We start from the raw sequence: 57,671 nt of genomic DNA, 5'->3' as shown, positions 1-57,671 counted from the left end.
CCTCGTCCGCCACTGGCCCGGCGGCAGCCAGGAAGCGGCTCTTCTTGATCTCCTGGGAGAAGCTCTCGAGGCGCGTCAGCGTGAACATGTCTCCCCGATACACAAGCGACGCCTCGATCGCCAGCAGGCCTTCATGTCGCCAGGCGAAACGCCGCAGCCTGCCGTGACCGCTACCCCTTTGGACTCCAGTCCTCGCCCGCCTCCTTCGGAGGACAGCGCAACTCCATTTCTCCCGTTGAAGCCTACCGCCGCTTCGGCTATGACGGCTGCGTCGTCCGGTGCGCCGGGCGTGGTTCGCGGCGTGGCCGTGGACGAGCACCCGTAGCTCAGCTGGATAGAGCGCTGCCCTCCGAAGGCAGAGGTCACAGGTTCGAATCCTGTCGGGTGCGCCAATTTAATAATAAATAACAGATGGTTAGTTGATCGCGGCTTCGACACGTGGCCTCGCGCTTTTCGCGCGGAAGCACTACGGAAGCACAAGAGATGGTACCAATTCGACACAGCCCCTGTGGAAAAGTGTTGCTGAAGTCTGACCGGAAATGAAAGGGGCGCCAATGGTAACCCCGTTTTCGGGATGGATAGGATGCCTCGTAGCGCACGAACGCTAACGCCTTTGTCCACGCCTATCGACTGTCGATATCTCGGATATCTGTCGACATGATAAGAGAATATGTTGATGGCATCGACCCATGATGTCCGAAACAAGGCTCGTCCCAGCAAGCTGTCACGCAATTGAGGGAAGCCGAAAGGCTGCAAGCCTTCGCGGACCGCCACGGACGGGGACAGTCGGTCCCCGTCCCGTCCTGCGGCCAGCGCTATGCTGACGCTGCTACGACTGTCCCATTCACCACCTGCGGCGGGGGTGAATTTCCTCTTTCCTACGCGCGCTGCCTGTCTTGCTGGTCCCTCGTTGAATTGCCATGATACCCTGTTGGACCGAACCGCAATCGAAGCTTGGCCTGACACTGGACTTGTCGTAGGCGACGCGGCGGACCTAGATCTTTAACAAGTGCAGACGGGGGGCGTCGGAATTGCAAATCAATCAGGGAACCTGGACAGTCGATCGACTGTTCAGCGAGCGGGAGAACATCAACCTCAATCCGCAATGGCAGCGAGGACCGGCTTGGAAGCCGCCTCGTCAGGTCCTTTTGATTGATTCCATTTTGAGGGGCATGGACATACCCAAGGTCTATCTGCGCGTTCGCAACGGCGATGCGGTATTTACTCATGATGCCGTGGATGGTCAGCAGCGACTGCGCGCTTTGTGGGAATTTCGTACCGGCGATCTACCCCTTGAATACGGCGAGCCGCTGGCGCCAGTGGATGGGCACGCGATAGCTGGACTGAGATACGGTCAATTGCACCAAGATCTAAAAGACCGTTTCGACGCCTTCGAGGTCAGCGTCGCCGAAATATCTGCAGTACGAACGACGACATCGCTGCATTGTTCTCGCGCCTACAGATGGGCGTGCCCCTAAATCCGGCAGAGCTGCGCAATGCGATGCTGCATCCTCTGAACCGCATCATGGCATCGATCGCAGAGTCACACGAATTTTTTGGGCATAGCCGTATCTCGTCCGCGAGGTCGAAGCATTTGGACTACATCACCCACCTGTTTGCAGTACTGCAGTATGGGACCGATCGAGATCTGAAGGCCCCCGACTTAAAACGGATGGTGGTGGAGGTGACCAACACCGATTCGATACTCGAGTTGGCCTCCCGCGCCGGTGCCGTCCTCAACGTCCTTGACGAGGTGAACCAGCAATTCGGTTATCGGATAACTCAAAAGTGGATTTTCGTGGACCTCTCCCTGCTGATATCGCAGCGGCAGCGAGCGGGCGCCGCAGTGGACCCGGTGAAGCTGGCTCAGGCCTACGAATCCTTCGAGGCCAGGCGGCGTATGCACAACGCGCAGCCTGATGTCCTTCTGAACCGCGAGAGTGCGCAACCGACACTCGATCGGCATCTGTACAACTATATAGAAGCCTTTCGGACCCAAGCCGGCACGAAGGAAAGCCTTCGGACCCGCAATGAGGCACTTCGGGCATTCTGCCCCGACATCGACGCGAGGTCGTGATGGCATTCGACGAAAAGAGCATCCCCGACAATCTTCGGGCGACCTATCGCGGCAAGAAAGCGGCTATTCTCGTCGGTGCCGGTGCTTCAGTGGGCGCCGGGTTGCCGACCTGGCCGCAGTTCCTTGAGGCCATGGTCGCCGTCGCAGAGAAACAGAACGTCGTAGCCGCCGATAAGGCAGGCGAATACCGCTCGCTGATCTCAGATCCAAGTAAGTACCTCATGATAGCGTCTGGTCTAAAAGAGGATCTGGGCAGTTACTTCGCGAAGGTCGTGGAGGACACGTTCAAGGCACCGAAACCCCAACCAACGGCACTTCATAAAGCGTTGGTAAGACTGGATAAATTGCCGTTCATCATCACAACGAATTATGACACCATCATAGAGCGCTCCTATCGCGCTGAGGTTGACGACGATGTCTCGGTGCTAACCTACCAGGACGAGGGTGAACTCCAGCGCCGGCTATTTGCGCAGGAATTCTTCATCCTCAAAGCCCATGGCGACGCTCAGCGCGCGGGCAACGGGATCATCCTGACGGAGCGGGACTACAGAGAAACGCTTTACAGAAAAAGGGCGTACCAACATTTGCTGACGGGCATGTTCACTATGTTTTCCATGGTATTCGTGGGCGCATCAATGAACGACCCCGAGACGAGGTTGCTCCTGAATTATATCGCGGACGCTTACCCTCAGGACTCAGGGCCAAGCCACTATGCCGTGATGGCGAAAGAGCAGTTGACGGCGGTGGAACAGGACCGGTGGTTCAAGGATTTGAAGGTCCAGATTGTGCCTATCAGCAGCGCGAACCAATACGCTGAACTCACCGAGTTCTTGGTCTCTTTGGGGCAGAGCTAGGGGTTCAAAAGTCGCTGCGTCTCCCGGGGTGGGCAACGTCGAGTGGACAGGCGCGACCGAAATCTACAGCCGCTTCCTCTTCGTCACCCGGCCGTACAGTTCCGCCTTGAGCGAAGGGAGTCGCCAGCAATGTTCCTCCCTTGCCGTTCCCGACCGACTGCAAGACTGTTACACGTCTTGCCAAATTGTCGAGCTGTAGCCGGTGCGTGAAGACTGGGTGAACCTATTGATGACCACGATCGCGGACAATCCTTGGAAATCGCTGGTCTCGTCCATAAGGCGGAGGCGCTCACCAGGCGCGAGGTTTTTCAAGCCGGTCTGCCTCATCGCTGCGATCGACCTTGCGAATGAGGAAAGATTAAACCCCGCTGATCTCGATGCCCACGCGATCGCGTTGAAGTTCAGGGACTATGTCGGTCTGAGCTATCCGGAACGGGCGGATGAAGGTTGGCGGCCCTTATGGCACCTGAGCAACGACGGCCTTTGGACGTTCTTTTCCGGCACCAGGGCGCTAACGCGAGAGGATTTTGGGCCCGAGGGCAAGCCAGGATCGAAGGCCGCCCTATTTCCGAAGTTCGACCGGTTGGCCATCAATGAGTTCTTAGCTGAGACCTGGAGATCAGCCGCGCAGCGGCAGGTCCTTCGCGCCAACATGATCAGCATGCTGGCTATGGATGATGCTACCTCTAGGTCGTTCTCTAGACAGCTCGCGGATCCGGCGGCCGCGCTGCAACCGGCCAAATGGCCGATCGACCCATCACCAGAGGTAACTGCTGTCGAGCAACTCGACTTCTTCCATAAGGGTGTGGGTGTCGAGAAGGATGACGCGTCCGCCCTCGACAGCGGAATCATTGCCGAGCCGTTCGACCCCGAGACGATCGATGTTGTGACGCGCAACATGACGGTGGACCTTCTGCTCTCGCGAGCGCGGAGCAAGATGATTGATCTCCAGCCAGATTTTCAGCGGAGGTGGGGCATTTGGGATGACCGCCGAAAGAGCAGGCTGATCGAGTCTTTGCTGCTGCGAATACCACTGCCTGTGCTCTACGCTGCCGAGGATGATGACGAGTCCTGGGAGATCGTGGACGGCATCCAGAGGCTTTCTACGATTGCCCAATTCATTCAGCCCGACATCATCGCTCGTCCCCCGCTGCTCCTGTCGGGACTTGAGTACCTGGACTCGTATGAGGGTATGGCGTTCGGGGATCTTAGCGATCGGCTCAAAATGCGCCTTCGGGAAACAGAGCTCGTCATCCACCTGATCCGCAAGGGAACGCCGCCTGAGGTGAAGTTCAACGTGTTCGCGCGCATCAACACCGGCGGTGTACCACTTTCACCTCAGGAGCTGAGGCACGCCATTACGCCCGGTCCGGCTCGCCAAGTCCTAGAAGACTGGGCGAGGTCGCCCGACTTTCTGATCGCCACCGACAGCAGTATCAATCCAATTAGGATGGACGATCGCGAACTCGTTTTGCGGTTTCTGGCCTTTTTTGTACTCGGCGTGTCGGCATACCGACAATCGGAGATGGATCGATTTCTCATCAAGGCGATGAAAGCGGTGAATGGATTGAACGGAGAGGACTTGGCGCGGGCCAGGGAAGCGTTTCAACGAGCCATGCAGGGTGCATACTCACTCTTCGAAAACGATGCCTTCCGAAAGCGGGTTTCTCCCGCTGATGGACGGTTTCCGATCAACAAGGCGTTGTTCGAAGCGCTTTCGGTCAACCTCGCAACACTAGACGCGGAGGGCATCCAGCGCCTTGTCGATCGGCGGGACAAACTTAAGGCGGCGTTCATGACGCTCTGCGCGGACAGAGAGTTCGAATCCGCCATATCTCAAGGCACTGGAGACCCAGGCAAAGTACAGTTCCGTTTCGCACGAGTTGCGCAACTACTTCAGGATGAGTTGGACGCTCATGCTTAGGAACTTAGGCCTCAAGAATTTCAAGGCATTTGCGGACCTGGAACTACCATTCGGTTCGCTTACGCTGTTGTCCGGTCTTAATGGAAGCGGCAAGAGCTCGGTCTTGCAGTCGCTCGGCCTTCTGCGCCAATCTTATGATTCAGACGACCTCACAAGGGGGGAGTTGGACCTCAACGGACCTCTTGTCTCGATAGGGACGGGGCGAGATGCGTTACATCAATCGTTCGTCGATCCTGAGATAGGCATCTGGTGCGAATTCGCCATTTCGGGCGACGTCGAGAGCTTGGAATGGAAGGCGAGAGCAGAGGCGGATGCGGACGTTCTTTTGTGCGACCAGTTCGCGCGCGAGCAGCTCCTCGACCGCCACAACCTGTTTGGTAGAGGGTTTCAGTTCCTAAGAGCGGATCGGATCACGCCAAGTGTCACTTTTCCGATGTCGCAACATACGGTCGTGCACGATCGGTCCCTTGGGCCGCGTGGGGAATACACCGCCCACTTCCTTCTCAAATTTGGGGCCGAGTTGGTTGTCGCGCCTTCCCTCCGGGTCTCCATCGACGATGCCGGCGCAAGCCTGCTCGCACAAGTCAATGCATGGATGCAGCACTTCAGTCCTGGCGTGCGTGTGGAGCCCGTCGGTGTACCAATGACTGACTTGGTTCGACTTGCGTATTCCTTCCGTGGCGAGAAGGCGTCGTATGGCGATCCACTCCGACCCACTAATGTCGGCTTTGGCCTCACACATGTCCTGCCAATCCTTGCGGGCTGCCTTGCAGCAGTGCCGGGCACTCTCGTGGTTGTGGAGAATCCCGAGGCGCAGTTGCACCCCCTAGGACAAGCAGCGATGGGCCGGCTCCTGGCACTCACAGCGGCCCTCGGCGTGCAGGTGATTGTGGAGACCCACAGCGACCACGTGCTCAACGGTATCCGACTTGCCGTCAAGCATGGTCATCTGGAGCCGTCGCGAACGCTATTACACTTCTTCTCGAGGCAACCGGGAGAAGCCGGAACGTACGAAACCCCGACGATCGCATCAGATGGACGCCTATCCTATTGGCCTAGCGGGTTCTTCGACCAGTGGGAGCGGAGCCTGGATCAGCTTTTGACCTGAGGTTCCGCGTGCTCCAGTTGTTCATGAACGAGCTCTCGACGCCGCTGGGACAATGCTCTGCGAACGAGGCTGTGGCCAGACTCAAGAACTTCTGCGGAGTGGTGCGCCGTGCCTCGTCGCTAGACAAACGAATGATCCTGAACATGGAGATACCACTCGCCCAGATGTCCTTCGGTCCCGATTGGCCGCTTCCCATTTTACGGAATCTGCATGGTTGCGTAGAGGAGAGCATTTACCTCAAAACGGTGAGGGACCGGGCTCCGTTCTCTGTAGCCTTCGGGGAACTAGGAGGTGCGGACGACGTCGAATACCAGCTGCCAGACAATGCCGAGGCATCCCCGGGGACTGTAGCCCTGGCGCTCGGGCTGGCTCATCAGCTTGAGGGCCTGGCGGTGAGCTTGCCTTCGCACGCGGCGTGGAGCGTACCCGAGATCGGCCTGCACCGGATCAAGTTGTCCGCCGAGGGCGACCTGGTCACGGATGCAGTTATCGCTCGAAATGCCAGTGAACCTGACCATGTAGATCATCATGCACAATCGTTGGTGACTGGACCGGAGGTGGAATCGGGGGTCGCGCTATGGAGCCGCCGCGAGGAGTTGTTCCCAAATCTCGAGTTCATACCCCGGACCCGCGCGCAAATTGAGACTCTATTGAGCGGGGATCCGCAGTTGCCGGCCATCGTCGAACGGCTTTCAGGAATCAACATCGCTGTCGGCACGTGGCGGGTCGCAAACACGGGCTATCCGACCTTCCCATTTAACGTCCGTCCTGAGAGCCGCACTCGCCAAAACTTAGCCCGCTTCAACGATGCAAATCTGGTGGAGCGTGTCTTCAGCGACCACGCCGACTTCGCACCGGGCGAAGGCAGAATACACTTCATCGTAATGAGCGATCCAAGAAGGCATGCCCTCATCGGCCATGTAGGGAGAAAGTTAGGCATAGGTTGATCGGTTCGCCGCCAACAACCAACCTGCGCACTCCCGGTTGCCTGGATGCCCTGTGCCAGGGTCCGCTATTCGTTACCTTCATCGTCCTTCGGAAGGGTGACCCCGAAAGCCTCTAGTCGCGCTCTGGCAGCAGCGACCACGTGCGGTTGGAAACTGCGAGCGAACTCGATGACGACGTATTCACCGGTGAACTCGGCCATCCCGGCTTCGAGAAGAGCCTCAAATCCAGGTGTGACTTTCTTGTCCAGTGCCCAATCGGAGAGCGTTGCGACCGGACCCTTGTCGGCGATCTTGCGGCGAGTGTAGCCAGCTCGCTGAGACTTTCCGTGCTTCCGCCGTAGTGTTTCCTCGTAGGCGGTCACTGCCTGCCACAGCCTGCGGGTAATTGGATCTTCGTAGTCCATGCCACCGAGCTCATAAAGCCGCCGCTGACAGGCGCGAACCAGAGCGGTCTCGCCAAGCCTGTCTGCATTTGCCATTAGTTGCTGAACCCTCTTCGGGTCAGCCATGGTGGTTGGATCGGCGGCCACTCATTTCACCCTTTAGTTGACGCCAACCCGCTGGCACGAGCAACGGTGACGCTCTTTTGCAGTCACTTGTGGCAAATCACACACCCTGCCGAGGCTTCGTCGATCCCGTAGACGTCATCGACCGTGGGCATCTGATTGCCAGCGAGCGGATTCACGCGGCGCCGAGCCAAGAGGCGGGCACGACGCTGCTCGAATTCGCGTTCGATCTCCTCGACGCGCGCCGGTGCACTGAGTTCGTCTAGTCCTTCGCCTTGGCTCCACGTAAACGGAGAGCCGTGGTCACGCGCGGTCTTTTCATAACCCTTGGCCTCGTCAAAGGCTTCCGGGTGTTCACGCATCAGGCGCACCCACTCGATCTTCTGCTGGAAAAAACAGAATGTGCAGCCCGACCGGGTGCGCCAGCGATAGTACTCGGGTTCGCCCAAGCCGGCGCTTTCGAGCGTCTCAATCACCCCGGCACGATTGATGCCGTCGTCGCGTAAGGGGAAATGAACCTGCATATTGCCATGCGTCGCCTGGTAACCCTCACGACTCGGTTCATCTGACCGGATCGCCACATACGAGTGGACGATCACCCCGGCATCGAGGTCCTGGCGGAGCCAATGCTCAAGCGGGCGCAGCTTGAGCTGCCGCGTGCACCAGCGAGTTTTTGGGGAGGGCAAGAAGTGATTGTATTCCTTGAGCCAGAAGTCGAAATCCCGATCCGGATTGAGCCGGGTAATCGGCTTCCCAAGAAACCCTTCGAGCTTGTCGAGAAACGTGTAGACCTCTGCCAGCTCCTTGCCGGTATCGGTAAAGAAGTATTCGAGATCGAGGTCCGGCCGCGTCTGCCGCATGTGGACGGCAAGGGCGGCACTGTCGCGCCCTCCGGAAATTCCGAGGATATGACGTTCACGCACCGCAGCCGTCATCTTGGCTCCATCCCCTTGCCATCAGAAAGGCGTTCTACGATACGCGCCAGAGCGGCAAGCTCGACGGCCGGCCGCATGCCCTTTTCGCGGAGTTGCGCCATCAAATCGTCCGCCGCTTTGTCTGCGGCGGCAAGCTCCTGCTTAGACACCTGGAACGCATGGAAGAGGGGCTTTTCCTTCGGGTCGAGGCCCACCATTACGGATATGGCCTGCGACGTGGGTGACCGGTCCCGGACCGCAGCGAAGGTCTCCGCCTCGCGGAAGCGCAGGCAGAGTTTCGCGAGCTCGAACATCGCCTGTTCCTGCTCGCGGTCGGACCAGTTGCGCGGCGGCTTATGTATGAGCAGACTCGCCAAACCCTCGATGTCGCCCTCACCGCCCTCAAAGGCGCCGGCGCGCATGATGAAGGCATCAACCCGCAGCTCGGCCGAGACTCCTGAAGCAGTCGACGACCGCGGGCCGACACCTTCAAACATCTCGGCGTCGACGCCCAGATGCTCCGCAAGGCTTTTGCGGAGCGCCTCGAGCATTTTCGGGTAGGCGTGCTCGGCCTTGGTGAGAGCGGTCACCACGCTCACTCCGGGGTCCGGCTCTCCCTCTAGCGCCGACGCCAGATCCGAAAACAATAGTGCCTCCGGATCGCTAGCCTTCAGCACGATGTCCCTGACCTTTCGAACCTTCTCGGGTAAGGTCTGGGTTCGCTGTGCCCACAACGGTAGAGCATGAAAGCGCTGATATAGTGCCGACGCGACAGGAAGTGCCTTCGCTTCAACGGGAGTTGCTTTGGTCGACAGAAGGGCGGCGAGCTGCTGAACGAAGGCTTCGTCGCGCTTCGAGCGCGAGATTCGCCGGAACTCGATGGCTGCGGGATCCTGGAGAATGCGGTCGGCTACAATATCATCAACAGCGGGCTGGAAAACGCCGTCGACGTAGACCGCCACTGCGTTTCGGTGCGCCAGCAGATAGGACAACACCAGCACCGGCATGACGCCGCGTTTGATGCCGTACGGTCTGGTAGCCCATGTGTCGAAAAGGTCGGCCAGGTTCACCCGCTTCTCACCGAGCTCCGTCCATGCAGACTTTAGCGTCCTGCCTGCTTTGTCGCCGCCAGGATCGGTAAAGCGCCAAACACCCTTCTCGTCCTGCCTGTGCAGGCCCAGGGGCCGAACGATGGTCAGATAAAGCCCTCGCTCGACGGGGTAGTTCTCAATACCAAGGTCCGGAACGTCGGCCTTCGAAGCCATGGCATGCATCAACGTGCGCAGGCCCGCCATGGCCGCTGTCGAAGGTTTATCCCGGTAGAGCAACTCCGATTGGATGACGGGCGCGCTGCCGAAGGCAGCCGTCGAAAGAGCCGACGCTATGACCGTCAGCTCCCTGCCATCGAGCTTCTTGCCGGCTGAATCCTTCGCGCTGTCGCCGAAAGCCCACCAGCGTGCCGACGAGAAAGCCTTAAGCAGGTCACTTCTAACAATTTCGGCGATCAAGGCTTTGCGGGCCGACAGTTCCCGTCGAGCGATCCGATCACCCTCTAGCTGCGGATGGGTCACTTCGATGCGATCGAGGGCATAAAGGTCCGTCGCGTGGTCCCTCAGCATGTAGACCTGTTCGCTAGCGGCCACACCGGCGAGGACGCCCAAATTCTCCAATTCGGTGCTGAGCTGCTTCGCGGCGACTTTGACCGGTGCTTCGAAGCTTCGCGCATCCGGAAGCAGCATGATGAGAAGACCCGCCGATCGCCGCTTCGTCTTCGCCAAAGATGCGGCGGTTCTCTTTGCCCATGCTGCGGGACTTTGAGGGCTCTCCTCGGCGAACTGGATAATCACATCGAAGGTGCGTAACGCCCCGGTCGAAAAGTAGTGACTCTTCGCGGCGATCGGTCCCACGCCCAACCGGGAGGGCAAATCGGCGAGTACATCCGCATCGAGCTTTAGCGCGACCTTGTTGATCGCCTCATCAAGGTCGAAATCGCTGCCGGCGAATAGAGCGTATCCGCCGAGCCGCGGCTGCCGGATGAGGATCGCGCGGTTGACCAATTCGTCGATGGCCGCAGCGATCTCGGCCTTCTTCGCTTCGGGCGCGCAAAGAGTGAGGATGTCGTCGGCAACCGCGAGTCCGGAGCCGTTCCGGAACATCTCGACCACGGCCGCCGCCTTGGCAAGCTTCGCGGACAGCGTGCCGTGGAGGGCAGCTTTCTCCACGGCCTCCATGGCCAGGGTCATCCGATTGCTTTCAGGACCAACAGATAAGGCGCTGCCGAAGTTGGCGACCAGATAGTCCCAGAGTTGATCGGGTCCATACCAAGCGTTTGCGCTGACCTCGGTCCGCGCCAGGTGCGCTTGAAATCCGTTCGGTTCAGACGACGAGAGAAATCCGAAAACGCTCCGCTCGTTCTGCGCGAATCGCTGGCGCGATACCGGTCCGAGCAAGAGCGCCGAGACCGGGTGCAGGGGCCACGTCTGAGTCAGAACCTCCGTGAGGCCTGCCACATCGACCGGCCGGCGGTGCGAAATGGCTTCCGCCGTGAGAGCAGCGATTGTCTTGGCGGTTGCCGGAGCTTGATCACTGCCGATCGCCCGCGCGATGAGCGCCGCAACCTCGTCGGCCTGCGCAACAAAGGGCACGTTTTGGTAACGACCCTGAACTTTCGCCCATTCGTTCCGACCGGTGCGGCTCAGCCGATTGGCATATTGCTCGAAGGACTGATGTAAGATGCCGACAAGGACCAGCCGACCGTCTGAGCGTGCCGCGCGCTCGGCGAGATCCTGCAAAATGTGTACGTCCCCGGCAGAGCTTGTCGCGTGCTCGAGGAATTTGCCCAGCTCGTCGATGACGATGAGCAGCCCGCCTTTTTGCCGAGCTCTAGCCTCGAGCTCATCAATCAGCACGCGCTCGTCACGGGCAGCGTCCAGTGCCAATTGCGGCCACTGAAACTGCTCCGCGGCCACGTCTGCCAATGCATCTGCAAGGCTGGTGCGCCGGCCAGTCAGCGCGAGGACTTCCCAAGCGCGGCCGCGTCCGGGGAAGGCCGATGAAAACTGTTCCGCCAACTCGGTGCCGACGATCCCTTCGGCGAGAGCGCGCTGCTTCTTGCTGCCGGCCACTAGGTTGGCGACGAGCAGGGCAGCACAGGATTTGCCGCCGCCATAGGGGCCGGTCCAGGTGAAGGCGTATTGCGATCCATCGGCGATCCCGGTCAGCATGGCAACGAGCGATTTGCGCACGCTCGCTTGCAGCACGTAGCCGGTCAGCGGCGGAGTGCCGTTGAGGTCCGTATCGATCCTCGCGGAAAGGGCGAACCGGCGCTCGACCTTGACGATGTCGGCGAGCTTGGTCATGCGGCCCTCCGAGCCCGGTACCCAGCCTTGATGAGGCCGAAGTCGTCGATCTCCTCGAGACGGCTATTCAATGCGACCTGACGGAGGCCCGCCGTATCGGTCCACACCATCTTCCCGCTAGTCGCGTCGTCGATGCTCATGAGGCGCGCAACCAGGCTGTCCTCATCAAGTTTGAAGACGCGGCCCGGGGAGCCAGGGCCATACTGCGCCTGCTCCACCGAGACGGTTGGCGACAGCGGGTGATGACGCTCCCAAAAGCGCTTTAGTACGAGAGCAAAGATGCTGTCCTCGAGCGAAGGCTTCTGCCCACGCACGAATTCGAACTGCCCGGTTGACCGATGCTCACGCAAAAGCCCGAGTTCGACCAGAAGCGGTTCCGCTGCATCTTCCCCTGAATCGGAGTGGCGAGGCGCGTAACTGCGCACGAACACTTCTACGTCGCGCTTCAGCGTCTCAGACGTCGCCCTCGCCGTGGCGCGGGCGTCAACGATGGCCGCCATGGCCCTAACGAGGTCATCCCTGGTAAAGGCGATCTGATTGAGGAGGTTGAAGGCGTAGTAGAATGTTGTTGCCGCATGCGGCTCACTCACGAGGTGGGCATGCATCAGCCACAGGGTGGTCGGATGCTCAAGGTATGGATCGAGCCCGGTGCCGTCCGCGAAGATCAGCCGGCCCAGATCGGTGGCTCGAAGATGAGTAGGGCCGTCCTCTAGGACCTTGGTCGCCAAAGCCCAATGCCGCATCGAGAGCGCCATGTTCTTGCCGACACCAAAGATAGCGATTGCGCCTTGTTCCTGAAATGTTCTACGATCAACCCCGTCCGGGCCGGACGCATGATCGAACGCCTTCTTCAGCCACAAGAGCCGCAGCGAAAATGTCTCGTGGCCGGAAACGCGGATGGCGGTGGCCGGGTCATAAAGGTCATGCAACATGGGAGCGGATGCTACTGGAGACCGCCGCCAGTTGGCAATCCCTAGCGGCCGACTATTTGGGACAGCACGAGCGCCGCCTCCGTGGCATCCGCCTCGGTATTATAGCGCGAGAAGTACAACCGAACAGTTTCTGACGCTTGTTCCTCAGTTAATCCCATCTGTAGTAGTACATGAGATGCAGTAATCTTCCCACTTGTACAAGCTGATCCTTCGGAAATTGCAATCCGATCTCCGGCTCGCGCAATTATGGACATCGCGTCATTGCCAGGAAATCTGAGGCTAAGGCTACCGGGTGCGCGGCTTGGCTCAGGAATATTTTCAATAAACTGCACCTGCCTGCTGCGCAGCTCTTCGAGGAATAGGGCGGACAGGGTCCGAGAGTGGGTCGCATCCGTACCAAGCCGCGACCTGGAGACCCTCGCGGCGGCGCCAAACCCGACGACGAGCGGGGTGGGTACTGTCCCAGGGCGGATACCGGCCTCCTGACTGCCGCCGAACAGCACCGGCAACGGCCTGACGTGAGCCGCAGATGACACGAACAGCGCGCCGATGCCCATGGGGCCGTACATTTTGTGCGAGGACAGGCTCGCAAAATCAAAGTCTACACAGTCAAAAGGAACCTTCCCGATCCCCTGTGCGGCGTCGACATGGACGAGGGCGCCGGCTGCCCGGGCTATGCGGACGATATCGGCGAGGGGTTGGATTGACCCTACCTCGTTATTGACCGCCATCACCGACACCAACAGCGTCCGGTCGCCGACCATCCGCTCCAGAGCCAAGATGTCGATGACGCCGTTTTCGGTGACCGGCGCTTCAATGATCCGGAAGCCGGCGCTTCGAAGCGAGTGCGCGGACGACAGCACGCTCTTGTGCTCGATGGCTGACACCACGATTTCCCGTCGGTCGATGCCACCCTCGAGCGCCGCGAGGGCGGTACCCCTTATCGCGATGTTGTTCGCCTCCGTAGCCCCGGAAGTGAAGATAAGTTCCTGCGGATCAGAGCCGACCAAAGAAGCGAGTTCCGAACGCGCGTTCTCGACCGCCTGCGCCGCCAACATGCCCGCGAGGTGAGGGGAGTGGGGATTGCCGGCTTGAGCATGCCACCACGGTGACATCGCCTCCAACGCCTCTGGGGCGAGGGGCGTAGTCGAGTGGCCATCAAGATAGATCGACATGGGCGCAAAGGAACTCTGAGTCGTCGGGTCGACCGAACCTAGTCCAACTCGACTGAAATTCGAAGTGAGCACTCGATCGAGAAGAGCGCCATCTCGTGATAAACTCGGGAGCCACTAAGAGAGGTTTTCATGGCCGACGACAACGACGTTACAGTCAACGAAATCTACAAGGAGCAGTACGCCCATTTCCGAGCGATGAATGACATCCTTTACAAAATCCCGCCGCTATTTTCGTTTGCGATCGGCGGGCTCTGGTACTTCGCGGCGACCCAGCTCAAATCCGACCGGCTGATCGCGATCGGCATCTTTCTGTTCGCCGCCTTTGTGAGCATCTGCAGCGTGTTCATCATGAAACGCTTTAGCCTGGCGTTCAGCCGCTACATTTCCAATCTCAACAAGCTAGACGGCGAATATGCGGTCTCCCTAAAGGACCAGACGTGGCCGCCTTCGACAGTGAAAATAATCCAGTTCCTGTTGTGGGTCGCCACGGCCATTTCGCTTGCTGGAATGATCTACGCCATCGTCCTCCTCCTGTGTCGCGCGCCTCCTGCCTAGTCGACCCCGCGCGCGCCGTCTTGAGCGGCGATGGCCGACACAACGTCCTCGATATCTTCGTCCGACAAGAATGGCGCCTGAGCAAAGACGGTCGACGGCTCGCCGCTCAGACGCGCGGCCAGATGTCCGAGACCGAGCAGATTCTCGGCACCCTTCATGCCCAAAGCGATCTCCGACGTCCCAACGCTCGCAACCTTGAGGATGAGACGGTTGCCCAGATTGTCACGCAGCTGCACGGGCATGACGCCAGCATCAGGCCGCTGTGCAGCGAAGACGAGGTGGATACCGGCGGCCCGCGCCTTGACCCCAAGCCTCGAGACGATCGACGTCACGGCACCCTTGTAATCTTCGGTAAGCATCCACTCGGCGAACTCGTCATGGACCAGGAACTTCATCGGCAAGCGTGCTTCTGGCGCGGCCTTGATATTGAACGACCGGATGTCGCGGGTGCCGTTCTCCCTGAACAGCTCGTAGCGTCGATCCATCTCGACGACGAGCCCCTCCATCATTTTGATCGCCGTGGCTTGGTCGATGACGATCCCCCCCTTCACATGCGGTAACCGCTCGATCGCGGAGTAATCGACACCCATCTTGGGATCGATCAGGTGTATGTGGACCAGGGCACTCGGATTGGTCGCTGCAATGTCGAGGATCAGCGCCTGGATCAGGACGGATTTGCCGCTGCCGGTAGCGCCGGCGATGAGCGTGTGCGGGTCGTGTTGGGATCCACTAGCGAATGGCCCACCCAGGTTCAGATAGAGAATCTCGCCGTCAAGTTCACGCAGCCCCAACAGGAAGCTTGTGTTGAGCCCGGCCGCGTTGCGGTTCAAGGCGCGGCGCGCCCAAAGATCCCACATCGAAACGATCTGACGTTTTGGCCTTGCCACGCCCACGACGATCTCGCCGGGCAATGGAGAGACAGAAATCAGTCTCAGCCCGTGCGTGGTCAGAAGCGCTGATTGCTTCGCCTCGATGTCTTCGACGCGAAGTCGATCGCTGCCGACGAACCGCACGAGCGCAGCATTTGGCGTCAATCGCATCCCTGCGATCTTGGCCTGCAGATTGTAGCCCATGAGCGCCGTGCGCAGCCGATTGGCAGTGGCCTCAAGCCATTGGTCGTCCTCGCCGGCCGCCGATTGAATCTGGCCGGCCCGCCGGGACACCAAACCGGCAAAACTCTCGCCGCCCTGGGAGACTGGTCCCAGCGTCGGTTGCTCGTTTTGTTCGGGTGAACCGGACGGCGCAGCCGATGGATTGGCAGCCTCATTGATACCGGTATCCCCGACAAGCACCGTGTCGGCACTCCTTTTCGGCGCTGCCGGAGGTGGCGAGGAGGCGCCAGGGGAGCTCGGGGGACCGCCGTTGGATGCGGGGCCGGGACCATTCGCCGGGCCGCCCTTCGTGGTCCACCGAACACGCGGCGCCGGAGCGCGAAACTCCGATTTCTCCCACGGCCTACGATCGCCCAAGGCGCTCCTGATTGGCATCAATGCATCAGACGCCTCATAGGCCTTGATCAACTGCCGAAGACCATCGCGCGTAAAGATCTCCTGCAGACCCCGAACCTCGGTCACTTCGTCGTGGTCGCCGGGCGAACCTCCCGCGTCGGCAGGCCCCGAGACGAAGATATGAGAATAGCCCTTGAGGTCGATCTCCACTGTGCCGTTGCGGATACCATTCCTCACCTCCTCGAGCGAGAAACCCGAACTCAGGGCCGAGGGTTCGTCGAGCAGGATGTCTGCGAGACGAGAAAGCCAAAGGTCGCGGTCCAGGCGTCCCGGATCGCCAAACAGGGCATCCTCAACCCTACGCATCGTCTGTCGCAGCTGCTGACCAGAATGGCGTTTCGCTTCGGCCAGGCCACTAGCCTCGACATACTTCGCCTCTGTCACAACGGCGCGGAGCCTTGGTCGGCCATCGAGGCCCGGATCCACGCTTAGCGCAAGAATGTCAGCAATCCCTTCCTCTCGCTGGCCCAGCCATTGCGCGTAGTCGTCAAGAAGGAACCAGGACGCGGGACGCTTCTGAAACTCCTCGGCAACAAGGGCGCGACTGAGAACCAGACCGATCAGCTCGCCGGCCGACACGCCGCGCTTGGCCGCGCGCAATATGACGTCCCCGGAAATGGCCGTCGCATCGGCTATCATCCGGTCCGCGAGCGCGGTTAGGCGATCATCGCTGAGCCCCAGGCTGAGCTGATCGAGGCGGCGACGAACGAGCACGGGCAGGACGCGCAGGTCGGATGTCGAGGACACCACCATGTTGCGGCCGTGTGTCCGCTCACGCCGATATCGAATGACTTTGATGCCTTGGGCCGCGAGCTGCTGCTTATCGAGAAGGTCGTCATACGTCGCGACCCACTCTGCCAACCCATGGACATCCTTGAACATGGCTTCAAGGCCATGGTCCTGCAGCGAGATCTGCCGGGCAGGAAGGTAGTGCTCGTTATCGCGATGCGACTGCTTGCGGATTACGGCTGCTAGGGCGTCAAGGTAGGACCAGCCAACCCGAGGTTGGCGCGGCGAAACCAAGTAGCTGGTCGCCGTGAGTTGTTCCTCGCCCACGACTCTCCGGTACGACCAGCGAGGTGGAACGTGATCAAGGATCAAGGGGTCGGCGTCGTCGTTGCGGGGCACGGAGAACCACGACTCCCGGGCCTGTCTCGACACGACATCGTGGAGGAACGCCACATCGACGCTGCGCTCATCGGGGGCCCGCCGCCCGGTGCCGCCCTCGAGCATCACACCGATCCTGAGCTTGGACATGAAGTTGAGCGACGTTTCACTCACGACGATCGCGTCGGGGTCGTTGCCCGATTGATCCAGCAGGTCGGTATAGACCTTATTGAGCTTCGAGCGGTCTCGGTGGCGTACGAGGACGTTGCAGTGAACCTCCTCTTCATGCACCGATCCAAGAGCGTTGACAGTGGCCAAGGGCAGGCCAGCAGCGTCGCAGTTGTAGAGCATGATACTCAGGTTCGCTCGTTCGTGTGGCTGCAGGTCGAGATAGCGGCCAATCAGGCCTCGGATCTCGCGTGCGGCCTCCGCCGGGTCGACGTCTGTAGACGCCTCCGAAGGGTCACGAACCGGCCTCTCCATCAAGCTGTAGTCGTTGAGTGTGCTCGTCTCGGTGAGCAGAACGGCTTCGCCGCCCGTGAACCCGGGCACAGCCTCAGGGTAGTAAGGGTGAACGAGCTCGGCCCGGAGGTCGGTAAAGAAGAGCCGTTGGTCGCCAAAGTTGACCTCTTCGGCCTTGAGCAGGTGATCCAAGAGGCCACAAAGGGCACGCATCTTGACTGCTGTCGCCGCCATTCGCATGGGGTGCCAAGGCGCTACGATGGCCGCCGGGGGGGCCCCAGCTATCTGAACAGAGCCGATCCTAAGGATGGGCCCCCAAAGGTCGCGACGGTTCAAGTCGCCCGGCGCCGACCTTCGAAGTTGCTCGAGAAGGTTGCCGTAAAGATCGGCTTGATCGAGTTGCGGTATTCCGCCCATACCATTGGACCACCAATCTGCAAGGGCCGTCGTGTAGGCCGCCACGAAGGCAGTCCACGCCTCCCCAAGGTCCGCGCCGGCAGGCGGGGTAATACGACCGGCCGAAACCGCTGCCTTGATGGCCTTGGGCAATGCCTTGCCCAAGTCTTCGACGTTGGTCGAACGCGGAACCAGGGATCCGGCATCCTGACGGAAGGATGGCTGCAACGTTCCGACGTCAGCGAGCGACACCGACTGCATCGCCCCCTTCTTGCTGACCAGCATGCGCGACACTTCGGCTATGCCGAGCGGATTCTTCTCAAGTCTGGCGAGGTCGTCGGGCAGGGCCAGACCGATGGCATTCGGCTCGCCGCGCCAGATCAACTGAACGACGTTCTTCTCTGCCGCGGAGCCAGCTCCCACCGTGAGGGTGAGGTCGAATTTGATTTGGATATTGGCGCGCGAGGTCGAAACGTTCTCGCGGAACTTCCGCCTCTTCCTAGCGGCTTCGAGGAGAGCCTCGAACTCAAATATGTGCGGCGTGTCCCAGCTCACCGCTGCTGGAAGTATTTTTGGGAGCGCCTTGTATTTGAGGCTAAAGGCGCGCGCGACGTCGGCATTCATGTCGAGCCATTGCGTCTTTGTCCGGCGCGATGACCGGATTTCGATCCGACGGGGCATCTTGAGTGTGCCCAGTTGCGCAAATAGCCGCTCGATGGCGCGAACCAACCCGTCCAGAAAATCCGTGCACTCGATCGGTCGCCCGTAGACGAATTTCTCCCATTTGGCCCGCAATTGCCGATTGGCGGCAAGGTCCTCGCGATGCGCTTCGAAGAACTCGCGGTCGTCCTCCCGTGCCTCCTTGAGCGACCTGCCTTTGAGATCGCTCAGGTACGCCTTGTCAGGCTCGCTCAGTCGGTCAGGACGCTCATAGTCGAAAAACTGGACCGTTTCCTCGGGGAGCTTCAGCTTCTTCAGCTTCAGGCCAGAGAAAACGAGCAGGATGTTGTCCTGCTCCCACTCGAGTTCAGCGAGCTTTTCGGTTTCCTCGCGCCAGCCGGCCGGTGAACTTATGAACGCGTCGATCGTCGGATGCAGTTCCGCTGCGATCTCATCGCGAACGGTTTCGAACTGATCCCGCAGCTCTTCGGATTCGATCGGCTGACGGTTCGGGCGCTGTTTTGAAAGCAGTGGTCTGCGGTCGCTGATCAGTTTGTCGTAGAGCCGCCGCCAACGGCTCTGCTGCTGAAAATCCTTCGGCCGTTGCGATCGGAAATAGCCGGTATCACGCGGCAATTGCAGTGCCGGCAACGCCCAGCCGAGGGCGTCGGCGACCGGGAGAGACATGTTCTCGATGGCATCTCGCGTCATGGCAATATAAGTGCTGAGCTGCGCAAGCGGCCAATCGTCGACGTTGGAAAGAGCCTTCAGGGCGATCTGCCATGCATCGATGTGCTCCTGCGGCAGTCCAAGACCGTCGGACGCGGGCAGAACCCAATAGGCCGGGCCCTCCTTGAGCTCCTTGGCGCCGATCAATGCTACATCATGGAGTGAAGCGCCCTGGTCATCGTCGGTGTTTGCGATAAGCAGCGCAGGACGGTCGCATTCGGCGTGCCGCCATGCGACGGTTCTCTCATCCGTGATCACCGCTTCGGGGAGACCTTGGCCATCCACCAAAGCGCGAGGAACTGCGATCTTCACGCGGGACTGAAAGGACGCGTCTGAGACCAGCTGCCTGACGATTGCCGCAACCTGCGGACCGGTAAGGCGATCAAGCATGAAGCGGGCAGTCCCGCTGTCAGGCCCGAGACCCTGCAAGCGCTCCTCGAGCGCTGAAGCCCCCGCAGTGCCGATGAGATCGAGCGCGTTCATGCTCTCACCTCGCGACGGAACGGGTTCTCCACATAGGCCGCCGAGTCCGACAGACGGTTGAGCAGCCCGAGGCTGATCAGCCGTTCCTCCAATCGCCGGGCATTATCGGAAAAGTCCTCTTGGTCGGCTTTGCCGGCGCCGATGATGCTCGCCGCCTGTTGGTCTCCGATCACAAATCCATAGCGGGCGTAGAGTTCGGCGAGGAAGTCCTTGAACTCCATCCGCTCCCGGACGCAGCACACTACCAATGTCTTGAGCAGCCGGTCGGTCGGTGCATAGCGTACGCGCCGGCTTGAGCGTCGCGAGCTCAGTCCGATCTGCCGCGCCCAGGTGGAGTGAACCTTGCCGACATGCTGAGCATGGCGGGTCTTGGCCCTGCCGACGAGTTCCTCGATCAATTCCCCGGGGTTAGTCATCCCGGTCGGGAGGTCGTCGGGGTCCGGCCAGTCGAATTGGCGTGCTAAGACCTCTGCCGCGCTGAGGACGGCATCATCGGACGCGACGGCAACTTGCCACTCGTGAGATGCTTCGGCACTGCGGACATAACGCTCTATGGCCAAGCCTGGCAGCGCGTTGTTGGCCTGGAAGGAGTCCGCCGCGAGGTCGCGAACCACTGTTTTTCGCGGCGACACAATCTCGCAGATCATCGTAATGGGTACCGAATCGAGGAGTTCGCGCGCGCGGTCGAGCTGATATCGAACAAGGTTGAGTCCCGTGATGTTCACGATGTGCGGCAGAGCATCGAAAACCGATATGGGGCTGTCGAGAATGGCGATCCAATCGTCGGCGAGTTGATCGAAGATCGGGTGGGTCGAGCAGGGCAGGTAGGAGCCCGGGCGATCACGCTCGGCGAGTTGGGATTCGCCCTGCAGCGCTGCTACCAATCGATCGTAGACGGTGGGCTGCTCGAAAAGCTTTCCGACCAGCCGTTCCTTGAGCTCGGGGGCCCGCTTTGACCGGCAAAGCATCAGATAGAGAACTTCGCCGGTGCGGGCAAAGAAGCGTCTATCAGTTGAGACGCCAGACGCCGTCACGGCGGCATCTTCATAGAGAGCGCTTGGACCGAACGGGAATACGAACTTTGAACTCCAGCGCTTGTTGCTGGCGCCTTCGATAGCCGAAGATTGCAAGAATCCCACAACGGATGCGAAATCGTCAAAGGTGTCGAACCGACCGCGGAGGTAACTGAAGTCCCGGCTCTCGAGGCCGCCGGCATTCTGTTCCATCAGCTCCAGCCACTTGGTCCAGGCTGCATCGTCGGAGAGACGTTCGGCCCCGATGGTCAACAGGTAGGGATTGTTGAAGATGAGATTGCGCAGCCGCAATTGGGTCTGGGGCCGGTACGAGAGTGCGTTGAACTCCGCCTCCGCCAATGCGCGGCCAGCGAGTTGCTCCGACCTCAGCACTCCGAGAAACTCAAGAAGGATCAGCCACGGCGTCTGTTCGTCGTGCAGACGGTGCCCCCAGATTGCCTCGTCGACCCAGAACGCTGGTCCGGTGCGATCCTCATGCGAGATCGGGCGTTTCAAGATCTCCATTGCTAGAGCCTCACTGTAACGCTACGCGATGACGCTCTGCCGTCGGGATTGAGGTCGATGAATTTGAGGACGATTCCATCGCCGCGATCATCACCATCGAACTCGCGGCGCCGCTCGACGGCACTAAGGAGCCTCGCCTTGAATGCAAGAAGATCCTCATGACATTCGAGCGAAAAGCTGGTGGGCAGTGCGCCCTCGGCGACGCGTCCCAGGAATTCAAACCGCGTCGTCGATAGCTGCAGCGTGACCGCAGGCGGATCATCGCGCGCTAGCTTGACTACGAGCTTCATGCCACCGGCGCCGTCACTGAGGAGCGCGACTTCCTCGCCGCCACGACGGGCCACGGAAACGAACTCCTCAAGCAGGGGACTCGTCCTCGACTGAGATTGGCTTCCCGAACTCGCCAGAACAAGCTCGTCCTGGTTCTGGATCAGCATGCCGGTAAACACGCGATTGAGGCCGCGCATGAGCATGGGCATCACTTGCCGGGGCAAGGGCCGTTTTTCGGACAAAGCGCGGGTGGTCTCGAGATACAGGCCCGCGTATCGAAAGACCGTCAGATCCCACAGGTCCAAGGTATCGGCCAGCTCGTCGGAAATGGTGAAGAAGAGCCGCTGACGTTGCCCGCGGAGCATTCCGAGAAAGCGCGTGACCGCTCCCGGATCGTCGCCCTCCAGGTAGGATTGCTGCGCGCGCTTGTAGGCGGGCGTCTCACCATAGACCTGATCCGACTGCACCAGGGCCCGATAGGTCTCCACCAGCGCAGGATCGTCGGCGCCGTACACCAGCATGTTGTCGACTTTGTTGCTCGTCTCAGAGCCGATCCCGAATAGGTTGAGCTTACGAAAGGGCTCGGTTCTTTCCGCCCGACTTGGCCTCAAATTGCCCCCGAATACGTTGCGGTAAGGACTGGCCCGCTCCGCGGTTCCGGCGGACGCTAACTCCGCGACGTCGGTGCACGCCATCAGTCCGTCCCTCGCATCGGGATGGCCGAGAATGACGTTCGTGACGAGCGACAGTACCTGCCGGATGGTGAAGTGACCTCCGTTCTGTTCGCTGGCTTCGACGAGGTTGCCCAATCGACGCCGAAAGAGGCCATTGTCATTGGTTCCGATCAGCCGGTCGCGGTTCTCCCGAATTGGGCAGGTTCCTTCCCCCAAGGCCGGGCAGTCCGGGCAGCCGTTCCATCCTGGGTGCTGAGTGACCGCGTCGATGACCTGGTCGATCATCACTGCGGCGGCGGATCGGCTAAGATCTCTCAGATCGAGCTTGATGGCGGCATTTCCGCTGCGGCCTGCGACCAGCAGGTTCTCGACCACGTCGACGAGGGCGGTGGTGGTCTTGTCACTGCCCGCGGTCTTCAGCTTCTCAAGCAGCTGTCCATGATTGGCCGCCATCAAATAGACCCTTGGGGAATTCGGGTTGGCGACGTCCCACGCCATCTGCTCGATCAGCGGCTTGCTCTCATCGGAACGAAGTTCGCTTAGATCCTTGACAACGATGAGTTGTCGAGAGCCCAAGCTGAGCCTTTGGATCTTCTCTCCGGCGTTCCACTCTTCGATAGTGCCGCCCAGTTCAAGCCATACACGCCGGCAGTGGTAGGTCTTTCCATCACCAGCAGTGCCCGTGAGGATGATGGACTGGCATTCGTCTGATCTGAAGTTGTCGACTAGCCATCCGAGATATTGGGCGGGTAGCTCGATGGGCTCGATTTTCAAGCGGGCCAAAGCCCGTTGGATGGTCTCGTCGTACATATTGTCGTTGGTGGGGATGGGGCCGTAGTTCCGAAGGAACCGGATCCAATTGTTCGTTGGCATGCACTATCCCCCACGACTGCCGCCTTGCGCTGACGACCGTCCTGGAATTCCAGCGCAGCCCCATTAAATCAGTCAGTTGCAGACTACTGTAGAACTTGTAAAACGCAACAATACACTAAGCTGCAGGTGACGCGGCTCGGCGCCTACTCACCGAGCCGGAACCATCAGGCTGCGCCGGAGTGCCGCACCGTCCAGCCATGGCTTTGTCGTCTTCATCAAATGCGATGGTGAGCACGTTGATCACGAGATGGTTCGTTCCAGTACTCCGCCCTTCCAAACGATAGTGACTATGTTTGAGGACCATGGCGTCCAGCCGAATTCGGCGCACTCATCAAAAACCTGGCCGTCACGCCCGGCGCCTAGGACCGAGATTGTTCGCGCATTTGGTGGCGGATAACCCGTCGACGACGCGCGGAACAATGTCGGTTGGCGTTATCGCATATGGAACTCGACCTTCCTTTTTGTGCTTCGAAAGTGGCATAAAAAGCAGTCTGGAATTTGACACCGACCGCTTGTGCTTTGGTCATCCAATCGAGGTTTCCACGGCGTGATTCAGGGGAGAGATGGTCTTGGCCATCTCTCCCCCGCGAATGCTGCCTGCGACAGAGCGGGACCGCCCGCTCGCAAGGCGGCGCTGCCTCCCATCGGCTGAACTGATCCGATCCGCCCCGCTCGACGCGCAGCCCAGCTCCGCTCGCCGGCATTCGCCCCCCCACTCTGCCGCGCGCTCACGCGCCCCCGGAAGGCATGCCGAGGGGCATGCCTTCGGCATGTAACGGGAAAGGACCAGCACCATGACCATCCATGCAAAGAACGTTGAATTAACGTCGATGACTGTCGATCACGCCCCGGCATCGAGTGCTGTGGTATCGACGCCGCGAAGTTCGACGCGGTCGATCATGGACTCACTCCAGGCCCGTATAGCCGCCGCCTGTTCAGGGGAGAGCGGATCGAGGAAGAATCGGCGTACGTTGCCGAGGTGGCCGAGAATGGCACTCTCCGCCAGATGACGTCCATCCGTCGTCAGTCCGATGCCGGTGCGTCGCCCGCTTGTCCCACCCTCGGTTCGTTCGACCAATCCGCGGAGGCGACCGATCCTACGGGGTTGGCCGCGAACAGCCGCCGGTTTTCGCCAAGTGTATATCAATATCGGATTACATCCGGTCAAGATTGAATTGGATTTGTTGGGCCTCACTTTCTAGGGTCTCTTCGAAGAAACGGTCGAGCATTTAAGGGAGCGGGCGCATGGCCCGGCACTCATTCGTTTCATGCCGGCTGCGGGGCAGCCCCATCACTGGCCATACCCGCAACGCCGTCTTGCCACCATCGGCGTTGTGAACCGGTGGGACGAAGCCGACAGCAACTTGGATGCCGGGAACGCCTAGAATGCCGCACGGAGCAATCGACAAGACCTATGGGAACGCTCTTTCGCCATTGGACGGTTATGACATTTCCCTGTTTGAGCGCCAGTCGGAAATCTCTCGCGCTACTCGCATTCGGCGATGGCTGCATAAACACGCGCCAGAAGTCACTGACACACTCGTGCGTCAAATGCTGCTCGGCTCAGCGAAGCTTTTAGCTTCAACCACGAAATCGGCTGCAATTCTGAAGGCCACGGTGACCACTCCGAAGGGCACCACCGAAGCTGGCCTGTCGGTCCTTCAGCACGAAAATACGCTCGCGCAATTGCTTTCGCGAGCCGTCCGAGATGCTCATCAACGGGCGCGTGAGCTTGGGCTCGGTGGTCTGGTTGCCCGCAGTCTCGGATGTTCGAATGGCCGCCATCCAGCGGTCACGCCCTGCAGCATCAAGGCAGGGTCACTTCTAATAAAACAAATAATGGGGAATTGACATGACTCAACTGATATCTCGTCGCGCCTTCGGCAAGCTCGTCACCGCGAGCGCTGGCCTCGCCGCACTCTCCTCTCTGCCGAGCCTCATGCGGCCCGTGTATGCGCAGGGTGCTGGCGGGATCGTGATTGCAATTGCCAACGACCCCCAAAGCCTCGATCCGCTGGCCATCGAGTCGCAGGTGCCGGCCCAGGTGACCTGGAACGTCTACGAGCCGCTGCTAACTCGCGATACCACCGGCAAGATCGTCCCGGGGCTAGCAGAATCCTTCACCCGAACCAGCCCGACGACTGCGCAGGTCAAGTTGAAGAGCGGCATTCGCTTTCACGATGGCAGTGCTTTCGATGCCGAGGCTGCCGCCTTCAGCATTAACCGCATCATCGACCCGCAAACGAAATCGCAGTGGATCGGTACCGTCAACACAATCACGGGTGCTAAAGCTATCGCCTCAGATGTCGTGGAAATATCCACGAAGGAGCCAGATCCAGTCCTAGAAGCCCGTCTTACGGTCATCGCGATGATGGCACCCGGTTGGACGAAAGAAGTTGGCAATCAGGTCGGCGTACAGGCGAATGGCACTGGTCCCTACAAGTTCATCGCCTGGAAGCGCAATCTTTCGGTCGACCTAGAGGCGAACGCTGACTATTGGGGCGGCACGCCGTCGATCAAGGCAATTACCTTCCGTATAATCCCGGAGGATGCAACCCGCTACCAATCGGTCAAAACCAAAGAAGTGGATCTCTACCTTGGTCTGCTGCCGGACCAGATTTCGGGACTGGAAAAGTATGCGGCCGGCATCGGTCAGGAGTTCTCCTTCATTCGCTTCAGCAATCTTGAGGGCTCCGGTCTCGCCGATCCGAGATTGCGTCAAGCCATCAACTATGCCGTCGACAAAGCTGGTATCCATGCGGCTCTCTATCAGAGTCAGGGGGCTCTGCTGAACGGCCAGCTTTCCGCACCGGGCATGTTTGGCTATAATCCGAACCTGCAACCCTATCCGTACGATTTGGAGAAGGCGCGTAGCCTTGTCCAGGAGGCGGGTGCTCAGGGTCGGCATATCACGATCGAGGGTCCAAAAGGGCGTTACACTGGAGACGCCGTTGAATTGCAAGCACTGGCTGCCATGATCGAGCAGTCGGGTCTTGGGGTCAATCTGGTGCTGCGTGATCCCAACAACTGGGTGCGCATCGGCGACCGCAACCAGACACCCGTTCCGCCAGAAGGCTGGTACGTGCGTCACGATAATTCGACCTTCGATGCCGACCGCACGCTCGGCTCGTACTACACCCCCAACGGGTCGTACTCGGCGTACCAGAACAAGGAGATCGACGATCTCTTCGCCCAGTCCCGCAAGGAGATGGACTCGACCAAGCGAGAAGGCTTGCTACATAACATCTTCGATATCGGACGCGAGAAGGATCCGATGGGTTTGTTCCTGTTCCAGCATGCGGCGCTTTGGGGCATGACACCGCGGGTGAATTTCACGCCGCGCGCCGACGGCTTGCTGTTCGTCAAGGACATCAACTTGACCGCATAGGTTAACTCCCAAGTGCCGCTGGGTTCACCGGAGGTTGCTTCGGTGAACCCAGGACTCTTCGTTTCAAAGGGTACGTCATGCTTAAGTTGGTCACCCATCGCCTATTGCATTCCGCCATTTTGATCTTTGGTGTCGTTTCCGTCATTTTCTTCACTAACTTCGTTCTAGGCGACCCGGTGCGGGTTTTGCTTCCAGCTTCCACGCCACAGGAGGCTGTCGAAGCCTTCCGCGCTCAGATGGGGTTTGATCGGCCAATCTTGGTCCAGTATCTCGACTACATCTCAGGCGTGCTGACTGGTGATTTCGGGTTGAGCTGGTGGCAGAAGGCTGATGCGCTGACCATTGCGGTCCGTCCACTGACGGCGACGCTTGAGCTCGGCCTAGTCGCCATGCTGATCGCCTCGGTCTTCGGTATCACAATTGGCATTGCGGCGGCTGCCAAGCCTGACAGTTGGATTGATCGCCTGGCGACGTCGATCTCGATTGTTGGCGTTTCGCTGCCGTTGATCTGGTTCACCCTAATGCTCGCCTTGGTCTTCTCGGTTTTCCTTGGCTGGTTGCCAACTGCTGGATATGGAACCTGGGCGCACATGGTGCTTCCGGTCGTCTCTTTGGCGGCGCTTCCGCTGGGGCGCACCGTGCAGATAACCCGGGCGGCCATGATCGATGAAATGGCGAAACCCTACATCACGACGGCCCGAGCGCGCGGCCTGAGCGAGCGGCGAATTATGTTTCGCCATGCTTTGCGCAACGCACTTCCGCCGATCGTTACCGAAATCGGCTGGGAAAGTGCGGTACTGCTTACGGGTTACACTATTATCGTTGAATCCGTGTTTGGCTGGCCCGGTTTTGGTTTTGCCAGCTATCACGCCATCCTGACGCGCGACATGCCCGTCATCGGTGCCATGGCGTTCGTCGCTGCCGTGATCGTGGTGATCATCAATATCCTAGTCGATATTGCCTACGTCATCATCAATCCCACTATCCGCTACGAATAAGTGAGCCGATTAAATGAACCAGACAGTCCCTTCCGCTCATATCCACCCGGGGCGCAATTCCGTGTTCGACCGTGCTTTTTTTCGCTGGCTGAAGGCCTACTCCGCAGATTGGTTCGCCACGGCAGCGCTTGGACTTTTCGTCGTCATCATAGTCGGGTCGGTCTTTGCCAATGCATTCGCGCCGCATGACCCATTTCAGCAAAACCTGCTGATGCGATTGAAGCCGCCGGTGGGCTTCGAGGGAGGATTGTGGAGATACCCTTTTGGAACTGATCTGCTCGGCCGCGATATTCTTAGCCGCGTTATGTACGGCGGCCGTTGGTCGCTCGGTATCGGCTTCGCTGTCGTCCTGATCGGTGGTGCGGTTGGCACCATTGTTGGCCTGCTGACCGGCTACTTTGGAGGCCGCATTGACGCGGCGGTGATGCGCTACATCGATTTCCAAACTTCGATCCCATATTTCTTGCTGGCCCTCACCATCATGGCGGCGATCGGACCAGGCGTTCGAAACTTGGTGATCGTTCTGTCGATCGGAAGCTGGCCGCTCTTTGCTCGCTTTGCCAGGTCCATCATGCTGTCGCTGAAGAGCCAGGCCTTTATCGAGGCCGCGCGTGTCGGAGGCGCCAAAGAGATGACGATCATGGTGCGTCATGCATTTCCGAACATCCTGTCTCCGCTGACCACGCTTTCCACGCTTGAACTGTCGCGCATCATCCTAAGCGAGGCCGGATTGAGCTATCTCGGAATGGGCGTTCAGCCGCCTAACCCGGCTTGGGGGCTGATGGTGTCGGAGGCACACGACTACGTCGCTACTGCCAACTGGGCAGTTACCATCCCGGGCCTGTTTATCTTGCTGACAGTTCTCAGCATCAACATTTGCGCCAACAGGTTGCGGCGTTCGACCGATCCTCTGCAGCGCGGTCGGGCTTGAGGGGACACAAAATGGGAGTATATGCCGATATGGCACAGAGTAACGAAACCGGTAGTATGGTCAAAGAGCCGGTGCTCTCCGTCCGCGACCTGGAAGTCGAGTATCGTCTGGGCAAGTCAACTGTTCGAGCAGTCAACGGTTTGTCTTTTGATCTCAATCCGGGGCAGACATTGGCCATTGTGGGAGAAAGCGGCTCAGGCAAGAGCGCCAGCATGCTTGCCCTAACACGGCTGATACCTTCCCCACCAGGTTTCGTCACCAAGGGACAAGTGATGTTCAACGGGCAGAACTTGCTTTCCCTGCCGCCGAAGGAGTTGCAGAAAGTACGCGGTCCCGGAATCGCGATGATTTTCCAGGATCCAATGACAGCTCTTAACCCGCTAATGAAGATTGGCCGGCAGATCACTGAAGGGCTCGAGGTTCATTTCAAATTGTCATCGGCGCAAGCGCATAAGCGTGCGGTCGAGCTGCTCAAGATGGTGGGGATCGTCGACGCCGAGGAACGCTTCAACGACTATCCGATTCAATTCTCCGGCGGCATGCGTCAGCGCGTCATGATCGCCAGCGCGATCGCATGCAATCCGAAAGTTTTGATCGCCGACGAGCCAACCACCGCGCTTGACGTTACGATCCAGATGCAGGTGATCGAGGTTATTAATCGGTTGCGGTCCGAAACCGAGATGGGGGTAATTTGGATCACCCATGATTTGGGAGTAGTTGCCGGCCTCGCCGACAAGGTGATCGTGATGTATGCTGGCCGAGCGGTGGAGATCGCCGCAGTTGACGACCTCTTCTACCGTCCACATCACCCTTACGCGATGGGGCTACTCAGGTCGGTGCCGAGTATTGCCGGAGAGAAGCGCCGCAGACTGAGGGTGATCGAGGGGCTCCCACCGGATCTCACTCGGACAATCGAAGGCTGCCCCTTCTTTTCACGCTGCGATAAGAAAATGGACATTTGTGCATCTTTGATGCCAGAGACCCGCCGCGTCGAGATTAGCGGTTTCGTAGCATGCCATTGGGATGTCGTTACCCAGCATGCCGTCGCCAATCCCACCTATTCTGTCGAGGGCCGGCAATGAACCAAGTCAAGGCCAAACTAGTCGAAAGACAGCCGCTTCTGGAGATCACGGGACTATCTGTCTCCTTCAACAAGGGTGCCGACAAGGTGAAGGCGGTCGATAATGTATCGCTTTCGGTCAGTGCCGGAGAGACGCTGGGCCTTGTCGGAGAGAGCGGATGCGGTAAGTCGACGCTGGCCCGCTCCATCATCCGACTGCAGTCGCTCGACAGCGGCACTATTACCTTCCAAGGGCAGCCATTCCATGCGTTGCAGGGTGCGGCACTGCGTAAGGCTAGGCGCGACATGCAGATGGTATTTCAGGATCCGTACTCGTCGCTCAACCCTCGCATGAAGATTGCGGACATCGTAGCCGACCCGCTGCGCAACAATTCGGATATGAGCCCTGCCGCCACACAGGAACGAGTCCTCTATCTCTTGGATCGAGTGGGGCTGCCCATGCGCGCTGCAGCAGCCTATCCGCACGAACTGTCTGGCGGCCAGCGGCAAAGGGTCGGCATCGCCAGGGCACTGGCCCTGGATCCTAAGTTCATCATTTGTGACGAGGCGATTTCCGCCCTGGATGTGTCGATTCAGGCGCAGATCATCAATCTCCTGCAGGATCTGCAAGAGTCGATGGAACTGACCTACCTCTTCATTGCACACGATATCGCGGTGGTGCGCCATATTTGCACCCGTATCGCGGTGATGTACCTCGGCCAGATTGTAGAAATTGGGACTGCGGAGCAGATCTGTGACGCGCCCCAGCACCCTTACACTAAGGCGCTGCTCAGTGCCGTGCCAGTTCCCGACCCGATCAGAGAACGAAAGCGTTATCAGACCACACAGGCGATTAGGGGCGAAATCTCAAAGGTGTCGCATGAGGGTTGCAAGTTCGCGTCACGTTGTCCGGTACGCGACATTGCTATGCAGACACGGAAGATCGACTGCAGTGCGGTTGCGCCGGAGCTGATCAACTTGTCGTCTGGCCATTTCGGCGCCTGTCACCTTTTGGCTGGAAATGCGCCTAGTAGTAACCGTCCGGTGAATGCCGCGGTCAAGCTGCTTTGAAGGATCGCCAATTCCACGGTAGTAGTTCTTGCGCCGGTCCAGTGGGATTGTTAGCGATGCGGCCGAGCACGTTTCCGAGCCATTCTTGCTCAACGTGACCATGGGCGCGGCCCTCGCGGAGCTGGCGCAGAGCTACGACATTCGGCCCAGTGCAAAGCCGCAAAGGGTGCTCTCGGCCGGATTGTTTGTGTCTCAGATGCCGTCATCGAGGGATGGACTCAGCGCTCCCAGCCTAAGCCGAGCCAATCGGATTGACGACGGAGATCTCGACAGGCGGGTAACGCTTGTCGAGATCCCGTTCTTGCAGTGGAGCCAACAACGGCGCGCTTTGTTCCCGGCGGACGTGCGGGCGCTCATCCTGGGTAGAGCTGTTGACCGTGCACCCGGTTTCCCGGTTTCGAATGATGTGTCGCTTGACCGCTGCGAGCGAAATCGCTGGGGCTTGTTGGCCGGTCAGCGAGCAGAACTGCCGCGTGGCGTGAGCCCAGACAGCGTCAGCCTTGGATAATAATGCGCTTGTACCTAACGGACGGGTGCCCCCAGATGGCGGCGGTAAACGCCCTGCCCTTTGCCCAGGATCTGGCCATAGTATGGGCACCCCGCAGGCGCCTACCTGCGGCTAACTTCGACACGCTCGGATTGACACAGCTGAGCTAGGTCGACGGCTTTCCCCGCTGTGAGTAACATTATTACCTATACGGGCGACAATGCAGAAAGCCGTTACCCTGGATCATATAGATCGCCAGATTCTCAACCATCTGCAGGCCGATGGAAGCTTGTCCATCAGCGAACTGGCCGATCGGTTGGCGATGACGCCTCCACCGTGCTGGCGGCGTGTCAGGCGCCTCAAGGACGAAGGAATATTGAAGAGACAGTCCTGGCATCTCGATCCGGTGGCGCTTGGGCTGAACGTCACCATCTACGCCAGCGTCAAGCTCGCCACTCATGACAGCGATGCGACCACGGCGTTTCGAACCCGAATCCAGACCTTGCCGGAAGTGCTGGAATGCTACGTCCTGCTCGGCAACATAGATGTTCTTCTAAAAATCGTCGTGCCCGATATGCGCTACTATGAGGAGTTCTTTTACAAAAAACTCTCTCAGCTGCCGAGTGTGCGCGAAGTCACATCCAGCGTCGTTATGAGCCAAGTGAAGAATACAGGCACCTTACCCCTCACGCATCTATCACTCTAATCGACATGGATTCTGGCGGCCGCCCGTCGCGCGGCCTGTTGCGAGGCATAATGCAGCTCTTCCAGCCGCATGCGCCTCACTGATACGGGATGGCCAAAGCCATCGATGCCCGAGCTTGGCAATGCGAGAGCCGTACTTGATCTGGTAAGGCGCTTTTTCGCTCCCTGATGAGAGCGGCTTTCATCGAGCCGCGCTACTGTCGAATCGGGATCGCGCGCGGCCGCCCGCATCGAATTAACGTCGATGACTGTCGATCACGCCCCGGCATCGAGTGCTGTGGTATCGACGCCGCGAAGTTCGACGCGGTCGATCATGGACTCACTCCAGGCCCGTATAGCCGCCGCCTGTTCAGGGGAGAGCGGATCGAGGAAGAATCGGCGTACGTTGCCGAGGTGGCCGAGAATGGCACTCTCCGCCAGATGACGTCCATCCGTCGTCAGTCCGATGCCGGTGCGTCGCCCGCTTGTCCCACCCTCGGTTCGTTCGACCAATCCGCGGCTTTCCATCCGCGTCAGTTGATGCGACACACGGCTCTTCTCCCAACCAAGAGCCTCCCCCAAAGCCATGACCCGCACCTGCGGGCCGGATGCTCTGAGAAGTGCGACGAGCACGCTGAACTCGGCTTTCGAGATGCCGAATTCACGCTGCAGGCCACGCTCGATTTCCTGGGCAAGAAGGCGTTGGGCGCGCATCCACGTGTCCCAGAGGTCCCATTCCTCGCGCTTGAGAACGTCAGTTTCTATCATGCGACAGAGGATAACGTCCGGATGTTGACGTATCAACTCCTGTCTTATAAGTTGATGCATCAACTTGTTGATGGGACGATCATGACTCTACGCATTGGTATCATTCTCGGCAGCACCCGACCTGGACGTCGAGGCATTCAGATCGCCTCATGGGTATTGGATACCGCACGAGCCTATGGCAGCGCCGAGTACGAACTGGTTGACCTCGCAGACCACAATCTCGGGAACCTGGACGAAGCTGGGAACCCTAATCACCAGCTGTACGAACACGCTCACACCCAGAAATGGGGCGAACTGGTCGAGAGCTTTGACGGCTACATGTTCATCGTCCCCGAGTACAACCATTCGTTTCCCGGCGCGCTGAAGAACGCTTTGGACTATGTCTATCGAGAGTGGAACAACAAGGCCGCCGGCATCGTAAGTTACGGCGGATGGGCCGCCGGTGTCCGGGCGGCGGAGGCCCTTCGGCTGGTTCTCGCGGAACTTCAAGTGGCCACGGTCCGGGCGCAACCCGCCGTTCCACTGATTCCTACGTTCTCCTCGGGCGTTTTTGTCCCCAGCGACGGCATTGCGGCCTCGGTTGTCAGCATGCTCGACCAACTGATCGCATGGTCCAGCGCAATGCGCAGCGTGCGCGAGGCAAAAGCCAGTTCAGCTGCCTAGCAGGACTTTGCACTGGAGGTCCCGCGGCAGGGTCCGGTCCCGGGCCAAAAGTGGGCCTAACCGCTTGAGGATTATCTCGACGCGATGGCTGCGCCCATTACCAGAGCCAGCCAGGAAGCCGGGCGGGAGCAGAGCCTGTCAGAGCCGCTTCAATGCAGTCCTCGATTGTCCCGAGCCTGACGGCGCAGCCCGAGAGTCCCGGTCCATAATGGGCGTATTTTCCAGAAGTGGTCAAAACCACCCTGGTCCACTCCGGGAAAACGGGACGCGTGATGGAACACCAGCAAAGGTCCCGGATGACGATCACGCCGCTTTCGCGAAGTTTCGCCATCGTCCCGTCGGCGTCAGCCGCGGTGACGACCTCTCGTCCGGCTGTGATGATGACGGAGATGTTTCGCGCGAGGGGGCGGCCGTCCAGTCGTGTTGCGATGGCCTTGCACTCATCCAGGGAGGCGTGGGGGCTTCCAATAGCCACCAGATCAACACTGGCCGGTCCGCCATTCAGTGCTCGCCACCCTTGCGCGAGAGCTTCGCGCGTGATGACGACACCGTCTTCGGTATGGCAACCCATCTTTTCCGCTTCCGGCGTGACACCCTCGACGTGCAACATCGCTGCTGCCGACGTCGTGCCGAAAGCCGCGCAGAGCGCTTTGAGGTCATCCGGTGTCGGGCTTGTCCTGGCAAGGCCTTTGATCAGCGGAATGCGGTCGGGCGATGCCAGGCCCACGAGATAGCCGATCAGTGGCCAGGCCGAACTGTCCGCACCTTCAGGCAAATCCACTGCCACTGCCCGCCGAGCGCGCCGGCCTTCGTCGAGAAAGGCCCCGGCGAGTGGCGCACGGCCGGCAACGGCGATGCAGAGATCCAAGAAGTCGGGGTGTTTCGCCGTCCGCGCGCCGAGCACGGAATTGGCGAAGATCACGGCGTTCGATTCCGACCAGCCGATCATTTCACCGAAGCCCGGTGGGTCTGGCAGGGAATAGGGGGCACAGGTGAAACTCGCCTGACAGCCCATGCGAACATAAGCGTCCGCTAGGCGTGCCGCGGGCTCGCCGAATTCCGGCGCCACGCCCTGCCGTCGCCAATTCGCGTAGTCGACCGAGATCGCGTTCATCGTCGTGGGGACGCGAACGCGCGCGCCCAGTTCTTCCATTTTCTCTGCGAACACCAGGTTGGCCGGACCGGCGTAGATGCAGCCGTCGATATGGGCGCGCGTTACGTCGACGAGCGCCTTCACGCCCTGCTGGTAAGCCATGCCCAGAATGATGCGCATGGCCAGTTGCGCTGCCACCCCATCGTCTCCGTCGAGCATCCGATGGTCGCCGGGAGAAAGCCGCAGGTTGTCGTGCGCCGCTGCGCAAAGAGGGATCCTTATCTTCCCGTCATCGGCTGAGATGCCGTCCGGGAGGATATTCGCCTCGCCCGCGCATGACAGGACGGCGAACGCCTTTTCCGGGAGGCGCGCGACTGGAATGCCGAGCCCGAACATCTCCGAGGCGACGATGGCGCCCAAGGTGAGCGTATCCTCGGGCCCGCGAAAGATTAGGGCAGCGGGAGCCTTGCCCGAAAACGCGAGCTCCAGCAGCACGCCCGAGCCGGAACAAGACCCCCGGCTGGTCGGCATCAGCACGACCGCGCCGGCAAGCGAGGCGCCGTGCGAGGGGTGGTGCACGTCAATGACCGTTCCCGTTGCAGGATCAACGCCGCCCCAGAAGCTCAGGGCCTCCACGACGACTATAGGCCCCGCCGCTATGCCGGGGACGACGGCGATCCCTTCTTCGTGTCGTAAGGCTGAATTCATGTCGTGGGTCACTGCAAATGGTATACGAAGACGGACGATCGGAATAGCCGAGGTGCGCGGGCAATCCCCGCTTTGCGTGGTGCCTCGATCTCGCCAGGGTGTTTACGGCGCTGCCTACTTCAATGTTTCATGGCGCTGAGAAATTGTTTCAGTTCGGGTGTCTTGGGATCTTCGAATATGGCGCTCGAGCTTCCCATCTCGTGTACGACGCCGTTGCGCATGAACACGACTCGGTCGCAAATTCTGCGCGCGAACTCCATTTCATGCGTGACCATCAAGAGGGTCATACCTTCGGAGGCCAGCGACCGCACGACGGCAAGGACCTCTCCAACCAATTCCGGGTCCAGCGCCGAGGTTATCTCGTCGCACAGGAGTGCTTTTGGAGACATGGCGAGAGCCCTGGCGATGGCGACGCGCTGCTGTTGGCCGCCCGACAACTGATGCGGATAAGCGTCAAACTTTTCCGACAATCCGACACGCCTGAGATTCTGCTTCGCGATCTCGTGAGCTTCCGCCTTGGAGCGGCCGATAACCACGACCTGGGCCAAGGCAACATTCTCACCCGCCGTGAGGTGCGGAAAGAGGTTGAACTGCTGGAAGATCATGCCAACCTCCAGACGCAGTGCCCGCAACTGCTTCGGCTCGCGCGACAAAACCACGCCTGAGACCGTGATCGAACCGGAGTCGATTGTCTCAAGGCCATTGACGCAGCGTAGCAGGGTGGTCTTGCCCGATCCGCTCTGGCCGATGATTGAAATCACCTCTCCCTTCTCGACATTCAGGTCGACCCCCCGAATGACTTTGAGGCTGCCAAAGTTCTTTTCCACGTTACGAAGTTCGATTAGCGACATTGAGTCTCCTCGCCAGTCGTCCTGCCGAGAACGACAGCGGCCAACACAATAGGAAGTAGATGATGGCAACCAGGCCGTAGGTCAGCAGGGGCCGGTACGTTGCGTTCGATACAAACGAAGCCGTCCGCGTGAGCTCGATGAATCCGATTACGGACGTCAGGGCGGTGGCTTTGATCACCTGGACCGAGAATCCCACGGTGGCGGGAATGGCGATGCGTATTGCCTGCGGGAAGATGATGTATCGCAGCTGTTGGAACCAGCCCATGCCCAGGCTGGCTGAAGCTTCCCATTGGCCGCGCGCGATTGCCTCCACGCAGCCGCGCCAGATGTCGCCGAGAAAGGCCCCCGCCCAGATGATCAAGGTGAGCGCCGCGGCAACCCAGGCATTGACGTTGAAACCCAGGGCCGAGACGCCGAAGAACATCAGGAAGAGCTGGATGAGCAAAGGCGTGCCTTGGACGAAGACGATAATACCTGCCACGCCCCAACGCAGGATCCTGGAATGCGCGATCCGCAGGATAAGCAGTAGCGCGCCAAGCAATGCACCGCCGATGAGGGCAACCGCGGAGAGCACGATCGTCCAACGCGTGGCGACGACCAACGCCCACACCATCTCCAGGAATGAGAACGAGATCATCTTGCTACCCCCATCCGGAACACAAATCGCCCGGCAATCAGGAGCAACCGCCGCATGAGGAACGCCAAGACGAGATAGGTTCCGGCCATGAAGATGTAGGTTTCAAATGCCCGGAAGTTCCTCGATTGGATGAAGCTGGCGACGAAAGTCAGCTCCTCGACCGCGATCTGCGAGATCACCGATGTTTGAAACATATCGAGGATGAACTGGCCGACCAAGGCGGGCCATACGCGCTGGATGGAAGGAAAAAGGATAACGTGGCGAAACGTTTGATAGCCACTCATCGCAAGGCTTGATGCAGCCTCGTATTGCCCCTTGTGCGTCGCTTCTATCCCGCCACGCAGGATTTCACCCATATAGGCTCCGGTGTTCACAACAAGCGCGATAATCCCGGACATTTCCGCAGTGAGTCGCAGCCCTAAAGCGGGCAGGCCGAAGAAGATGAACAGCAACTGCACAAGGAAAGGTGTGTTTCTGATCCCCTCCACATAGGCTATGGCGGCCCAACGCAGCGTTGGGCCGCCATGAACCCGTGCCCACGCGGTCGCCACGCCCAAGACAAATCCAAGGCTGCCGCCAATCAGCGTCAACCGTATCGTAACTAGGATGCCGCTGAAGATCGCATCCTGGTATGGGGACAGCCATGAAAAATCGAGTGACATGAGTTGTGGCGCCGCATCCCTTTAAAACGCGGTGCCTCCCAATTTCTTTATTTGGCAACGTCGGCGGCGGACACGTCCCCAATGTGCGTCTTGGCGAGTTCCGCCAGCGTACCATCCTTGACCATCGCGGCGATCGTCTCATTCGCCACGTCCTTCATTTCCTCGTCACCCTTCGGCACGCCGATATAGGCCGGCTCCGCAGCCATCTTGATCTTCACAAACAACTTGCGTGGCGATGACTTGTTGAATGCGTTGGCTGTTGCCGTGCCGGTTGCGACCATGTCAACCTGTCCGGACGTGTAAGCACTAAGGGCGGAGGCGGTATCCTCGAAGCGCTGGATATTTGTACCGCTTGGCGCAATGTTCGTGACCTCAAGGTCCTCCGTGCCGCCGCGGCTTGCGGCGATTTTGTAGCCCAGGAGATCCTCGGGCTTCGTGACGGTGTTGCCCTCTTCTCCGAACACACTGTTGTATTCGCCGATATATGGGTTTGAGTAGGTCACCACCTTCTCGCGCTCGGCAGTCTTGCCGAGACACGCGATGATGATGTCGGCCTTGCCCGTCTGCATGAACGGAATCCGGTTCGCGCCGCTGGTCGGAACCAGTTCCAGGACCACGCCGAGCCTCTTTGCCATGTACTTTGCGACGTCGATGTCGATCCCCACCGGCTGCATATCCGGACCCATCGAGCCGTAAGGTGGGTAGTCCTGCAGTACGGCCACGATGAGTTTGTTTCTGGCCTTGATGTTTTCAAGCGTTCCCGCAGCAGCGAAATTCGCACTCAGCGCCAGCGCCGCAGTCCCGATTGTCAGAGCAAGAAAACCACGCTTCGTCATCGAAGCCATCTCCCATTGTTGTGAGTTCCCGCAAGTTTAGGTTCCACCTGCTTGCTAGGCTAATTGACAGCAGACAGGCATGCCCAGCAAATAATAATATGAGGACCGTTCATGCGATTTTGATATGGGGATGTGACATGAGATTGACCTTCAAGATGGTCGAGTGCTTCAAGACGGTCATGGCTGTAGGTACCGTCACAGCAGCGGCTGAAGTGCTTTGCACCTCACAGCCTGCAGTCTCCAGATCAATAAACCAACTCGAAACAGTGGTGGGGATACGCCTGTTCGACCGGGTTAAGGGACGGTTGGTGCCCACGGCCCACGCGCATGCACTTTTGGCCGACGTGGACAAGGCATTCCGCGGCCTCGATTATCTCGAGCGGGCCGGCGCGAGCCTGAAGAGTTTCCAGAACGGCAACATCAGCGTGGTGTGCGCACCAGCCTTTTCTCATGGCTTCATCGCTGATGTCGCTGCAAGCTTCCTTTCCAAGCACAACGATGTGTCCCTCACCATCGACACCCAAATGTCATGGTCGATCAGTGAGCTTATCGACGAGCAAAAGTTCGACCTGGGGATTGCCGCTTATGAAGTCACCTCCCATGGCGCGACATGCGAGCCATTTTGCGCGCCGCGTGAAGTGTGTGTGATGTCCTCCGACCATCCAATGGCAAATCGGTCGATCATCGATCCGGGCGACCTGGAAGGCGTCAGTTCCATCTTTCTCAGCGACCGCGATCCATACCGCCGCAGACTCGACCGGGTGTTTGAGGCCGCCGGAATTCGAAGGCACCTGGTTATCGAAACACCGAACACAAGTACTGCCTGCGCAATGGCGGCGCGAGGATGCGGCATTGCCGTGGTAAATCCGCTGACGGCGCTTGACTATATCGAGCAAGGTCTGGCGATGCGCCGCTTTTCCGCAGGCGAGTCATTTCATTCGACGCTGCTTCGGGCAAAGCATCGGCCGACGTCGCCGCTGATCGAAATGTTCGTGGCAGAGTTGAAGTCCGCTAGAGACAACGGCCTAGCCCGCGCCGAGGCATATCTCTCCGCCTGATGGGCAGGCGCTTCGTCCAGGATACGACGAAGGTGAACGACGACGCTGGTTATGGTGCCTTGCCAGCGCAAGACGCCGCCCTTGTCGTGACCATATCAAAACCGGATCGAATGCACCTAACATTGAATTGGATTTGACGGGTACTGCTTCTTACGCTGACGCCATCGAACACAGTCCAGCGGTTGGAAGCGGATACATGGCCCAGGCATTCATCGACCTCTACAGCGACACGAAATCCCTTCCCACCGATGGCATGCGAAAAGCCATGATGACGGCGGTCGTCGGCGACGAGCAGAAGGACGAGGATCCCACGGTTCTCAAACTATGCGAACGCGTTGCCGACCTGCTGGGCAAGGAAGCCGCCGTCTTCATGCCTTCCGGCACGATGTGCAATGAAGCCGCCGTCGCGGTCCATTGCAGACCGGGAGACGAACTCATCTGCGACCGCACTGCTCATATTCTGAATTCCGAGACAGGCGCACCTGCGGCGATCTCCGGGGTGACGATATATCCGATCGATACCAGGTATGGCATTTTCGACAGGGTGGCTTTGCGCAAGGCAATTCGACCCGACAGCCGATACATCCAGCCAAGCCGCCTTGTCGTGGTTGAGCAGACATCGAATTTCGGCGGCGGGCGGGTTTGGCCGATCGAGACCATCGACGAAGTTGTCGACGAGGCGCGTCAGGCGGGACTCAAGCTGCACATGGATGGCGCCCGGCTTCTGAACGCCCAGATCGCGTCCGGCATCAGCGCGAAACGGTATGCCGAGAAGTTCGACTCTGCCTGGATCGACCTTTCCAAGGGACTTGGCGCGCCAGTGGGTGGCGTGCTCGCCGGCGAGCGGGACTTCGTAAAGTCGGCATGGCGTGTGAAGCAACGCCTTGGCGGCGCTATGCGCCAGGCCGGCTTTCTGGCGGCTGCGGGGCTTTATGCGCTCGATAATCATGTCGATCGAATCGCAGAAGACCACGAGCACGCGAAAATGCTCGCCATCGGCCTTTCAAAGATCGAGGGAATTCGGGTCAATCCCGATGACATCGAGACCAATATCGTCTTCTTCGATGTCGCGGGAACCGGCATGAAAGGCGTCGATTTCGTTGCTCGGCTCAAGGCGCAGGGCGTCGGAATGGGAGCGTTCGGCGAAACCACCATTCGGGCGATCCCCTTCATCGGTCACAGCCGCGACGACATCCAGCGCGCTATCGATACCATCGCCCAATTGGTCCAAGCCAACATCAGGTCCAACTCCAAGGTCGCCTAGGATGTCGGACCGCGCGACGGACATATCCTGTGGGCACGCCATCTCGCCGTTGGACGGGTATGACACTTCCCTCTTTGAGCGGCAGCCGGAGACCTTGCGCGCTATTCGCATTCGGCGGTGGCTGCACAAGCACCCCGAGCTCAGCGGAAAGGAAGAACGCACGGCAGTCCTCATTGCCCATCTGCTTCGGGAGTGGGGCTACAAAGTCATCGAAAACGTTGGTGGACGCGGGGTCGTGGGACGCCTTGATCATCATCCCACAGCACCCACAGTGGGGCTGCGAGCCGACATCGACGCTCTCCCGATCCGCGAAACGTCGGATGCGGATCACGCGTCGCAAGCCCCTGGTGTGATGCATGCTTGTGGTCATGACGGCCACACGGCCATTCTTCTTGCCTTTGCCGAGCGGGCTGCCTCCGGCAGGCACTGCTGCAACCTGGTTCTCGTGTTCCAGCCCGCAGAGGAAACGGGCACCGGTGCTCGTGATATGCTCGCCGACCCTGCATTCTCCGATTTGCCGATCGGCGCGATGTTCGGTCTCCACAACATGCCAGGAATGGCGATTGGGTCGGTCTTTGCGCCTGATGATGCGTTGATGGCCTCGTCCGACCGGTTCAACCTGGAGATATCGGGACTGTCGTCGCATCCGGCGATGCCACAGCAGGGGAGCGATGTGATCCTCTCGGCCTGCGCGGTCGCGGACCTTTTGCACCAGACGTTTCTCCGGCGACGTGCTGCCCAAGAACAGGCTGTGATCAGCATTACCGATTTTATCGCCGGTGGCGGGGATGTGACTATTCCCTCGCGCGCCGAGCTTCGCGGCGCCATACGCTGCCTGAACGACGAGGCGCGAACTGAGGCCTGGAGTTGGATCGACGAAAAGGCCGCGGCTATTGCCGCCGCCTATGACACCGACCTGAAGGTGGCAATCCAACCCGGATGTCCCGCAACCCGGAATGCGCCCAAGTGTGCGGAGATAGTGAGGCGTGCAGCCCAAGAACTGCCCGCCGTTCAATTGGTGACTGGCCTTCAGCCCTCGATGGGGGCGGATGATTTCGCTTGCTTTGCTGAGAGATGGCCCTCCGCCTATTTCTGGCTCGGAGCAGGTCAAAATTCGCCGCGCCTGCACGCGCCGGACTTCGACTTCAACGACGATCTCATCCCACTCGGCGTTTCGGTATTTGAGCGGATCGTCGATCTTTCCGTGAGCTCCAGCTTTCCCTCAAATTCCCAAAGGACCTGACATGACCTTGGCATCGTCACGTATGCTTTTCATCGGCTGCGGCAACATGGGCGCGGCCATCATCAACGGAATTGCCGAGCGGCATCCCAATGTCGAGATTGTCGCGGTGGACCCATCGGTCGATCGCGCCCGCTCCCTTCTCAAGCGTCCCGAACTGGTTTTGCTGCGCCAGACGTTGCCCGCGTCGGAAGCTGAACGCTTCGACGTTGTGCTATTGGCGATCAAGCCGCAGATGTTGAGCCAATCCGTCGATGAGATCGTGCGCTTCACGGAAGGCGCGTTGGTTGTCTCGATCATGGCCGGGATCACGACCCCGGCGCTTCGTACCAAGCTTCGGACCGATCGAGTGATCCGGACGATGCCGAACCTTGCCGCCGAGATCGGTTACAGCATGACGGTAGGATTCGCCGATGCCGACCTGGTTTCGAAGGACGACCGGATATTGGCCTCCGAACTCCTTGCATGCATTGGACGCGTGGAATGGTTATCCAGCGAGTCCGATATCGACAGGGCGACAGCCATTTCAGGGAGCGGCCCGGGTTTCGTCTTCGCGATTGCCGAAGACCTCATTTCGGCGGCGATCGCTGAAGGACTTGCGCCCGAAGTTGCTGACACGCTTGTGCGCCAGATGCTGCTGGGCTCAGCAAGGCTACTGGTTTCCAGCACTAAACCACCCTCGAGCCTAAAAGTAGCAGTGACCAGCCCCAAGGGTACTACGGAAGCAGGTCTATCGGTGCTTCAGCATGAAAAGACGCTTGCCCTGCTGCTTGCACGCGCTGTCCGAGCCGCTCATGAGCGGGCGCGTGAACTAGGTGGTTAGTTGTCGAGATGCGACACAATACTGGGGAATGTTTGCAGGTGTTGGCGTGCAAAAAAGGCTTCCTCCGCTTCGTATTGTGACTATCTGCCGCCGCAGGGAAAAATCGCGACGGACCTGTCCGCAAGACAGCCGCCGAGTGCAGTTGGGCAGCCTCAAGTGTGGGGTTCACGCGAGTGCTAGGGCTACCACCCCGTCGAAGGCGGAGCACTGAAACGATGCTGCCGCTCTCAAAAGAGAAGACATAGCCATGCTCAAGATCGCGGACGCAGCAACAACGTCGCGCCACCTGGACTACAGTCGATTGGTGGAGGCGCTCGATCGTGGGTTCGCCCAAGGCTGTGTCGTGCCTGTGCGCCACCATCACACCATCGAAAAGGACAATCAGCCCGACGCCACGTTGCTTCTGATGCCTGCCTGGAGCAAGAGCTCCGACGAAGTCAGATTTCTTGGGGTCAAGCTTGTGACTGTGTTCCCTGGCAACATGGCCAAAGGCTTGGCGGGTCTCACCTCAACGTATGTCCTTTACGATGGCGATACGGGGCTCCCCCTAGCCATGTTGGATGGCAATGTCATCACGGCACGGCGGACAGTCGCGACCTCGGCGCTCGCGGCGCGTTACCTTTCCCGCAAGGACTCTCGCAAACTGCTGGTCCTGGGTTCGGGCCGCGTGGCAAGTCTTATACCTGAGGCGTATCGCACCGTTCGTCCGATTGCCGAGGTTTCTGTCTGGGACATCAATCCTGAAGGCGCCGCCCGCATGGTCACCGATCTGAACAACAAGGGGTTCTTGGCGTTTGTGGAAAACGATCTCGAAGCAGGAGTCAGAAATGCCGATATTATCAGTGCGGCAACACTTGCTACATCGCCATTGATTCAGGGCGCTTGGCTTTCAGCTGGGACCCATGTTGACCTGATCGGCGGGTTCACACCACACATGCGCGAAGCCGACTCCGAGGTGGTGCTGCGTGCGACCGTCTATGTCGACACCCCTGAGTCGCTACACGAGGCTGGAGATTTGAGACAGCCGATCGCGAGCGGACTCATCTCGCCAAATCATATTTGCGGCACCCTCGCCGAGCTTGCAACGGCTGCGATCAAGGGGAGGAGCAACCCGAACCAGATCACGCTTTTCAAAGCAGTCGGTTCGGGCTTGGCGGATCTCGTCGCAGCAAAATTGGTGTTTGACTCCCTGTAAGGCAGCACCCGGCTCTACAAGAGCCTGGGTCGAGACTGTCGACGATGCAAAGACAATCCGGATGATGCGAACGCCATCATGGGAGAGGGCTGGGTGGTTGGCTAGCGAAGCCCGCCGTCATCCAGGACGTGCTGACCCGCATGAAGCTAATGGATGGCCCAGGCAACTAGGCGTATTTCGGCAACGCATCGGGGACCGGTGACATCTTGCCGGTTCTCGCGCGTCCGCGGCTCGAGTTCCTCCAGGATCGGCTGGCTTCTTTGCTGGCGCACGGCATGGCGTGCGTCCCCAGTCTGGCCGCGGATTTCGTCTTTGGCGCGATAGAATTCGGCGTTGCGCCGTTCTTCTCGGCGGGCGCGCGATAGCCATCACGTCCTGCACCAAGCTATGCGGCAAGCGCCTCGACGTCAGCATCCGCGTCGGCCACATCCTCGGAAAACAAACGAGAGAGCGCGTCCTGCCTTGCCGCCCGATCGAGAGCATAGGAGGTTCGCTTAAACTCCATGCCGTCCAGCAGTCCATTGATGTAGCCCGCGATTGTGTCGGCCGCCATGATCAGTGCGGTATCAATAGTGTGGATGTAGCGGCTCGTGACTGTGCCACGGGAATGACCAAGCAACGCTGCAACGGTGGCTTCTGTGAAACCGAGATCGTTGGCAATGCTGGCGAAGCTGTGGCGAAGCACGTGAGGTGTTATGTCCTCGAGTGTCGTCCCCTTGAGAACCTTCTTCCAATATTTAGGGAAGCCAACCAGCGGCTTCCCCTCGACCGTGCCCTGGAAGACGAAGGCGCTCGCCTCGTCCATCCGTAGACCGTCAGTCATGTCCAGGACGGACAACCCAACCGGCCTTACTGAGGTTCCCTCCTTGCTGTCCTCGAACCGAAGACAGCTGTTTTCAACATCGACCTCGTTCCACTTCAGGCTTAATGCTTCGCTTCGCCGACAGCCCGTGAGGGCTAGGAAACGGCCGACAGCGACGGAGGTGCCGAAGGCATCATTCTTCGAAGCTTTCCGTAGAATCGCGCCGAGTACCCGATACTCTTGCTCAGTGAGGCGGCGGTCTTTGACGCGATCGGCTTGCTTCCGAATGCCGTGAGCAGGGTTCTTCTCGATGATCCCTTGTTCTATTGCATAGGTGAAGATGCCACCGAGCAAGCCGACTGCTCGCGCGGCTGTTCCTGCCCCGCCGCGAACAATCGCGCGTCCTCTTGCCTTCGTTTTCACATTGGCTTTCGTTTTTCCGGCGGTGACGTCACGTACAAAGCGACTGACGTCGGATGAAGCAACATCCTTCACACGACGAGTGCCGAGAAGGGGGACGATGTGACGACGGATCCGGCTCTTATCGATCGTCAGCGTCGACATCTTCTTAGGCCGGCACGCCTTGCCCAGGATCAGACCCTTGTCAGCGTCCTCAAGATACTGCTCGCAGAGTTCCTTAACAGTGATCGCCCTGTGATCAAGCCGCCGCTCTTCGGATGGATTCTCGCCTTGGGCAATTCGCCCGAGAAGCATCCGCGCCTCTCGACGGGCGGTCTCAGGCGTCCACACGCCGTGAGGCCCTATCGTATAGCGTCGCGTCCGGCCGGCGGCGCGATACTGGACGAGGTAGCTTCGCTTTCCGGACCGAAACATGCGCAGCCCAAACCCGGGAAACTCGTCATCCCATATGAAGTAATCCGCATCGCGTACTTCAGCAGCATCCACAACGCGCTTTGTCAGCCTAGTCATGAGTTGCCTTTCTTGCGCCTCCTCATCGGCTTCCACGGAAGCACCACGGAAGCAGCCGGGAGAAAATCTCGACCTGCCGCAGCCTATGAAATTCGGCACAGATGTCAAAAAAAATATGCGGAATCAATGCGATGGCGAGTTACGGCGTACAAAGGGAAACGTAACGGAAAGCCCCCAAAATTTCCTCCGAAGGCAGAGGTCACAGGTTCGAATCCTGTCGGGTGCGCCAGCTTCTTCCTGTATGCCCCGGAGACATAGGTAACAGTTTGTGCCTAAGACATGAGTGACACCTCATGCCGTGCTCGTCGCCGACCAGCTTGTGCACTAGCTAGGAACTCGCGGATTTCCTGGCGCGCCTCAGTCTAACACTTAATCAGGATGGCTCATCAACAATTGCTCTTTATCGGGCGAGGTGCCCGTAAGCGCCCAGGCACCTACAAGGTTGAACAAAACTATATCGGTGATGATCGACGAGGAAAAATCTACTACGCGCCGATAGCCCCTGAACAGCTAGCCACCGCTATGGGTGAGTTGGTCAAGTTCATGAACGAAAGCAAGATGCGCCCGCTCATTCGCACTGCCCTGATGCATGTGGAGTTTGAGGCTCTTCATCCGTTTGAAGACGGCAACGGTCGGATTGGGCGCATGCTCATTACCTTAATGCTCTGGAAGCTGGGGATCATCAGCCAACCAAATTTCTTTGTCTCCGGATATTTTGAGGCACATAAGGATGACTACATAGCGAAAATGCGAGCTGTTTCCGCTGATGGCGACTGGACTGGATGGACCGTATTCTTCCTTCAAGCCATGCATGCGCAAGTTGCCGTCAACATTCAGACTGCGAACAGCATTTTCGCTCTGCATAGTGAGATGCGGGAGCGTTTCCGTGAAGCTCTGAATTCTCAATACCACGACCAAGCGCTAGATTTCGTTTTCGCCAGCCCCGTCTTCCGGAATGATCGATTTGTCGAGCGGTCAGGCATTCCTGCCTCGTCCGCACGCCTACTATAACGCCGGCTAGTTGAGGCAGGCCTGCTTCGAGCTATCGAACCGGCAGCGGGGCGGCGCGCGGCACTCTATGCCTTCGATCCCCTACGCGACCTCCTCAAGGTCTGATAGGCAGCCGCCGCCGCTCAGCAGCAGTATATTGACTGGCGCGCAGGTTTATCCGATGCCTGCTAACAGCTATGCTGACGCATTGTGTGCGCCAGAGACAAGGCGTGACCGGTATCTTCCTGTAATTTCAGTGGTTCCTGGCACGACTTCGCCCTTCACAACGGAGGGCTATGGAGTAAGACGTTCCCATTATCATCCGCCATGGCGCCAGACCTTTCACCCTCTAGGTGTTTGGTTGCCTTTCTACTCCGCCGCCTCTTGCGTTCCCGGCACCAAGGCCTTCTCCGCCGCACGGCGCTCGGCATAGCGCCGCGCCAGCCAGGCGCAGACCATCAGCTGCAGCTGGTGGTAGAGCATCAGCGGCAGCACGATGGCGCCGATCTCCTGACCGTCGAAGATGACATTGGCCATCGGCACGCCTGAGGCGAGGCTCTTGTGCGAGCCGCAGAAGGCAACCGTGATCTCGTCCTGCCTGGAAAAACCGAGGAAGCGGCTGGCGCAGATGGTGATGGCGAGCACGGTCGAGAGCAAGAAGGCGGCGATGGCGAAGAGCACGGCTAGCGACTGCGCCGGTAATTGCTGCCGCAGGCCGGACACCATCGCCTTCGAGAAGGCGAGATAGATCACCATCAGGATCGAGCCGCGATCCACCGCCGTGGTCAACCATTTGTGTCGGCCAAGCCACCCCGCCAGCAAGGGCTGCAGGGCCTGGCCCGCCACGAAGGGGGCGAGCAGCTGCAGCAGGATACCCTCGATCGCCGACAGCGACACGGCTCCGTTCCCCGTCTTGGTCAAGAGCAGCCCGACCAGCAGCGGCGTCAGGAACATGCCGATGATGTTCGATGCGGAAGCCGAGCGCACGGCGGCCGGCACGTTGCCGCCGGCAAGAGCGGTAAAGGCGATGGACGACTGTACTGTCGACGGCAGCACGCACAGGAACAGCACCCCGGCATAGAGCGCCGCCGGCAGCACGCTCGGCACCAGCAGCCCGAGTGCCAGCCCGAGGATCGGGAACAGCACGAAGGTTGAGGAGAAGACCAGGAAGTGCAATCGCCAATGGGTCATGCCGGCAATGACGGTGGCGCGCGACAGGCGTGCCCCATGCAGGAAGAAGAGCAGCGCGATGGCGAGGTTGGTGGCGGTGCCGAAGGCACTCGTGAAGCTGCCTTGCGCCGGCAGCAGCGAGGCCAGCACGACCGAGGCGATCATCAGCAGGATGAAGACGTCTGGGCGAAAACGGGAGAACAAGCGCAGGTTCGTGAACACGCGGAGGGATCATGTTCGATCCGATTCTCCTGCAGACATTCGTAGCGGTTGCCACCGCCCGCAGCTTCACGGGTGCCGCGGTGCACCTGCGGATCGGCCAGTCGACGGTGAGCCAGCACATCAGGCGGCTGGAGGTGGCCACCGGCCGCCGGCTCCTTGTTCGCGACACGCATTCGGTGATGCTGACCCCGGATGGCGAGGCGATGCTGGGCTTTGCCCGTTCGATACTCGACGCTAACGAGCGGGCGCGAAGCTATCTGCAGGGAGCGCGGCTCAGCGGCCGCATCCGATTTGGCGCCTCGGAGGATTTTGTCACCACGCGGCTCGCGGATGTCTTGCATAAATTCACCGAGCGCCACCCCTCGGTCGAGCTCGAGCTGACGGTCGCGCTGTCGAGCACCCTGTTCGAGCTGCTCGACGACGGGGTGCTCGACCTCGTCATCGCCAAGCGCCGCGTCGGGCTCAATCAGCAGCGCGAAGCCCGCAGCGGCATTGCCGTCCGCACCGAGCGGCTCGTCTGGGCGGCGCGCGACGCCTCGGTGGTGGAGCCGGGCAAGCCGTTGCCGCTCATCCTGTTCTCGCGCCCCGGCATCACCCGCGTCGCGGCGATCGAGGCGCTCGACCGCAAGGGCATTGCCTGGCGCATCGTCTGCACCAGCGGCAGCCTGAGCGGACTGCAGGCGGCAGCGCGTGCCGGCCTTGGCATCATGGTCCAGCCGCGTAGCATAGTGTCGGCAGGCCTCGTCGTGCTGCCCACCACCTCGCAGCTGCCGCAACTCGAGGAGGTCGAGTTCATCCTGACCAGTGCCGCCAACGAACCGACAGGCGTTGCCGCCGCACTCGCCGAGGAGATTCTCGACCGCAATGCCCGCCAGGAATTCGAGCTGCCGTTCCGGGAAGCCGTGTAGCGCGGCCTTCGAACACATGATTGCGAAGAAATAATCAGTATACGTTGTTTGTCGAGCGGAGAGCCGCATGGACGTCATCATCATCGGGGCAGGTATAGGCGGGCTGACGCTGGCCCTGATGCTGGAGAAGGCAGGCATTCCCTTCCGCGTCTATGAAAGCGCGCAGGAGATCAGGCCGATCGGTGTGGGCATTTCCATCCTGCCGCATGCCAGCCGCGAGCTGACCGAACTCGGTCTGCTGGAGGCCCTGGCCGAAGTCGCGGTCACGGCGCGCGAATCCTGCTTCTTCAACCGCTTCGGCCAGCTCGTCTACAAGGAGCCGGTGGGCACCTTCGCCGGCTACGACTACCCGCAGTTCCAGATCCATCGGGGGGATCTGCAGCAGATCCTCTATCGCGCCCTAGTCGACCGCGCCGGCCTGGACTGCGTCGTTGCCAGCTGGAAATGCGTGGCCGTAGAGCAGGGCGACGGCGAGGCCACCGCCCGTTTCGTCGACAGCCGCACCGGCGAGGACCGCCCCGCCCGGCAGGGCGAGGCCATCGTCGGCTGCGACAGCATCCATTCCATTGTCCGCCGCAAGCTCGTACCCGACGACGGCCCGCCGATCTATTCCGGCGTCAACATGTGGCGCGGCACCACCTGGTGGAAGCCCTATCTCACCGGCGCATCCTACGTCCGCGCCGGCTGGCTCGCCCACGGCAAGCTGGTCATCTACCCGATCCGCAACAAGCTCGACGCCGAGGGTCGGCAGCTGATTAACTGGGTGGCCGAGATCGAGACGTCCGACTATCACCAGCAGGACTGGGCCAGGCCTGATCCGCGGCGCCGATGCGATCCTCGAATATCCGATGGTCGACAAGGATCCGCTTTCCCGCTGGAGCTTTGGCCGCATCACGCTGCTCGGCGACGCGGCACATCCGATGTATCCGCGCGCTCCAACGGCGCCGGCCAGGCGATCCTCGATGCGCGTGCGCTCGCTGACAGCTTTGCGTCGGGCGGCGACGTCGCAGGTATTCTCAAGGCCTATGAGGACAAGCGCCTGGAGGCGACGGCATCGGTGGTGCGCGCCAACCGCACCACCCGCCCGACGTCATCCTCAAGGAGGTCTACGAGCGTACCGGCGACAAGCCCTTCGCCCGGCTGGAGGATGTCATCTCCCAGGACGAGCTGGCGGCGATGTCGAACAGCTACAAGAAGGGTCGCCGGCTACGACAAGGCCACGGTAGCCGCGCGCCGGCGGGCGTGACGGGTTCGGACTTTGGTGGCTAGCAGCAGCACCCTTGGAACGTGTCGACCCGCGGGCCTTGCGGATTTATAATTGCGAGGATTCCGATTGCCTTCGGCAATCCGATTGCGTCCGCGTAGAAACACTTGCAGGCGATGGCTACGGGACGATCCAGAGGAGCGTCCGCCATGACCGACACACGCCTTGCCCACAACCGGATCGAAGTGCACGACCGCGACGCGCTTGCCGCCGCCAATGCCATACTGGATGCCTGCGCAGATGCGCGCGACATGGGTGAGGCGGTCAAGGCCGCCGTCGCCCGCAACGCGCAATGGCGCGGCCAGGACTGCATCAACCTGTTGGCGCCCGAGGCGCCGACCAGCCCAGGCGTGCGCGCGCTGCTGGGGGCCGAGATCGGCACGCGAGCGGCCGAAGGGCATATCGGCAAGGTCAACCGCTGGTTCGCGGGCACGCGTCACATTGACGAGCTCGAAGCCCTCTGCGTCGAGTTGCTGAAGCGCTATTTCCGCTGCAACTACGCCGATCACCGCATGTGCGCGAGCATGATCGGCAATGCAGTAGTCTACACGGCACTGTCGCAGCCCGGCGACATCGTCATGAGCGCGGCGCAGCCGGTGGGGGGGCATTCGTCCAATCGCCTCGATGGACCGGTCGGGGTCATGGGCCGCAAGGTCGTCGACATCCCGATCGACCCGGACGAACTGGTCGTTGACGTCGATACGTTTCGCAAGGTTGCGCTGGCAGTGCGCCCGCCCTTGGTGGCGCTCGGTCTGTCGATGACATTGTTCCCGCAGCCGCTGGCGGAGATGAAGGCCGTGATCGGCGAATGGGGCGGACGCCTGTTCTTCGACGCTGCCCATCAGCTCGGCCTGATCGGCGGCCGCCAGTTCCAGGATCCGCTCAAGGAGGGCGCGGACATCATGACGGGTTCGGCTGGCAAGACCTTCGCCGGTCCGCAATCGGGCATCATCGTCTGGGACGACCCGATGATTACGGAGAAGGTGACGACGGCCGTGTTCCCGATCTGGGCCGCCACGCATCAGGTCAATCGCGTCGCGGCGCTGGCGCTCGCGACCGCCGAGGCGATCGCCTTTGGCGAGATGTTCATGGCGCAGGTCGTCAAGAACGCCCAGGCGCTTGCCCGGGGGCTCGACGCGCGTGGCCTGCCGATGCTGGGCCGCCACAAAGGCTTTACGACAACGCACCAGGCAATCGCGGACGCGCGCGATTTCGGCCGCGGGCTGGAATGCGCCCAGACGCTCGAGCGGGCCAACATCATCGTCAACAAGAACCTGATCCCGAGCGACACCCCCAGGGATTGGGATTTTCCGGGCGGTCTGCGCATGGGCACGACCGAGATGACGCGCTACGGCATGAAGGAGGCCGAGATGGACGAGATCGCAGGTCTCATCGCACGCGTCATCGTGCGCCGCGAGAGCCCGGAGAGCGTGAAGCGGGGCGCGCTCGCCCTGCGCTCGGGATTTCGCACGCTCTACTACTGCTTTGAGACGGGATTGCCGGCATAGTCACGACGTCAGCATCCGCGGTGGCGGGAGCCGCGCGTAAAAAAGCGCCGGTGCTGGTCAAACTGCTTTCCGGGCTGCAATGTTGCTGCAACGTTGTTGTTTTGGGATATTTGCGGCACCTGAGTCTGATTTCATCAGTGCCCCGACAGCTTTGACGGTTTCTTCGGCACAAGGCCCGCTAGCTCCATGAGCATAACCAGTGACGCCCGCTTCTGGGATCGAACCTCTAGGAAGTACGCCAAGTCTGCCGTAACCGACCAGGATGGCTACGCCCGCACGCTGAGCCGGACCCGGAGTCTGCTGGGGACCGCCGACAGGGTGCTGGAGCTGGGGTGCGGAACCGGTACGACAGCGCTTCGCCTGGCTGGCGAGGTGAAGAGCTATCTCGCCACCGACTTTTCCGAGGGCATGATCGCAATTGCCGAGGAAAGGCACCGCGCGAACCCCGTGCCGCGGCTCGAATTCCGCATCGCCACCGCCGAGTCGACCGAGCTCGAAATCGGACAGTTCGATGCGGTTCTCGGCTTCAACTATCTCCACCTGGTGCGCGACCTGCCCGGGACCTTGCGGCGCATTCACGCGCTGCTTGCCGCCGACGGCCTGTTCATCTCCAAGACCCCCTGCCTCGGCGACATGAACCCGCTGATCCGCCTTGTCCTGCTGCCTGCGATGCGCGCCACCGGGCTGGCGCCCCATGCCGGCGCGTTCAGCACCGCAGAGCTGGCCCGCCTCATTTCCGCGGCGGGCTTCGAGATTGTTGCGACGGAAATCCACTCGACCAGGGGCAACGACAACCGGCCCTATATCGTTGCGCACAAACGGTAGTGGCGGCAGTCGCTCCAAGAAAGCGTCTGCCTGCAGGGCTCGGAAGGGCCGCGGCGAAGGCCGGTAGGGCTGCTGTGGCGCCACGGTTCCTGCGCCATGAAGGTTTCCTTTTCCATGCTTCCCAACAAGCGCTTATTGCGTGCGCAAGGTGCAACGCCTTGCCGGACAAGGCGTTCGCTGCAACCAGGCGAATGGCTTTGGGCATGCTGGGCGGTCGAAAATATGAGGCGGTACCGCTCTTTCCCGCGGGCCCGGCAAGGGCTAGACAAATGGCAGGTCGGAAGCAGGGAAGCGCCAGGTGGCCAAGTCGGCAAGCAGTGAAGCGACACGGGCGAACAAGCCGGCGGCGGCCGACCTGCGCCAGCCCAATTCCGAGCTGCAGCAGCTGATCGATCGACTGCCTCTGTGGAAGCGGCCGGGCTATCTCATCCGCCGGCTGCACCAGGTGCACTACGCGCTGTTTTTCGAGGAGTGCGAGGGCTTTGGCATCACGCCGGTGCAATACGGGCTGCTTACCATTCTCTCCGGCAATCCCGATTCCGACCAGATCTCGCTTGCCCAGGCGCTTGGCATCGACCGCACCAATGTCGCCGACGTGCTGTCGCGGCTGGCCCAGCGCGGCCTGGTCGAGCGCAGTCGCAGCACCGAGGACAAGCGCATGGTGCTGACGCGTCTCACCGGCGAGGGCGAGAAGCTGGTGGCGGCCATGCATCCGGCGATGAGCCGCGCCCAGGAGCGGCTGCTCGACACGCTCGGCGAGCACGAGCGCGAGACGTTCCTTGCCACCCTGATCAACCTGCTCGAAGCCAACAACAAACATGGCCGCGCGGCCCTCGCCACGGCCAAGTTCGGCGACTGAGGCTGGTTGCGGCAGAAGCGGAACCGCCCCCCGGGGCGCGCTTGGTCAGCATGCGCGACAACAAGGCCAGGAACTCCGCTACCCTTGACGGATCGGCTGCGTTCCCGCTTCCTCGCATCCGCGCGTATCGTGCTCGCACGAGCGCGCCGCAGCAGGTCGGGAGAGCGTCATGTCGGGCAAGTGGGATTTCTGGATCGACCGTGGCGGCACCTTCACCGACGTCATCGGCCGCGACCCTGAGGGCGGCCTCCATCCGCGCAAGCTGCTGTCGGAGAATCCCGAGGCCTATCGCGATGCCGCGATCCAGGGGATCCGCGACCTGCTACGCCTCGAGCCCGGCGCGCCCATCTCGCCCGGCAGCATCGGCGACATCAGGATGGGCACGACAGTTGCTACCAATGCGCTGCTCGAGCGCAAGGGCGACCGTGTCCTTCTTCTCATTACCAAGGGGTTCCGCGATGCCTTGCGTATCGCCTACCAGGCGCGCCCGGACATCTTCGCCAAGGAAATCATCCTGCCCGAGCAGCTCTACGAGCGCGTCGTCGAGGTCGACGAGCGGGTGCGGGTCGACGGCTGCGTCGAGCGGCTGCTGGACATCGCCGAGATCAAGCCGATCCTGATGCAGGCCAGGGCCGACGGCATCGACGCCGTCGCCATCGTCTTCATGCATGCCTGGAAGTTCCCCGAGCACGAACGCGCCGTCGCCGCCGTCTGCCGCAAATGCGGCTTCTCCCAGGTGTCGGTCAGCCATGAGGTCTCGCCGCTGATCAAGCTGGTCGGGCGGGGCGACACGACTGTCGTCGATGCCTATCTGTCGCCGATCCTGTCGCGGTATGTGCAGCAGGTGGCGGGTGAGCTGGGCGCAACGCCGATCTCCCCCCTTGCGGGGGAGATGTCGGCGGAGCCGACAGAGGGGGGCGCTGTCCCGCCGGCCTCTCCGGAGAGCGTCGAAGGTCAGCGCTCCACGTTGCCCCCCTCTGCCCTGCCTGGCATCTCCCCCACAATGGGGGAGATTGGCAGCTCGGCCGGCGCCGACGATCCTGTAGCCTTGGGGCGCGGAGGAGATGAAGGCGTGATCTCCCCTCTTGTGGGGGAGATGGCCGGCAGGCCAGAGGGGGGCGAGACAGATCAGCCCCGCCTGATGTTCATGATGTCCTCCGGCGGCCTCACCGCAGCCGACCTGTTCCAGGGCAAGGACGCGCTTTTGTCCGGCCCGGCCGGCGGCGTCGTCGGCATGGTCGAGACGGCGAAGCTCGCCGGCTTCGACAAGGTCATCGGCTTCGACATGGGCGGCACCTCCACCGACGTCGCGCATTATGATGGCGACTACGAGCGCAGCTTCGACACCGAGGTCGCCGGCGTGCGCGTGCGCGCGCCGATGATGCGCATCCATACGGTCGCCGCCGGCGGCGGATCGGTGCTGCATTTCGAGGCCGGCCGCTTCCGTGCCGGACCCGGTTCCGCCGGCGCCAATCCAGGCCCCGCCTGCTATCGTCGCGGCGGCCCGCTCGCCGTCACCGACGCAAACGTCATGCTCGGCAAGCTGCAGCCCGATTTCTTCCCGGCGATTTTCGGTTCTGCCCAGGACCAGCCGCTGGATGCCGAAGTCGTGCGCGAGAAATTCAGCGCCATGGCAAACGAGATCGGCGACGGCCGCAACCCGCAAGCCGTCGCCGAAGGCTTCGTCACCATCGCCGTCGAGAACATGGCCAACGCCATCAAGAAGATCTCGGTCCAGCGCGGCTACGACGTCACCGAGTACCTGCTCAACTGCTTCGGCGGCGCCGGCGGGCAGCATGCCTGCCTGGTGGCCGACGCACTCGGCATGGAGGCGGTGCTGATCCATCCCTTCTCCGGCCTGCTGTCGGCCTATGGCATCGGCCTGTCCTCGGTCTTCGCCGCGCGCCAGCAGGCGCTGCTCAAGCCGCTGACCGAAGAGTCGCGTGGCCGGATCGAAGCCTTGATCGGCGATCTGCGCACCGAGGTTCTGGCCGAGCTCGCGGGGCAGGCGATCGCGGAAAAGGACGTCGTCGTGCGGCCGATCCTGCATATCCGTTATGACGGCACCGACACCGCTCTGCCGGTCGGATTCGAGCATGGCTCGATCGCCGCCGCCAGGGCCGCGTTCGAGGCCGCCCACAAGGCGCAGTTCGGCTTCATATATAAAGACAAGCCGACGGTGGTCGAAGCTGTGGCGCTCGAAGGCCGTGACGGCAGCGCCCGCGGGCTCTCCGAACGCGAGGCCGCCCTGGAGGCCAAGCCGGCCAAGGCCTCCGAGGTGAGAAAAATCTTCACCGAGGGCGCCTGGCACGATGCCGGCGTCTTCCGCCGCGCCGCCATGAAGCCCGGCCACAAGGTGACGGGACCTGCCCTCATCATAGAGAGTCATCAAACGATCGTGGTCGAACCCGGCTGGTTGGCCGAGATCACCGCCCGCGACCACGTGCTGATGCGGCGTATCGAGAAGAAGGAGCGCCGCGCCGCCATCGGCACCGCCGCCGACCCCGTCATGCTCGAAGTGTTCAACAACCTGTTTATGTCGATCGCCGAACAGATGGGCGTGACGCTGCAGAACACCGCCTATTCGGTCAACATCAAGGAGCGGCTCGATTTCTCCTGCGCGGTCTTCGACCGCCACGGTGCGCTCGTCGCCAATGCCCCGCACATGCCGGTGCATCTCGGTTCGATGGACCGTTCGGTCGAGAGCATCATCCGCCTGAACGAGGGCGACATCCATCCCGGCGACGTCTTCGCCCTCAACGCTCCTTACAATGGCGGTACGCACCTGCCCGACATCACCGTCGTCACGCCGGTGTTCGAGGAGGAGGAGGGCCGGTTCTCCCCCCTTGTGGGGGAGATGTCGCCGCAGGCGACAGAGGGGGGCGCTTTCCCGCAATCCTCTCAGTCGGCCAATCCCGCAGGTCAGCTCTCCATGTTGCGCCCCTCTGCCCTGCCAGGCATCTCCCCCACAGGGGAGGAGATTGGCCAGTCGCGGAAAATCCTCTTCTGGGTCGCCGCCCGCGGCCATCATGCCGATGTCGGCGGCACCGCTCCCGGCTCGATGACGCCTCTTGCGACGACGGTCGACGAGGAGGGCGTGCTGTTCGACAACTTCCGCCTCGTCGAGCGCGGCAGCTTCCGCGAGGCGGAACTGCACCAGTTGCTCACCGACCATCGCTACCCGGCGCGCAACCCGGGTCAGAACATCGCCGACCTCAAGGCCCAGATCGCCGCCAACGAAAAGGGCGTGGCGGAACTCAGGAAGATGGTCAGCCATTTCGGCCTCGACGTCGTCGAAGCCTATATGGGCCATGTCCAGGACAATGCCGCCGAAAGCGTGCGCCGCGTCCTCGACCGCCTGCCGGACCACTCCGAATATGAATACCCGACCGACACCGGCCAGGTGATCAAGGTCAGGATCTCGGTCGACCGCGCCGCACGCAAGGCGACGGTCGACTTCACCGGCACCTCGCCGGTCATGAAGAACAACTTCAATGCGCCGGAGCCCGTAGCCCGTGCCGCCGTGCTTTATGCCTTCCGCGTCATGGTCGAGGACCAGATCCCGATGAATGCCGGCTGCCTCCGGCCGATCGACATCGTCATCCCCGACGGCTCGATGCTGCGCCCGGCCTATCCAGCCGCCGTCGTCGCCGGCAATGTCGAGACCTCGCAGCATGTCACCAACGCCATCTTCGGCGCCATGGGGGCGCTCGCCAATGGCCAAGGTACGATGAACAACCTGACCTTCGGCAACGCCACCTATCAATATTATGAGACGATCTGCTCTGGCTCGCCCGCCGGCCGCATGAATGATGGCAGAGGCTTTGCCGGCACCTCGGGCGTTCATACGCACATGACCAACTCGCGCCTCACCGACCCCGAGATCCTCGAGCTGCGCTTTCCGGTCCTGCTCGAGGATTTCCGCATCCGCGAGGGTTCGGGCGGCAAGGGCCGCTGGCCGGGTGGCGACGGCACCAAGCGGACGATCCGCTTCCTGGAAAGGATGGAGTGCTCGATCCTCTCCTCGCACCGCTCGCGTCCGCCGCTCGGGCTCGACGGCGGCGGCGCCGGCGAGAAGGGCGCGACCAAGGTCCGCCGCAACGACGGTTCGGTCGACGTGCTCAAGGCCTGCGACCAGACGGTACTCGAAGCGGGCGAAGCGGTGGTGGTGATCACCCCGACGCCGGGCGGATTCGGTCCCGAGTGAACCCTCGAATGATTCATCGGGCGATGCACCAGGGGATTCGCCCCGTGAATCGGCCCTGAATCATTTTTCTGGCGGCCGGGTGCAGATTTTTTGCGCCCGGCCGAACTTTTTTCGGCCCCGGGATTCGGGATTCGTTTGCCGGTTTCCCGTCCAGGGATGATTCAAGTCTTTGATTTCCCGTCCAGATTGCGGCTTGTCTTTGGGTGGATCGGGAGTGTCTGGACTTTCTTGGTGGGCCTTACGCAGGGTTTTTAAGGGGTCTGGGTTTTTGTCGCAAAAAATTCGCAAAAGTCGGAAAAAGGTCGTTGACAGTTTGAAGGGGCGGCGACTATATACGCCTCAACAACGAGGGCGGCGCGCCGCTGGCGGCCCCGGAGTTCGCTTCGAAAGAAGCCTCTTCGACCCCGAGTTGACCGAAATCACGAGAGCCGCGCAAGCGACACTCACAGGGCCTGAAGCCGAAAAGCGAACTGGCCCGCGACGTCACGTCTGATGATGTCTGTTCTTTGAAAACTGAA

Annotated in this window: 44 protein-coding genes and 1 tRNA gene (1 of these 45 running past the window's edge); 28 read left to right on the top strand and 17 right to left on the bottom strand. The window is 60.5% G+C overall.

The features are described from left to right. A protein-coding gene (locus AmiPiv_RS15705) for an IMPACT family protein (protein ID WP_340038422.1) crosses the window boundary here: on the bottom strand, nt 1-88 show its 5' portion. The gene continues 500 nt to the left of window position 1, outside the view; 88 of the gene's 588 nt are visible here — the first part of the coding sequence; it begins with the start codon at nt 86-88; the stop codon falls past the left edge of the window. 227 nt (nt 89-315) lie between these two features. Here AmiPiv_RS15705 and AmiPiv_RS15700 point away from each other — a divergent pair. From AmiPiv_RS15700 to AmiPiv_RS15670, 7 genes are all read left to right on the top strand, one after another. Then, a tRNA-Arg gene (locus tag AmiPiv_RS15700) sits at nt 316-392 on the top strand. Between the two features lie 639 nt (nt 393-1,031). Further along, nucleotides 1,032-1,478 carry a DUF262 domain-containing protein gene (locus AmiPiv_RS15695; protein WP_340038421.1) on the top strand — a complete coding sequence of 149 codons (447 nt, stop codon included), beginning with the start codon at nt 1,032-1,034 and terminating at the stop codon, nt 1,476-1,478. Further along, nucleotides 1,463-2,077, top strand: a complete 615-nt coding sequence (locus AmiPiv_RS15690; RefSeq protein WP_340038420.1) for a hypothetical protein — start codon at nt 1,463-1,465, stop codon at nt 2,075-2,077. The genes AmiPiv_RS15695 and AmiPiv_RS15690 overlap by 16 nt, the downstream gene beginning before the upstream one ends. Then, nucleotides 2,077-2,931 (top strand): SIR2 family protein, encoded by an 855-nt coding sequence (locus AmiPiv_RS15685; RefSeq protein ID WP_340038419.1) that lies wholly within the window; start codon nt 2,077-2,079, stop codon nt 2,929-2,931. The genes AmiPiv_RS15690 and AmiPiv_RS15685 overlap by 1 nt, the downstream gene beginning before the upstream one ends. A 229-nt stretch (nt 2,932-3,160) precedes the next feature. Beyond that, entirely contained in the window at nt 3,161-4,855 is a 1,695-nt protein-coding gene (locus tag AmiPiv_RS15680) for a DUF262 domain-containing protein (protein WP_340038418.1), read from the top strand. Then, nucleotides 4,848-5,963, top strand: a complete 1,116-nt coding sequence (locus tag AmiPiv_RS15675; protein ID WP_340038417.1) for a DUF3696 domain-containing protein — start codon at nt 4,848-4,850, stop codon at nt 5,961-5,963. Before AmiPiv_RS15680 ends, AmiPiv_RS15675 begins: the two co-directional genes overlap by 8 nt. 8 nt (nt 5,964-5,971) lie before the next feature. Further along, on the top strand, nt 5,972-6,910 hold the full coding sequence (locus AmiPiv_RS15670; RefSeq protein ID WP_340038416.1) for a hypothetical protein: 939 nt from the start codon (nt 5,972-5,974) through the stop codon (nt 6,908-6,910). Between the two features lie 65 nt (nt 6,911-6,975). Here the strand turns inward: AmiPiv_RS15670 and AmiPiv_RS15665 are convergent, their stop codons facing one another. The 5 genes from AmiPiv_RS15665 to AmiPiv_RS15645 form a co-directional block, all read right to left on the bottom strand. Further along, nucleotides 6,976-7,440 carry a hypothetical protein gene (locus AmiPiv_RS15665; RefSeq protein ID WP_340038415.1) on the bottom strand — a complete coding sequence of 155 codons (465 nt, stop codon included), beginning with the start codon at nt 7,438-7,440 and terminating at the stop codon, nt 6,976-6,978. 62 nt (nt 7,441-7,502) lie between these two features. Next, nucleotides 7,503-8,351 carry a phosphoadenosine phosphosulfate reductase family protein gene (locus tag AmiPiv_RS15660; protein ID WP_340038414.1) on the bottom strand — a complete coding sequence of 283 codons (849 nt, stop codon included), beginning with the start codon at nt 8,349-8,351 and terminating at the stop codon, nt 7,503-7,505. Next, on the bottom strand, nt 8,348-11,689 hold the full coding sequence (locus AmiPiv_RS15655) for a hypothetical protein (protein WP_340038413.1): 3,342 nt from the start codon (nt 11,687-11,689) through the stop codon (nt 8,348-8,350). Before AmiPiv_RS15655 ends, AmiPiv_RS15660 begins: the two co-directional genes overlap by 4 nt. Next, nucleotides 11,686-12,621, bottom strand: coding sequence for a DUF4007 family protein (locus tag AmiPiv_RS15650; RefSeq protein WP_340038412.1), 936 nt, complete (start codon nt 12,619-12,621; stop codon nt 11,686-11,688). The genes AmiPiv_RS15655 and AmiPiv_RS15650 overlap by 4 nt, the downstream gene beginning before the upstream one ends. Before the next feature lie 41 nt (nt 12,622-12,662). Next, nucleotides 12,663-13,796: a cysteine desulfurase family protein gene (locus AmiPiv_RS15645; RefSeq protein WP_340038411.1), complete on the bottom strand. Its 1,134-nt coding sequence runs from the start codon at nt 13,794-13,796 to the stop codon at nt 12,663-12,665. Nucleotides 13,797-13,925: 129 nt separating this feature from the next. Between AmiPiv_RS15645 and AmiPiv_RS15640 the strand changes: the two genes are divergently transcribed. Next, the gene (locus tag AmiPiv_RS15640) at nt 13,926-14,351 is read left to right on the top strand and encodes a hypothetical protein (protein WP_340038410.1); all 426 of its coding nucleotides are present in this window, start codon (nt 13,926-13,928) and stop codon (nt 14,349-14,351) included. On the opposite strand, the gene AmiPiv_RS15635 is transcribed toward AmiPiv_RS15640, so the two are convergent. The 3 genes from AmiPiv_RS15635 to AmiPiv_RS15625 are packed head-to-tail and all read right to left on the bottom strand — an operon-like array spanning nt 14,348 to nt 23,051. Then, nucleotides 14,348-19,696, bottom strand: coding sequence for an FtsK/SpoIIIE domain-containing protein (locus AmiPiv_RS15635; RefSeq protein WP_340038409.1), 5,349 nt, complete (start codon nt 19,694-19,696; stop codon nt 14,348-14,350). The two genes, AmiPiv_RS15640 and AmiPiv_RS15635, sit on opposite strands and share 4 nt — an antisense overlap. Further along, nucleotides 19,693-21,234 (bottom strand): hypothetical protein, encoded by a 1,542-nt coding sequence (locus tag AmiPiv_RS15630; protein ID WP_340038408.1) that lies wholly within the window; start codon nt 21,232-21,234, stop codon nt 19,693-19,695. Before AmiPiv_RS15630 ends, AmiPiv_RS15635 begins: the two co-directional genes overlap by 4 nt. 2 nt (nt 21,235-21,236) lie before the next feature. Next, complete coding sequence (locus AmiPiv_RS15625; RefSeq protein WP_340038407.1) at nt 21,237-23,051, bottom strand: hypothetical protein; 1,815 nt, start codon at nt 23,049-23,051, stop codon at nt 21,237-21,239. A 1,386-nt stretch (nt 23,052-24,437) separates the two neighbouring features. On the opposite strand from AmiPiv_RS15625, the gene AmiPiv_RS15620 reads away from it, so the two are divergent. The 7 genes from AmiPiv_RS15620 (at nt 24,438) to AmiPiv_RS15590 (ending at nt 31,692) form a co-directional block, all read left to right on the top strand. Next, nucleotides 24,438-24,902 carry a pyrroline-5-carboxylate reductase family protein gene (locus AmiPiv_RS15620; protein WP_340038406.1) on the top strand — a complete coding sequence of 155 codons (465 nt, stop codon included), beginning with the start codon at nt 24,438-24,440 and terminating at the stop codon, nt 24,900-24,902. 1 nt (nt 24,903) lies between these two features. Continuing rightward, the gene (locus tag AmiPiv_RS15615) at nt 24,904-26,439 is read left to right on the top strand and encodes an ABC transporter substrate-binding protein (protein ID WP_340038405.1); all 1,536 of its coding nucleotides are present in this window, start codon (nt 24,904-24,906) and stop codon (nt 26,437-26,439) included. Nucleotides 26,440-26,516: 77 nt separating this feature from the next. Further along, entirely contained in the window at nt 26,517-27,437 is a 921-nt protein-coding gene (locus AmiPiv_RS15610; protein WP_340038404.1) for an ABC transporter permease, read from the top strand. 13 nt (nt 27,438-27,450) lie between these two features. Continuing rightward, nucleotides 27,451-28,368, top strand: a complete 918-nt coding sequence (locus AmiPiv_RS15605; protein ID WP_340038403.1) for an ABC transporter permease — start codon at nt 27,451-27,453, stop codon at nt 28,366-28,368. A 29-nt stretch (nt 28,369-28,397) separates the two neighbouring features. Further along, entirely contained in the window at nt 28,398-29,450 is a 1,053-nt protein-coding gene (locus AmiPiv_RS15600; protein ID WP_340038402.1) for an ABC transporter ATP-binding protein, read from the top strand. Then, nucleotides 29,447-30,499, top strand: a complete 1,053-nt coding sequence (locus AmiPiv_RS15595; protein ID WP_340038401.1) for an ABC transporter ATP-binding protein — start codon at nt 29,447-29,449, stop codon at nt 30,497-30,499. The genes AmiPiv_RS15600 and AmiPiv_RS15595 overlap by 4 nt, the downstream gene beginning before the upstream one ends. 707 nt (nt 30,500-31,206) lie before the next feature. Then, entirely contained in the window at nt 31,207-31,692 is a 486-nt protein-coding gene (locus tag AmiPiv_RS15590; protein ID WP_340038400.1) for an Lrp/AsnC family transcriptional regulator, read from the top strand. Between the two features lie 254 nt (nt 31,693-31,946). Here the strand turns inward: AmiPiv_RS15590 and AmiPiv_RS15585 are convergent, their stop codons facing one another. Further along, nucleotides 31,947-32,384, bottom strand: coding sequence for a MarR family winged helix-turn-helix transcriptional regulator (locus tag AmiPiv_RS15585; protein WP_340038399.1), 438 nt, complete (start codon nt 32,382-32,384; stop codon nt 31,947-31,949). A 75-nt stretch (nt 32,385-32,459) separates the two neighbouring features. Between AmiPiv_RS15585 and AmiPiv_RS15580 the strand changes: the two genes are divergently transcribed. Then, complete coding sequence (locus tag AmiPiv_RS15580; RefSeq protein WP_340038398.1) at nt 32,460-33,101, top strand: NADPH-dependent FMN reductase; 642 nt, start codon at nt 32,460-32,462, stop codon at nt 33,099-33,101. Nucleotides 33,102-33,198: 97 nt separating this feature from the next. Here AmiPiv_RS15580 and lhpI read toward each other — a convergent pair whose 3' ends face one another. The 5 genes from lhpI to AmiPiv_RS15555 form a co-directional block, all read right to left on the bottom strand. After that, on the bottom strand, nt 33,199-34,902 hold the full coding sequence (lhpI, locus tag AmiPiv_RS15575; protein ID WP_340038638.1) for a cis-3-hydroxy-L-proline dehydratase: 1,704 nt from the start codon (nt 34,900-34,902) through the stop codon (nt 33,199-33,201). 119 nt (nt 34,903-35,021) lie between these two features. Further along, nucleotides 35,022-35,753, bottom strand: coding sequence for an amino acid ABC transporter ATP-binding protein (locus tag AmiPiv_RS15570; protein ID WP_340038397.1), 732 nt, complete (start codon nt 35,751-35,753; stop codon nt 35,022-35,024). After that, entirely contained in the window at nt 35,731-36,390 is a 660-nt protein-coding gene (locus AmiPiv_RS15565) for an amino acid ABC transporter permease (protein WP_340038396.1), read from the bottom strand. The genes AmiPiv_RS15570 and AmiPiv_RS15565 overlap by 23 nt, the downstream gene beginning before the upstream one ends. Beyond that, complete coding sequence (locus AmiPiv_RS15560; protein WP_340038395.1) at nt 36,387-37,052, bottom strand: amino acid ABC transporter permease; 666 nt, start codon at nt 37,050-37,052, stop codon at nt 36,387-36,389. Before AmiPiv_RS15560 ends, AmiPiv_RS15565 begins: the two co-directional genes overlap by 4 nt. A gap of 47 nt (nt 37,053-37,099) precedes the next feature. Next, nucleotides 37,100-37,888, bottom strand: coding sequence for a transporter substrate-binding domain-containing protein (locus AmiPiv_RS15555; RefSeq protein WP_340038394.1), 789 nt, complete (start codon nt 37,886-37,888; stop codon nt 37,100-37,102). A 137-nt stretch (nt 37,889-38,025) separates the two neighbouring features. Here AmiPiv_RS15555 and AmiPiv_RS15550 point away from each other — a divergent pair, with 137 nt between their 5' ends. From AmiPiv_RS15550 to AmiPiv_RS15530, 5 genes are all read left to right on the top strand, one after another. Continuing rightward, nucleotides 38,026-38,946, top strand: a complete 921-nt coding sequence (locus AmiPiv_RS15550) for a LysR family transcriptional regulator (RefSeq protein WP_340038393.1) — start codon at nt 38,026-38,028, stop codon at nt 38,944-38,946. Between the two features lie 196 nt (nt 38,947-39,142). Beyond that, a complete protein-coding gene (locus AmiPiv_RS15545; RefSeq protein ID WP_340038392.1) occupies nt 39,143-40,210 on the top strand; it encodes a threonine aldolase family protein in 1,068 nt (355 codons plus the stop codon). 1 nt (nt 40,211) lies between these two features. Further along, nucleotides 40,212-41,453, top strand: a complete 1,242-nt coding sequence (locus tag AmiPiv_RS15540) for a M20 metallopeptidase family protein (protein WP_340038391.1) — start codon at nt 40,212-40,214, stop codon at nt 41,451-41,453. 1 nt (nt 41,454) lies between these two features. Beyond that, nucleotides 41,455-42,273, top strand: a complete 819-nt coding sequence (gene proC, locus AmiPiv_RS15535; protein ID WP_340038390.1) for a pyrroline-5-carboxylate reductase — start codon at nt 41,455-41,457, stop codon at nt 42,271-42,273. Nucleotides 42,274-42,520: 247 nt separating this feature from the next. Continuing rightward, the gene (locus tag AmiPiv_RS15530) at nt 42,521-43,468 is read left to right on the top strand and encodes an ornithine cyclodeaminase family protein (RefSeq protein ID WP_340038389.1); all 948 of its coding nucleotides are present in this window, start codon (nt 42,521-42,523) and stop codon (nt 43,466-43,468) included. 385 nt (nt 43,469-43,853) lie between these two features. Here AmiPiv_RS15530 and AmiPiv_RS15525 read toward each other — a convergent pair whose 3' ends face one another. Next, nucleotides 43,854-45,200 (bottom strand): tyrosine-type recombinase/integrase, encoded by a 1,347-nt coding sequence (locus tag AmiPiv_RS15525; RefSeq protein ID WP_340038388.1) that lies wholly within the window; start codon nt 45,198-45,200, stop codon nt 43,854-43,856. A gap of 378 nt (nt 45,201-45,578) precedes the next feature. Here AmiPiv_RS15525 and AmiPiv_RS15520 point away from each other — a divergent pair, with 378 nt between their 5' ends. Then, on the top strand, nt 45,579-46,211 hold the full coding sequence (locus AmiPiv_RS15520; RefSeq protein WP_340038387.1) for a Fic family protein: 633 nt from the start codon (nt 45,579-45,581) through the stop codon (nt 46,209-46,211). Nucleotides 46,212-46,559: 348 nt separating this feature from the next. On the opposite strand, the gene AmiPiv_RS15515 is transcribed toward AmiPiv_RS15520, so the two are convergent. Further along, nucleotides 46,560-47,564, bottom strand: a complete 1,005-nt coding sequence (locus tag AmiPiv_RS15515) for a bile acid:sodium symporter family protein (protein WP_340038386.1) — start codon at nt 47,562-47,564, stop codon at nt 46,560-46,562. Between the two features lie 29 nt (nt 47,565-47,593). Here AmiPiv_RS15515 and AmiPiv_RS15510 point away from each other — a divergent pair, with 29 nt between their 5' ends. The 6 genes from AmiPiv_RS15510 (at nt 47,594) to AmiPiv_RS15485 (ending at nt 57,153) form a co-directional block, all read left to right on the top strand. Further along, nucleotides 47,594-48,490 (top strand): LysR substrate-binding domain-containing protein, encoded by an 897-nt coding sequence (locus tag AmiPiv_RS15510; RefSeq protein WP_340038385.1) that lies wholly within the window; start codon nt 47,594-47,596, stop codon nt 48,488-48,490. Between the two features lie 67 nt (nt 48,491-48,557). Beyond that, entirely contained in the window at nt 48,558-49,736 is a 1,179-nt protein-coding gene (locus tag AmiPiv_RS15505) for an FAD-dependent monooxygenase (RefSeq protein WP_340038384.1), read from the top strand. A gap of 167 nt (nt 49,737-49,903) precedes the next feature. Next, nucleotides 49,904-51,262: a serine hydroxymethyltransferase gene (gene glyA, locus AmiPiv_RS15500; protein WP_340038383.1), complete on the top strand. Its 1,359-nt coding sequence runs from the start codon at nt 49,904-49,906 to the stop codon at nt 51,260-51,262. 186 nt (nt 51,263-51,448) lie between these two features. Continuing rightward, a complete protein-coding gene (locus AmiPiv_RS15495; RefSeq protein WP_340038382.1) occupies nt 51,449-52,087 on the top strand; it encodes a class I SAM-dependent methyltransferase in 639 nt (212 codons plus the stop codon). Nucleotides 52,088-52,385: 298 nt separating this feature from the next. Then, a complete protein-coding gene (locus tag AmiPiv_RS15490; protein ID WP_340038381.1) occupies nt 52,386-52,946 on the top strand; it encodes a MarR family winged helix-turn-helix transcriptional regulator in 561 nt (186 codons plus the stop codon). 169 nt (nt 52,947-53,115) lie between these two features. Continuing rightward, the gene (locus AmiPiv_RS15485; RefSeq protein WP_340038380.1) at nt 53,116-57,153 is read left to right on the top strand and encodes a hydantoinase B/oxoprolinase family protein; all 4,038 of its coding nucleotides are present in this window, start codon (nt 53,116-53,118) and stop codon (nt 57,151-57,153) included. Nucleotides 57,154-57,671: the final 518 nt, after the last annotated feature.

This window comes from Aminobacter sp. Piv2-1 (genome assembly GCF_037625995.1).
Lineage (GTDB): Bacteria > Pseudomonadota > Alphaproteobacteria > Rhizobiales > Rhizobiaceae > Aminobacter.
The sequence above is the reverse complement of the archived record's forward strand: the minus strand, read 5'-3'. Positions and strand labels throughout refer to the sequence as shown.

Bases quoted from the DNA above. Each gene is read 5' to 3' on its own strand.
- AmiPiv_RS15690 (WP_340038420.1), top strand. From the start codon at position 1,463: ATGGGCGTGCCCCTAAATCCGGCAGAGCTGCGCAATGCGATGCTGCAT.
- AmiPiv_RS15685 (WP_340038419.1), top strand. From the start codon at position 2,077: ATGGCATTCGACGAAAAGAGCATCCCCGACAATCTTCGGGCGACCTAT.
- AmiPiv_RS15680 (WP_340038418.1), top strand. From the start codon at position 3,161: ATGACCACGATCGCGGACAATCCTTGGAAATCGCTGGTCTCGTCCATA.
- AmiPiv_RS15675 (WP_340038417.1), top strand. From the start codon at position 4,848: ATGCTTAGGAACTTAGGCCTCAAGAATTTCAAGGCATTTGCGGACCTG.
- AmiPiv_RS15660 (WP_340038414.1), bottom strand. From the start codon at position 8,351: ATGACGGCTGCGGTGCGTGAACGTCATATCCTCGGAATTTCCGGAGGG.
- AmiPiv_RS15655 (WP_340038413.1), bottom strand. From the start codon at position 11,689: ATGACCAAGCTCGCCGACATCGTCAAGGTCGAGCGCCGGTTCGCCCTT.
- AmiPiv_RS15650 (WP_340038412.1), bottom strand. From the start codon at position 12,621: ATGTTGCATGACCTTTATGACCCGGCCACCGCCATCCGCGTTTCCGGC.
- AmiPiv_RS15645 (WP_340038411.1), bottom strand. From the start codon at position 13,796: ATGTCGATCTATCTTGATGGCCACTCGACTACGCCCCTCGCCCCAGAG.
- AmiPiv_RS15640 (WP_340038410.1), top strand. From the start codon at position 13,926: ATGGCCGACGACAACGACGTTACAGTCAACGAAATCTACAAGGAGCAG.
- AmiPiv_RS15635 (WP_340038409.1), bottom strand. From the start codon at position 19,696: ATGAACGCGCTCGATCTCATCGGCACTGCGGGGGCTTCAGCGCTCGAG.
- AmiPiv_RS15630 (WP_340038408.1), bottom strand. From the start codon at position 21,234: ATGGAGATCTTGAAACGCCCGATCTCGCATGAGGATCGCACCGGACCA.
- AmiPiv_RS15625 (WP_340038407.1), bottom strand. From the start codon at position 23,051: ATGCCAACGAACAATTGGATCCGGTTCCTTCGGAACTACGGCCCCATC.
- AmiPiv_RS15620 (WP_340038406.1), top strand. From the start codon at position 24,438: ATGCCGCACGGAGCAATCGACAAGACCTATGGGAACGCTCTTTCGCCA.
- AmiPiv_RS15615 (WP_340038405.1), top strand. From the start codon at position 24,904: ATGACTCAACTGATATCTCGTCGCGCCTTCGGCAAGCTCGTCACCGCG.
- AmiPiv_RS15610 (WP_340038404.1), top strand. From the start codon at position 26,517: ATGCTTAAGTTGGTCACCCATCGCCTATTGCATTCCGCCATTTTGATC.
- AmiPiv_RS15605 (WP_340038403.1), top strand. From the start codon at position 27,451: ATGAACCAGACAGTCCCTTCCGCTCATATCCACCCGGGGCGCAATTCC.
- AmiPiv_RS15600 (WP_340038402.1), top strand. From the start codon at position 28,398: ATGGCACAGAGTAACGAAACCGGTAGTATGGTCAAAGAGCCGGTGCTC.
- AmiPiv_RS15595 (WP_340038401.1), top strand. From the start codon at position 29,447: ATGAACCAAGTCAAGGCCAAACTAGTCGAAAGACAGCCGCTTCTGGAG.
- AmiPiv_RS15590 (WP_340038400.1), top strand. From the start codon at position 31,207: ATGCAGAAAGCCGTTACCCTGGATCATATAGATCGCCAGATTCTCAAC.
- AmiPiv_RS15585 (WP_340038399.1), bottom strand. From the start codon at position 32,384: ATGCGCGCCCAACGCCTTCTTGCCCAGGAAATCGAGCGTGGCCTGCAG.
- AmiPiv_RS15580 (WP_340038398.1), top strand. From the start codon at position 32,460: ATGTTGACGTATCAACTCCTGTCTTATAAGTTGATGCATCAACTTGTT.
- lhpI (WP_340038638.1), bottom strand. From the start codon at position 34,902: ATGAATTCAGCCTTACGACACGAAGAAGGGATCGCCGTCGTCCCCGGC.
- AmiPiv_RS15570 (WP_340038397.1), bottom strand. From the start codon at position 35,753: ATGTCGCTAATCGAACTTCGTAACGTGGAAAAGAACTTTGGCAGCCTC.
- AmiPiv_RS15565 (WP_340038396.1), bottom strand. From the start codon at position 36,390: ATGATCTCGTTCTCATTCCTGGAGATGGTGTGGGCGTTGGTCGTCGCC.
- AmiPiv_RS15560 (WP_340038395.1), bottom strand. From the start codon at position 37,052: ATGTCACTCGATTTTTCATGGCTGTCCCCATACCAGGATGCGATCTTC.
- AmiPiv_RS15555 (WP_340038394.1), bottom strand. From the start codon at position 37,888: ATGACGAAGCGTGGTTTTCTTGCTCTGACAATCGGGACTGCGGCGCTG.
- AmiPiv_RS15550 (WP_340038393.1), top strand. From the start codon at position 38,026: ATGAGATTGACCTTCAAGATGGTCGAGTGCTTCAAGACGGTCATGGCT.
- AmiPiv_RS15545 (WP_340038392.1), top strand. From the start codon at position 39,143: ATGGCCCAGGCATTCATCGACCTCTACAGCGACACGAAATCCCTTCCC.
- AmiPiv_RS15540 (WP_340038391.1), top strand. From the start codon at position 40,212: ATGTCGGACCGCGCGACGGACATATCCTGTGGGCACGCCATCTCGCCG.
- proC (WP_340038390.1), top strand. From the start codon at position 41,455: ATGACCTTGGCATCGTCACGTATGCTTTTCATCGGCTGCGGCAACATG.
- AmiPiv_RS15530 (WP_340038389.1), top strand. From the start codon at position 42,521: ATGCTCAAGATCGCGGACGCAGCAACAACGTCGCGCCACCTGGACTAC.
- AmiPiv_RS15525 (WP_340038388.1), bottom strand. From the start codon at position 45,200: ATGACTAGGCTGACAAAGCGCGTTGTGGATGCTGCTGAAGTACGCGAT.
- AmiPiv_RS15520 (WP_340038387.1), top strand. From the start codon at position 45,579: ATGGCTCATCAACAATTGCTCTTTATCGGGCGAGGTGCCCGTAAGCGC.
- AmiPiv_RS15510 (WP_340038385.1), top strand. From the start codon at position 47,594: ATGTTCGATCCGATTCTCCTGCAGACATTCGTAGCGGTTGCCACCGCC.
- AmiPiv_RS15505 (WP_340038384.1), top strand. From the start codon at position 48,558: ATGGACGTCATCATCATCGGGGCAGGTATAGGCGGGCTGACGCTGGCC.
- glyA (WP_340038383.1), top strand. From the start codon at position 49,904: ATGACCGACACACGCCTTGCCCACAACCGGATCGAAGTGCACGACCGC.
- AmiPiv_RS15495 (WP_340038382.1), top strand. From the start codon at position 51,449: ATGAGCATAACCAGTGACGCCCGCTTCTGGGATCGAACCTCTAGGAAG.
- AmiPiv_RS15485 (WP_340038380.1), top strand. From the start codon at position 53,116: ATGTCGGGCAAGTGGGATTTCTGGATCGACCGTGGCGGCACCTTCACC.